55 protein-coding genes and 1 pseudogene (2 of these 56 running past the window's edge) are annotated in these 55,566 nt (G+C 65.2%); 23 read left to right on the top strand and 33 right to left on the bottom strand.

What is annotated here, in order from left to right:
* On the bottom strand, positions 1-40 hold the beginning of the coding sequence (locus tag ABUE31_RS11675) for a hypothetical protein (RefSeq protein ID WP_367723776.1). The gene continues 146 nt to the left of window position 1, outside the view; only the first 40 of its 186 coding nucleotides appear in the window; it begins with the start codon at positions 38-40; its stop codon lies off the left edge, out of view.
* 248 nt (positions 41-288) lie between these two features.
* On the opposite strand from ABUE31_RS11675, the gene carB reads away from it, so the two are divergent.
* Entirely contained in the window at positions 289-3,780 is a 3,492-nt protein-coding gene (gene carB, locus ABUE31_RS11680; protein WP_367723777.1) for a carbamoyl-phosphate synthase large subunit, read from the top strand.
* 429 nt (positions 3,781-4,209) lie between these two features.
* Here carB and ABUE31_RS11685 read toward each other — a convergent pair whose 3' ends face one another.
* Positions 4,210-4,581: a rhodanese-like domain-containing protein gene (locus tag ABUE31_RS11685; RefSeq protein WP_367723778.1), complete on the bottom strand. Its 372-nt coding sequence runs from the start codon at positions 4,579-4,581 to the stop codon at positions 4,210-4,212.
* A 157-nt stretch (positions 4,582-4,738) separates the two neighbouring features.
* Between ABUE31_RS11685 and ABUE31_RS22820 the strand changes: the two are divergent.
* Positions 4,739-4,924 (top strand): annotated as a pseudogene (locus ABUE31_RS22820) (hypothetical protein); the annotation flags it as partial.
* Between the two features lie 227 nt (positions 4,925-5,151).
* On the opposite strand, the gene ABUE31_RS11690 reads toward ABUE31_RS22820, so the two are convergent.
* Positions 5,152-7,212: an ATP-binding protein gene (locus ABUE31_RS11690; protein ID WP_367723779.1), complete on the bottom strand. Its 2,061-nt coding sequence runs from the start codon at positions 7,210-7,212 to the stop codon at positions 5,152-5,154.
* Positions 7,213-7,530: 318 nt separating this feature from the next.
* On the opposite strand from ABUE31_RS11690, the gene ABUE31_RS11695 reads away from it, so the two are divergent.
* Positions 7,531-8,472, top strand: coding sequence for a hypothetical protein (locus tag ABUE31_RS11695; protein ID WP_367723780.1), 942 nt, complete (start codon positions 7,531-7,533; stop codon positions 8,470-8,472).
* 74 nt (positions 8,473-8,546) lie between these two features.
* Here the strand turns inward: ABUE31_RS11695 and ABUE31_RS11700 are convergent, their stop codons facing one another.
* Positions 8,547-9,287: a transglycosylase SLT domain-containing protein gene (locus ABUE31_RS11700; RefSeq protein ID WP_367723781.1), complete on the bottom strand. Its 741-nt coding sequence runs from the start codon at positions 9,285-9,287 to the stop codon at positions 8,547-8,549.
* A 162-nt stretch (positions 9,288-9,449) separates the two neighbouring features.
* Here ABUE31_RS11700 and ABUE31_RS11705 point away from each other — a divergent pair, with 162 nt between their 5' ends.
* A complete protein-coding gene (locus tag ABUE31_RS11705) occupies positions 9,450-10,046 on the top strand; it encodes a methylated-DNA--[protein]-cysteine S-methyltransferase (protein ID WP_367723782.1) in 597 nt (198 codons plus the stop codon).
* Between the two features lie 35 nt (positions 10,047-10,081).
* Here the strand turns inward: ABUE31_RS11705 and ABUE31_RS11710 are convergent, their stop codons facing one another.
* Positions 10,082-10,408, bottom strand: a complete 327-nt coding sequence (locus ABUE31_RS11710) for a hypothetical protein (RefSeq protein ID WP_367723783.1) — start codon at positions 10,406-10,408, stop codon at positions 10,082-10,084.
* Between the two features lie 167 nt (positions 10,409-10,575).
* Between ABUE31_RS11710 and ABUE31_RS11715 the strand changes: the two genes are divergently transcribed.
* Both ABUE31_RS11715 and ABUE31_RS11720 read left to right on the top strand, forming a co-directional pair.
* Complete coding sequence (locus tag ABUE31_RS11715; protein WP_367723784.1) at positions 10,576-11,475, top strand: NAD(P)-dependent oxidoreductase; 900 nt, start codon at positions 10,576-10,578, stop codon at positions 11,473-11,475.
* A 199-nt stretch (positions 11,476-11,674) separates the two neighbouring features.
* The gene (locus tag ABUE31_RS11720) at positions 11,675-11,887 is read left to right on the top strand and encodes a cold-shock protein (RefSeq protein ID WP_367723785.1); all 213 of its coding nucleotides are present in this window, start codon (positions 11,675-11,677) and stop codon (positions 11,885-11,887) included.
* Positions 11,888-12,102: 215 nt separating this feature from the next.
* Here the strand turns inward: ABUE31_RS11720 and ABUE31_RS11725 are convergent, their stop codons facing one another.
* The 3 genes from ABUE31_RS11725 to ABUE31_RS11735 all read right to left on the bottom strand — a co-directional run bounded on the left by ABUE31_RS11725 (position 12,103) and on the right by ABUE31_RS11735 (position 14,565).
* Positions 12,103-12,723 carry a glutathione S-transferase family protein gene (locus tag ABUE31_RS11725; RefSeq protein ID WP_367723786.1) on the bottom strand — a complete coding sequence of 207 codons (621 nt, stop codon included), beginning with the start codon at positions 12,721-12,723 and terminating at the stop codon, positions 12,103-12,105.
* 94 nt (positions 12,724-12,817) lie between these two features.
* Positions 12,818-13,666 (bottom strand): EAL domain-containing protein, encoded by an 849-nt coding sequence (locus tag ABUE31_RS11730; RefSeq protein ID WP_367723787.1) that lies wholly within the window; start codon positions 13,664-13,666, stop codon positions 12,818-12,820.
* Positions 13,663-14,565: an EAL domain-containing protein gene (locus ABUE31_RS11735; RefSeq protein ID WP_367723788.1), complete on the bottom strand. Its 903-nt coding sequence runs from the start codon at positions 14,563-14,565 to the stop codon at positions 13,663-13,665. Before ABUE31_RS11735 ends, ABUE31_RS11730 begins: the two co-directional genes overlap by 4 nt.
* A 200-nt stretch (positions 14,566-14,765) precedes the next feature.
* On the opposite strand from ABUE31_RS11735, the gene ABUE31_RS11740 reads away from it, so the two are divergent.
* Positions 14,766-15,968, top strand: coding sequence for a pyridoxal phosphate-dependent aminotransferase (locus tag ABUE31_RS11740; RefSeq protein WP_367723789.1), 1,203 nt, complete (start codon positions 14,766-14,768; stop codon positions 15,966-15,968).
* Between the two features lie 76 nt (positions 15,969-16,044).
* Positions 16,045-17,178 (top strand): glycosyltransferase, encoded by a 1,134-nt coding sequence (locus tag ABUE31_RS11745; protein WP_367723790.1) that lies wholly within the window; start codon positions 16,045-16,047, stop codon positions 17,176-17,178.
* Here the strand turns inward: ABUE31_RS11745 and ABUE31_RS11750 are convergent.
* On the bottom strand, positions 17,175-17,579 hold the full coding sequence (locus ABUE31_RS11750) for a (R)-mandelonitrile lyase (RefSeq protein WP_367723791.1): 405 nt from the start codon (positions 17,577-17,579) through the stop codon (positions 17,175-17,177). The two genes, ABUE31_RS11745 and ABUE31_RS11750, sit on opposite strands and share 4 nt — an antisense overlap.
* Positions 17,580-17,833: 254 nt before the next feature.
* Between ABUE31_RS11750 and ABUE31_RS11755 the strand changes: the two genes are divergently transcribed.
* Both ABUE31_RS11755 and msrP read left to right on the top strand, forming a co-directional pair.
* A complete protein-coding gene (locus ABUE31_RS11755) occupies positions 17,834-19,891 on the top strand; it encodes an elongation factor G (RefSeq protein ID WP_367723792.1) in 2,058 nt (685 codons plus the stop codon).
* 100 nt (positions 19,892-19,991) lie between these two features.
* The gene (gene msrP, locus ABUE31_RS11760; RefSeq protein ID WP_367723793.1) at positions 19,992-20,954 is read left to right on the top strand and encodes a protein-methionine-sulfoxide reductase catalytic subunit MsrP; all 963 of its coding nucleotides are present in this window, start codon (positions 19,992-19,994) and stop codon (positions 20,952-20,954) included.
* A 241-nt stretch (positions 20,955-21,195) separates the two neighbouring features.
* On the opposite strand, the gene ABUE31_RS11765 is transcribed toward msrP, so the two are convergent.
* Positions 21,196-22,092: a LysR family transcriptional regulator gene (locus ABUE31_RS11765; protein ID WP_367723794.1), complete on the bottom strand. Its 897-nt coding sequence runs from the start codon at positions 22,090-22,092 to the stop codon at positions 21,196-21,198.
* Between the two features lie 41 nt (positions 22,093-22,133).
* Positions 22,134-23,108, bottom strand: a complete 975-nt coding sequence (gene trxB, locus ABUE31_RS11770; protein ID WP_367723795.1) for a thioredoxin-disulfide reductase — start codon at positions 23,106-23,108, stop codon at positions 22,134-22,136.
* A 186-nt stretch (positions 23,109-23,294) separates the two neighbouring features.
* Between trxB and ABUE31_RS11775 the strand changes: the two genes are divergently transcribed.
* The 3 genes from ABUE31_RS11775 to ABUE31_RS11785 all read left to right on the top strand — a co-directional run bounded on the left by ABUE31_RS11775 (position 23,295) and on the right by ABUE31_RS11785 (position 25,515).
* Positions 23,295-23,768 (top strand): Lrp/AsnC family transcriptional regulator, encoded by a 474-nt coding sequence (locus ABUE31_RS11775; RefSeq protein ID WP_367723796.1) that lies wholly within the window; start codon positions 23,295-23,297, stop codon positions 23,766-23,768.
* 74 nt (positions 23,769-23,842) lie between these two features.
* Positions 23,843-24,676 carry a hypothetical protein gene (locus ABUE31_RS11780; RefSeq protein WP_367723797.1) on the top strand — a complete coding sequence of 278 codons (834 nt, stop codon included), beginning with the start codon at positions 23,843-23,845 and terminating at the stop codon, positions 24,674-24,676.
* Between the two features lie 215 nt (positions 24,677-24,891).
* Positions 24,892-25,515 carry a class I SAM-dependent methyltransferase gene (locus ABUE31_RS11785; RefSeq protein ID WP_367723798.1) on the top strand — a complete coding sequence of 208 codons (624 nt, stop codon included), beginning with the start codon at positions 24,892-24,894 and terminating at the stop codon, positions 25,513-25,515.
* 52 nt (positions 25,516-25,567) lie between these two features.
* Here ABUE31_RS11785 and ABUE31_RS11790 read toward each other — a convergent pair whose 3' ends face one another.
* Genes ABUE31_RS11790 through ABUE31_RS11800 form a run of 3 tightly spaced genes read right to left on the bottom strand, consistent with a single transcriptional unit; the run spans position 25,568 to position 28,160 of the window.
* Positions 25,568-26,317 (bottom strand): sulfotransferase family 2 domain-containing protein, encoded by a 750-nt coding sequence (locus tag ABUE31_RS11790; RefSeq protein ID WP_367723799.1) that lies wholly within the window; start codon positions 26,315-26,317, stop codon positions 25,568-25,570.
* A 43-nt stretch (positions 26,318-26,360) separates the two neighbouring features.
* Positions 26,361-27,203, bottom strand: coding sequence for a hypothetical protein (locus tag ABUE31_RS11795; RefSeq protein ID WP_367723800.1), 843 nt, complete (start codon positions 27,201-27,203; stop codon positions 26,361-26,363).
* Positions 27,204-27,245: 42 nt separating this feature from the next.
* Entirely contained in the window at positions 27,246-28,160 is a 915-nt protein-coding gene (locus ABUE31_RS11800; protein WP_367783937.1) for a glycosyltransferase family 92 protein, read from the bottom strand.
* Between ABUE31_RS11800 and ABUE31_RS11805 the strand changes: the two genes are divergently transcribed.
* The gene (locus ABUE31_RS11805; protein WP_367723802.1) at positions 28,072-29,145 is read left to right on the top strand and encodes a polysaccharide pyruvyl transferase family protein; all 1,074 of its coding nucleotides are present in this window, start codon (positions 28,072-28,074) and stop codon (positions 29,143-29,145) included. The two genes, ABUE31_RS11800 and ABUE31_RS11805, sit on opposite strands and share 89 nt — an antisense overlap.
* A 6-nt stretch (positions 29,146-29,151) precedes the next feature.
* On the opposite strand, the gene ABUE31_RS11810 is transcribed toward ABUE31_RS11805, so the two are convergent.
* From ABUE31_RS11810 to greA, 3 genes are all read right to left on the bottom strand, one after another.
* The gene (locus ABUE31_RS11810) at positions 29,152-31,059 is read right to left on the bottom strand and encodes a glycosyltransferase (protein ID WP_367723803.1); all 1,908 of its coding nucleotides are present in this window, start codon (positions 31,057-31,059) and stop codon (positions 29,152-29,154) included.
* Entirely contained in the window at positions 31,056-32,096 is a 1,041-nt protein-coding gene (locus tag ABUE31_RS11815; RefSeq protein WP_367724161.1) for a glycosyltransferase family 4 protein, read from the bottom strand. Before ABUE31_RS11815 ends, ABUE31_RS11810 begins: the two co-directional genes overlap by 4 nt.
* An 85-nt stretch (positions 32,097-32,181) precedes the next feature.
* Positions 32,182-32,655, bottom strand: coding sequence for a transcription elongation factor GreA (greA, locus tag ABUE31_RS11820; RefSeq protein ID WP_367723804.1), 474 nt, complete (start codon positions 32,653-32,655; stop codon positions 32,182-32,184).
* A gap of 275 nt (positions 32,656-32,930) precedes the next feature.
* Here greA and ABUE31_RS11825 point away from each other — a divergent pair, with 275 nt between their 5' ends.
* Complete coding sequence (locus ABUE31_RS11825) at positions 32,931-34,067, top strand: PQQ-dependent sugar dehydrogenase (protein ID WP_367723806.1); 1,137 nt, start codon at positions 32,931-32,933, stop codon at positions 34,065-34,067.
* A 28-nt stretch (positions 34,068-34,095) separates the two neighbouring features.
* Here ABUE31_RS11825 and ABUE31_RS11830 read toward each other — a convergent pair whose 3' ends face one another.
* The 9 genes from ABUE31_RS11830 to cysS form a co-directional block, all read right to left on the bottom strand.
* A complete protein-coding gene (locus ABUE31_RS11830; RefSeq protein WP_367723807.1) occupies positions 34,096-34,575 on the bottom strand; it encodes an L-2-amino-thiazoline-4-carboxylic acid hydrolase in 480 nt (159 codons plus the stop codon).
* A gap of 106 nt (positions 34,576-34,681) precedes the next feature.
* The gene (locus ABUE31_RS11835) at positions 34,682-35,212 is read right to left on the bottom strand and encodes a tetratricopeptide repeat protein (RefSeq protein ID WP_367723808.1); all 531 of its coding nucleotides are present in this window, start codon (positions 35,210-35,212) and stop codon (positions 34,682-34,684) included.
* 55 nt (positions 35,213-35,267) lie between these two features.
* Positions 35,268-36,218 carry an EamA family transporter RarD gene (gene rarD, locus ABUE31_RS11840; RefSeq protein ID WP_367724162.1) on the bottom strand — a complete coding sequence of 317 codons (951 nt, stop codon included), beginning with the start codon at positions 36,216-36,218 and terminating at the stop codon, positions 35,268-35,270.
* 102 nt (positions 36,219-36,320) lie between these two features.
* A complete protein-coding gene (cimA, locus tag ABUE31_RS11845) occupies positions 36,321-37,937 on the bottom strand; it encodes a citramalate synthase (RefSeq protein WP_367723809.1) in 1,617 nt (538 codons plus the stop codon).
* Entirely contained in the window at positions 37,934-38,890 is a 957-nt protein-coding gene (gene pip, locus ABUE31_RS11850) for a prolyl aminopeptidase (RefSeq protein ID WP_367723810.1), read from the bottom strand. The genes cimA and pip overlap by 4 nt, the downstream gene beginning before the upstream one ends.
* Entirely contained in the window at positions 38,887-39,393 is a 507-nt protein-coding gene (locus ABUE31_RS11855; protein ID WP_367723811.1) for a GFA family protein, read from the bottom strand. Before ABUE31_RS11855 ends, pip begins: the two co-directional genes overlap by 4 nt.
* A 56-nt stretch (positions 39,394-39,449) precedes the next feature.
* On the bottom strand, positions 39,450-39,833 hold the full coding sequence (locus ABUE31_RS11860; RefSeq protein ID WP_367723812.1) for a VOC family protein: 384 nt from the start codon (positions 39,831-39,833) through the stop codon (positions 39,450-39,452).
* Between the two features lie 4 nt (positions 39,834-39,837).
* Complete coding sequence (locus tag ABUE31_RS11865; RefSeq protein WP_367723813.1) at positions 39,838-40,245, bottom strand: endonuclease domain-containing protein; 408 nt, start codon at positions 40,243-40,245, stop codon at positions 39,838-39,840.
* 232 nt (positions 40,246-40,477) lie between these two features.
* On the bottom strand, positions 40,478-42,199 hold the full coding sequence (cysS, locus tag ABUE31_RS11870) for a cysteine--tRNA ligase (RefSeq protein ID WP_437344113.1): 1,722 nt from the start codon (positions 42,197-42,199) through the stop codon (positions 40,478-40,480).
* 499 nt (positions 42,200-42,698) lie between these two features.
* On the opposite strand from cysS, the gene ABUE31_RS11875 reads away from it, so the two are divergent.
* Positions 42,699-42,854, top strand: a complete 156-nt coding sequence (locus ABUE31_RS11875; protein ID WP_367723814.1) for a transcriptional regulator — start codon at positions 42,699-42,701, stop codon at positions 42,852-42,854.
* A 25-nt stretch (positions 42,855-42,879) separates the two neighbouring features.
* Here the strand turns inward: ABUE31_RS11875 and ABUE31_RS11880 are convergent, their stop codons facing one another.
* Positions 42,880-43,638 (bottom strand): SOS response-associated peptidase, encoded by a 759-nt coding sequence (locus tag ABUE31_RS11880; protein WP_367723815.1) that lies wholly within the window; start codon positions 43,636-43,638, stop codon positions 42,880-42,882.
* Positions 43,639-43,741: 103 nt separating this feature from the next.
* Between ABUE31_RS11880 and ABUE31_RS11885 the strand changes: the two genes are divergently transcribed.
* The 4 genes from ABUE31_RS11885 (at position 43,742) to ABUE31_RS11900 (ending at position 45,828) form a co-directional block, all read left to right on the top strand.
* A complete protein-coding gene (locus tag ABUE31_RS11885; protein WP_367723816.1) occupies positions 43,742-44,158 on the top strand; it encodes an NUDIX hydrolase in 417 nt (138 codons plus the stop codon).
* Positions 44,159-44,224: 66 nt separating this feature from the next.
* On the top strand, positions 44,225-44,602 hold the full coding sequence (locus ABUE31_RS11890; RefSeq protein WP_367723817.1) for a TIGR02301 family protein: 378 nt from the start codon (positions 44,225-44,227) through the stop codon (positions 44,600-44,602).
* Positions 44,603-44,741: 139 nt separating this feature from the next.
* Positions 44,742-44,999: a hypothetical protein gene (locus ABUE31_RS11895; RefSeq protein ID WP_367723818.1), complete on the top strand. Its 258-nt coding sequence runs from the start codon at positions 44,742-44,744 to the stop codon at positions 44,997-44,999.
* A 79-nt stretch (positions 45,000-45,078) separates the two neighbouring features.
* A complete protein-coding gene (locus ABUE31_RS11900; RefSeq protein ID WP_367723819.1) occupies positions 45,079-45,828 on the top strand; it encodes a hypothetical protein in 750 nt (249 codons plus the stop codon).
* Between the two features lie 15 nt (positions 45,829-45,843).
* On the opposite strand, the gene ABUE31_RS11905 is transcribed toward ABUE31_RS11900, so the two are convergent.
* Positions 45,844-47,175 carry a dihydroorotase gene (locus tag ABUE31_RS11905; protein ID WP_367723820.1) on the bottom strand — a complete coding sequence of 444 codons (1,332 nt, stop codon included), beginning with the start codon at positions 47,173-47,175 and terminating at the stop codon, positions 45,844-45,846.
* Positions 47,176-47,258: 83 nt separating this feature from the next.
* Between ABUE31_RS11905 and ygfZ the strand changes: the two genes are divergently transcribed.
* A complete protein-coding gene (gene ygfZ / locus ABUE31_RS11910; protein WP_367723821.1) occupies positions 47,259-48,116 on the top strand; it encodes a CAF17-like 4Fe-4S cluster assembly/insertion protein YgfZ in 858 nt (285 codons plus the stop codon).
* Positions 48,116-48,727 carry an HD domain-containing protein gene (locus ABUE31_RS11915; protein WP_367723822.1) on the top strand — a complete coding sequence of 204 codons (612 nt, stop codon included), beginning with the start codon at positions 48,116-48,118 and terminating at the stop codon, positions 48,725-48,727. The genes ygfZ and ABUE31_RS11915 overlap by 1 nt, the downstream gene beginning before the upstream one ends.
* Here ABUE31_RS11915 and ABUE31_RS11920 read toward each other — a convergent pair.
* The 5 genes from ABUE31_RS11920 to ABUE31_RS11940 all read right to left on the bottom strand — a co-directional run bounded on the left by ABUE31_RS11920 (position 48,724) and on the right by ABUE31_RS11940 (position 54,951).
* Positions 48,724-50,625: an ABC transporter ATP-binding protein/permease gene (locus tag ABUE31_RS11920; protein ID WP_367724163.1), complete on the bottom strand. Its 1,902-nt coding sequence runs from the start codon at positions 50,623-50,625 to the stop codon at positions 48,724-48,726. The genes ABUE31_RS11915 and ABUE31_RS11920 overlap by 4 nt on opposite strands.
* 289 nt (positions 50,626-50,914) lie before the next feature.
* A complete protein-coding gene (locus ABUE31_RS11925) occupies positions 50,915-52,378 on the bottom strand; it encodes a RimK family ATP-grasp domain-containing protein (RefSeq protein WP_367723823.1) in 1,464 nt (487 codons plus the stop codon).
* A 4-nt stretch (positions 52,379-52,382) separates the two neighbouring features.
* Positions 52,383-53,480, bottom strand: coding sequence for a peptidase C39 family protein (locus tag ABUE31_RS11930; protein ID WP_367723824.1), 1,098 nt, complete (start codon positions 53,478-53,480; stop codon positions 52,383-52,385).
* Positions 53,481-53,644: 164 nt separating this feature from the next.
* Complete coding sequence (locus ABUE31_RS11935) at positions 53,645-54,436, bottom strand: anti-sigma factor family protein (protein WP_367723825.1); 792 nt, start codon at positions 54,434-54,436, stop codon at positions 53,645-53,647.
* Positions 54,433-54,951 carry a sigma-70 family RNA polymerase sigma factor gene (locus ABUE31_RS11940; protein WP_367723826.1) on the bottom strand — a complete coding sequence of 173 codons (519 nt, stop codon included), beginning with the start codon at positions 54,949-54,951 and terminating at the stop codon, positions 54,433-54,435. The genes ABUE31_RS11935 and ABUE31_RS11940 overlap by 4 nt, the downstream gene beginning before the upstream one ends.
* Positions 54,952-55,168: 217 nt before the next feature.
* Here ABUE31_RS11940 and ABUE31_RS11945 point away from each other — a divergent pair, with 217 nt between their 5' ends.
* Positions 55,169-55,566 carry the start of an MFS transporter gene (locus tag ABUE31_RS11945; protein ID WP_367723827.1) on the top strand. 847 nt of this gene lie beyond the right edge of the window, so 398 of the gene's 1,245 nt are visible here — the first part of the coding sequence; the start codon lies at positions 55,169-55,171; its stop codon lies beyond the right edge, outside the window.

Here is a 55,566-nt window from a genome sequence, read left to right on the forward strand (position 1 = left end):
ACGCGCGACCCTGTTTGGTGGGCGCCTGTTCGATTCCCATTTCTGCCTCCATACGAATGGCGCGGCCGGCCGGCCGCCCGTCTCAACGGCCGGGCCGTCGTCCGGTTCCGCCCCCTGCATGGCCCTGCGGACGGCCAGGACCCGCGCTTGACGATCAATTCGCCGCATTTCCGGGGTTCCCTTCCCCTTTCCCCTCCCCTATAAGGCCGGCCTAGCCTTACAGATTCCTCCCCTTTCGCACCGGCCGGGCCCGCCCGTTCCGGTGCGTCGCGCAACCACGGACGCCCCATGCCAAGACGCACCGACATCAAGTCGATCCTGATCATCGGGGCCGGCCCCATCGTCATCGGCCAGGCCTGCGAGTTCGACTATTCCGGCACCCAGGCCTGCAAGGCGCTGAAGGAGGAAGGGTTCCGCGTCATCCTGGTGAACTCCAACCCGGCCACCATCATGACCGATCCGGAGCTCGCCGACGCCACCTATATCGAGCCGATCACGCCTGAAGTGGTGGCAAAGATCATCGCCAAGGAGCGGCCCGACGCGCTTCTGCCCACCATGGGCGGCCAGACGGCGCTCAACACCGCGCTGTCGCTGCGGCGCATGGGCGTGCTCGACCGCTACAATGTCGAGATGATCGGCGCCGACGCGCACGCCATCGACAAGGCCGAGGACCGTTCGCTGTTTCGCGAGGCGATGGCCAAGATCGGGCTCGAGACGCCGCGCTCGATGCTCGCCAACGCGTCCTCCGTCAAGGAAGAGGACCGCAACCGCCACGAGGCCGAGCGCGCCAGCCTGAAGGCGTCCGACATCGCCGACATGGACGCCGCGCTCGACGCGCTGGAGACGCAGTGGAACCTCGGCGAGGGCGACCGCAAGCAGCGCTATATCGGCCACGCCATGGCGGTTGCCGCCCAGGCGCTCGACCATGTCGGCCTGCCCGCCATCATCCGCCCGTCCTTCACCATGGGCGGCACCGGCGGCGGCATCGCCTACAACCGGCAGGAGTTCTTCGACATCGTGGCCAGCGGCCTCGACGCCTCGCCCACCACCGAAGTGCTGATCGAGGAAAGCGTGCTCGGCTGGAAGGAGTACGAGATGGAGGTCGTCCGCGACAAGGCGGACAACTGCATCATCATCTGCTCGATCGAGAACCTCGACCCGATGGGCGTGCACACCGGCGACAGCATCACGGTGGCGCCGGCGCTGACGCTCACCGACAAGGAATACCAGATGATGCGCAACGCCTCGATCGCGGTGTTGCGCGAGATCGGGGTGGAGACCGGCGGCTCCAACGTGCAGTTCGCGGTCAACCCGGCCGACGGCCGCCTCGTCGTCATCGAGATGAACCCGCGCGTGTCGCGCTCGTCGGCGCTTGCATCGAAAGCCACCGGCTTCCCGATCGCCAAGGTCGCGGCCAAGCTCGCGGTCGGCTACACGCTGGACGAGCTGGAGAACGACATCACCGGCGGCGCGACGCCGGCCTCCTTCGAGCCGACCATCGACTACGTGGTCACGAAGATCCCGCGCTTCGCCTTCGAAAAGTTCCCGGGCGCGTCGCCGGTGCTCACCACCGCCATGAAGTCGGTCGGCGAGGTGATGGCGATCGGCCGCACCTTCCAGGAATCGCTGCAGAAGGCCCTGCGCGGCCTCGAGACCGGCCTGACCGGCCTCGACGAGATCGAGATTCCCGGAGCCGACGGCCCCGAGGGCAAGAACGCCATCCGCGCGGCGCTCGGCACCCCCACCCCCGACCGGCTGCGCATGGTGGCGCAGGCGATCCGCATGGGCACCTCGCTCGACGAGGTGCATTCGATGTGCCGCATCGACCCGTGGTTCCTCGAGCAGATCGCGGGCATCATCGCCATGGAGGAGCGCGTGCGCGAGCACGGCCTGCCTTCCGACGCCGAAAACCTGCGCATGCTGAAGTCGATGGGCTTCTCCGACGCCCGCCTCGGCTCGCTCTCGGGCAAGGGCGCGGAGTTCGTCGCCGCCCACCGCGACCGGCTCGACGTGCATCCGGTCTACAAGCGCATCGACACCTGCGCGGCCGAATTCGCCTCGCCCACCGCCTACATGTACTCCTCCTACGAGACGCCGTTCGCCGGCGCGCTGCGCTCGGAGGCCGAGGTCTCGGCGCGCAGGAAGGTGGTCATCCTCGGCGGCGGACCCAACCGCATCGGCCAGGGCATCGAGTTCGACTATTGCTGCTGCCATGCCGCGTTCGCGCTGCGCGACGCCGGCTACGAGGCGATCATGGTCAACTGCAACCCCGAGACCGTGTCGACCGACTACGACACCTCGGACCGGCTCTATTTCGAGCCGCTGACGGCGGAGGACGTGCTGGAGATCCTGCGCGCCGAGCAGGCGTCGGGCGAGCTCCTGGGCGTCATCGTGCAGTTCGGCGGACAGACGCCGCTGAAGCTCGCCGACGCGCTCGAAAAGGCCGGCATCCCGATCCTCGGCACGTCGCCCGACATGATCGACCTCGCCGAGGACCGCGACCGCTTCCAGAAGCTGCTGCACCGCCTCAGCCTGACGCAGCCGAAGAACGGCATCGCCTGGTCGGTCGAGCAGGCGCGCACCGTCGCCTCCGAGCTCGGCTTCCCGCTCGTCGTCAGGCCGTCCTACGTGCTCGGCGGCCGCGCCATGCAGATCATCCACGACGAGGGCCAGCTGCAGACCTACCTGCTCGACACCGTGCCCGGCCTGGTTCCCGAGGACATCAAGCAGAAATACCCCAACGACAAGACCGGCCAGATCAACACGCTGTTGGGCAAGAACCCGCTTCTGTTCGACACCTATCTCTCGGGCGCCATCGAGGTCGACGTCGACTGCCTGTGCGACGGCCGCGACACCTTCGTCTCCGGCATCATGGAGCACATCGAGGAGGCCGGCATCCATTCGGGCGACAGCGCCTGCTCGCTGCCGGTGCACTCGCTGTCGGCCGAGACCGTCGAGGAGCTGGAGCGCCAGACCGCGGCGATGGCGCGCGCGCTCGACGTCGGCGGCCTGATGAACGTGCAGTACGCCATCAAGGACGGCGTCATCTACGTGCTCGAGGTCAACCCGCGCGCCAGCCGCACCGTGCCCTTCGTCGCCAAGACGATCGGCTCGCCGATCGCCAAGATCGCGGCGCGCATCATGGCCGGCGAGAGCCTGGACGACGCCTTTTCCCACTACGGCCCGAAGCCCGACCCGAAGAACCCCGGCCACATCGCGGTCAAGGAAGCCGTCTTCCCCTTCGCGCGCTTCCCCGGCGTCGACATCCTGCTCGGCCCGGAGATGAAGTCGACCGGCGAGGTGATGGGCCTCAACCACGATTTCGCGCTGGCCTTCGCGAAAAGCCAGCTCGGCGCGAATGTCGACCTGCCGCGCTCGGGCACGCTGTTCGTGTCGGTGCGCGACGAGGACAAGCCGGGCATCCTGCCAGCGGTCAAGCGGCTGTCGCGGCTCGGCTTCAAGGTGCTGGCCACCGGCGGCACGCAGCGCTTCCTCGCCGAAAACGGCGTCGAGGCGCACAAGATCAACAAGGTGCTGGAGGGCCGCCCGCATATCGAGGACGCCATCCGCAACCGCCAGGTGCAGATCGTCTTCAACACGACGGACGGACAGAAGGCGGTGTCGGACTCCAAATCGCTGCGCCGCGCCACCCTGATGCAGAAGGTGCCCTACTACACCACGCTGTCGGGCATGGCGGCCGTCGCCGAGGCCATCGCCGCGCTCAAGGCCGGCAGCCTCGAAGTGCGCCCCCTGCAGGAGTATTTTTTGAGCGCCTCTTGACCTCCCCCTCGAGGGGCTTCGAGACCGATCTTCCGATCGAGCCAGTGGCTCGATCGTCGGCCGAGAAGGCCGGGGAGATTGCGGAGCAATCGGGGTCCCCGGCAATTCGGCGCGCAACGCCGCCGGTGGGGTTGCCGCAGGCAACGCGCCCTTCCCTTCTCCCCTTGCGGGAGAGCCGAGCGAAGCGAGGTCGGATGAGGGGTGCCGGACGGAACGGGAGGGCGTCAGGCAGCGCCAGGCTCCCCCACTCCGTCTCGCCCTGCGGGCTCGCCACCTCTCCCCCCACCCCGGTGGGGTAGAGGAAAAGCGCCAGGCCTTGCGGCCGTCCTTCCTCTCCCCCGTCGACCGGGGGAGAGGTGGTTTGCGAAGCAAACCGGAGTGGGGGTCGAACACGTCCACGCGACAACCCCATCGCAGGGGAGAAGGCCGCTACTTCTCGACTTCGCCGCCGCTCTCGGCCCAGTCCTTGAAGCCGCCGAGGCTGTAGACCTCGCCGTAGCCGAAATCCTTGAGCAGCTTGCCCGAAAGCGCGGCGCGGCCGCCCGAGGCGCAATAGACGATCACCGGGCGGTCTTTTGCAAACGCCTTGTCGTGGTAGGGCGATTCCGGGTCGGCGCGGAAATCGAGCATGCCGCGCGAGACGTTGACCGCGCCCTTCACCTTGCCGCTCGCCTGCACCTCCGGCGCGTCGCGCACGTCGACCACCAGCGCGTTCTTCTCGGCCATCAGTTTCCTGGCCTCGTCGGGCGAAATCTTCGGCACGACCGCATTCGCCGCCGCCACCATCTCCTTGACGTTCATCAGAGCCTCCACGGGTTGTGTCGAGGCAGGATAGGAGGGCGGACGGGTCGGGGCAACTGCTGGAGCAGCCTTCCTTCTCCCCGTTCAAGGGGAGAAGGTGTCACGAAGTGACGGATGAGGGGCAGCACCCGATCCGCGATCAGCCCATCTTCCCCAACAGATCGTCTTCAACACGACCGACGGCCAGAAGGCCGTCTCCGACTCCAAGTCGCTGCGCCGCGCGACGCTGATGCAGAAGGTGCCGTACTACACCACGCTGTCAGGCATGGCGGCGGTCGCGGAAGCGATCGCGGCGCTGAAGTCAGGTAGCCTGGAAGTCAGGCCGCTGCAGGAGTATTTCTAAACGCCGACGCCCTTATCTCCCCCCTTGCGGGGGAGAAAGCGATTTCAACACCTTAGCCAGAGCGAAGCGGCGGCTAAGTGTTAAAAATCGCAAGAGAGGGGATTTTCGCGGCAACCTCCGCGATTGTCCAATCTCCCCCCTTGAGGGGGCGCTGTCCCCACTGCCTTCAGTGATATGATCCGCCCGCTTCAATCGCAGGAGCGGCCATGGCCCACTACATATGAAGATTATTCTCCGCTGAGAATATTTAACCTCTCGAAGAATATTCGATTTCGCCGTTTTGCGTCGGAGAGCAGTTTCCCATAGTCTATTACTTCACAATAAATTCCAAAATTCTTGTGATACCCATAAAACATTAGGCCATCAGGCGTAGGGTTCAAATCTCGCTCGATCAGCACCTCTTTGAGCGTGGGCGTCACATCGCAAATTACATACGCGAACGCTGGAATTTTGTCGTTCGCTACGGGGATTGGTCTCCCATTCTCAGCTTTAAACTGGCCTCGTCTAATCTCGTTTATCTGATCCAAAGCTTGCTTAAGTGGGTTCTCAGGATCGCTATAATCATCCCTTTGCGGTCGCTTGAATTCGACAACCGCTATGCTGTTAATTGGCGCCCCCTCATCGGGCCCTTCCGTAAACGCCATCTTCCGATCGAAGATAAATAGGTCTGGTCGCTTACGGGATCCAGAATCGAAATCCTCTAAGCCGCTTAAAGGTTTGTCTGAGGCGACAAACGAATGATAGGTAAGTCGTTCGTCGATAATCCAGAGATTTTGCTGCGAATATAGCGTTTCCTTGTCGGTTGAACGCAGCGGAAAAATAATCTTGTGAACAGCTTCCTCTAACGGATATCTCTCCGTCTTCTTTTCTTGAGAAACCGCTTTCTCAAAAAGTTCAAGGATTATCTTGCGATGCGCTACATACTGGGCCAACGCTGAAACGCCTAGCTCATTAGACTTCTCCATGAACCCGGCAAGGCGCTGCCTGTAACCCTCGTAGTCGTCGAGTTTTGACGCCTCGGTTAGTATCTTTGCGCCTTCCTTCTTTAAGCTGATCTCTCGCTGATGCAGCTCCTTATGAAGGGCTATCTCTATGTCAATTTTAGTTGGGTTGGGTGATATTTCGCCAATGAATTGATCGATATATTTCACTATAGGCTTATATTGCGGAGCATCAGAACGAACGTACTGAATTATTTTCTGCTTCTTCGCTTCATTTATCCCGCTGATAAATTCACTAAGGTCGTTTTCGGCAAATTCTATGCTTTTCTTCCTGATATCCGACCTTCGTATCTCTTGGTTGAAAAGGCCAAAGCCGATTTCATCGTCGATTTCTTCCTTGATCTCAAAGTCGGTTCGATAGTTATTCACCTTCTCGTTCAAGTAGGCTCCTTGGACGACAGCTAGGTAGACGAACGACTTGCCAGAACGGTCGTAGAGACGCCCCGTCAAATTAGGCACAAACTGATCCAGCATCTCGGTGACCACGCCCCTAGAATTCGCTGCGTAAATCAACCGATGTTTAGAAGCGCGCGGGGCAGTTAGACGGAAACCGTTGATCGTAAATATACTTCCACCAATATCGAACGATGAAGAAGTGGTGTCGTCACGAAAGTGATCGTGGAAAAAATCGTTGAGCGATGTTTTGGTCCCCTGGTCATGCACTTCGACGTCGGGACAGTCCGCCTGCATTAGAACAAGTATGAAATGCTCGGCCAATCGTTGTGCAAGTTGCTCTAACTGAGCAGGGCATTCCTGCTTGTAAGGGCTGCGAAAGCCTGAGAGACGGACAGTTGTACCTACAGGTTGAGGTTGAATTTGCGTTGCCGAGCCCATATCGGGATCGTAGTCAACGTCAAATCGAAACTCACGCTTCCAGTATGTTGGTTCATCAGCGGAGTCATCTTCGCGGAACACGCTTGAGATGTTGACCTCATCAAAAGCCTTCAACCACATAAAGCGACCAAGGCCTTTACCACCGCGATCGACCTTATGATCCGAAAATGCGGTGTTGAAAGAATCAAAATTGGCGTCGTCAAACCCCACGCCAGTGTCTGAAATCTCGAAGCCAACTATTGGAGGATTTTCATCCACGAGAAGGCCTGTCTCGCGTTCGACACTGATTACAATCTTATGTTTGGTATGCGCACTCGACTCCTGTATCGCTTGGAACGCGTTCATCACGGCTTCGTAAAGCGGAAGCATAGCTTTCCACTTTGGGAGCGGCGTTTGGCGGATTTGGCCGCGAAGATTCGTCCGCAGCATTCCTTGAGACATCGGTAGCGTCATGATTCGGAATTATACTTGTGCTGTGGGCAGCTGCTAGCCAGCAAGACGTTCCACAGAACGTCGGCGCATACGTTGCTCGTGCCTCTAAACCAATGGAGGCAATGGGCCGGGCGCGTCTTCGAAAAAAGCGCCGCCCCGCCGAGCACCACGTCAAAACAACCGAAATCCGCTCCCATCCGTGCATAGATTTCCCACCCCCAAAATCCTTTCTCCCACAAAAACCAGCCACTTTCACGATTTCCACTTCCTCCACACCTCCGCTTTATCCCCATTCCTCCCGCCCCCCTTAAAATCCCGCAGCCCTAAAAGGAGGCGGCGATGGACTGGAACCTGGCAATCGAGCGAAACCGCGAGGCGCTGAAGCGCGTCCTGGCGGCGCTTGTCGCCATGGCGGAGGTCGCCGGCGGTGCCGCCTTCACCTCCCCCTTGTGGGGAGGTCGACGCGAAGCGTCGGGTGGGGGTTGCGGCGCTGCAATTGCCCCCACCCGGCAGTCTGACGACCGCCGACCTCCCCTCAAGGGGGAGGTGGAACCAGCGTTCACCCTGCCGCGCCATCTCCACCGCGCGATCCTGCGTCTGATCAGGCCGACCGAATCCGCCATGCGGCGGTTGATCATCGTCATGGCGCGCGGGCTGGTGGTGCCGCTTGCGCGCCCACGCAAGGCCAGGCCGCGCCCGACAATCCTGCGCAACGGCGTCGGCACCGGCATTCTCATGCCATCTGGTTCCATGCCCGGCGCGCGCAACGCGCCGCGCACGTTTGCCTTGCCGCTGCTCGATCCGATCAGGCCGTTTCGCCCGAGGCCGAAGCGGTCGACCGCAAACTGCGTTCCGCGCATCTCGCTGCCGGGCATCGCCGCGCCGTTCGCGCTCGCGCCCCGCCGCCCGCCCGCGCCCGACGATCTGCTCGACGCCACCCGCCTCGCGCTCCGCCTTCAGGCACTGGACGCCGCTCTTGGCGACCTGCCGCGGCAGGCAAGACGCTTCGCCCGCTGGCGGCAGCGAAAGGAGACGGGCCGCGACGCCGCAGGCGCGCAAAACAAAAACCGCGACGTCACAGGCGCGCAAGACGAGAACCGCGACGCCGCAGGCGCGCAGAGCGAGAACCCTTCACGCCGTACGCGCCGCTCATGGCCGCTGCGGCCGGGCCGCCCGCCCGGCCAGCGCCCCCTCAAATGGCGCACCCACGAAGTCCACAGGATCCTGAACGACCTGCACGGGCTCGCCTTCGACGTGCTGGAGCGTCCCGACACGTCATGACGTCGCCGCTGTCCGGTTTCAGGAAAATTCGATGTTGCGCGGCTTCGGCCGAGCCCGCCGGCGCGCGCGCCGCGTCAGGCGCTCTGGCCGATGCGCTTGCGCTTCCGGTCGCGGCCGAGCCCGGTTTCGTCGAGCAGGCCCTTGCGCTTGGCGTCGTAATAATAGCCGCGCGCGTAGAAGCGCACCGCCTGGTCGTGGTTGCCGTCGGCCACCAGATAGGCCCCGCGCAGGTATTTCACCGCGTATTTCAGGTTGGTCTCGGCGTCGAGCAGGCCCTGCGCGGTGCCCTTGTAGCCCATGCCCTTGGCGGTCTGCGGCAGGATCTGCATCAGCCCCCAATACGGGCCGTTGCGGGCGCGTGGGTTGAAATTGCTCTCGCGCTTGACGACGCGGCGCACCAGGCTTTCGGGCACCTCGTAATGGGCGGCGTATTTGGCGATCAGCCGGTCGACCTCGCCGCGCGGCGTGTCGGGGGCAGCCCAGGCGATGTCCTTGCCCGGCCGGTCCGGCACGCGCGGCTCGGGCGCCTCGGGAAACACGTCGCGCGCCGGCCCCTCGTTGGGCGGCAGCGAGGCCAGCACGTAGCTCTGCTCGGAAGGCGTCGGCCCGGCATAGGAACTCGGCAGCACCGCCACCTCGTCGGGCAGCACGACGCCGGCGCCCTCCTTGGAGGCGGACTCGTCATATTCGGAGCCGAGTTCGGACATCGGCGAAATGCGGGGCATGGCCGTGTCGAGCCGCGTGGTCGAGCATCCCGCAAGCCACCCGGCGCACAGCACCAGTCCGATCAGAAGGCCGTTTTTCGCTGCCGGCAAAACCTACGCTCGAGCTTGTTTCGTTGTCCCCGCCCCCCGAGCCGTGCTTACACCAGCCCGACGCCGCGGGCAAACGCGAAGCGCGTGCGCGGGTTTCGGGTGGCGCGGTTGCCGGGGAAATGCGATGATGTTCCCGATTTGTACGACAGGCGAGCGACCCGCATGACCCATTCCCAGGAAACGGCCCAGGAAGCTGCCCTGCAAACCGCCGGCTCGATGGTGGTCGAGACCGCGCTCGGCTTTGCCGGCTTCGCGTGGAGCGCCGCCGGCCTCACCCGGCTCTACCTCTTCCAGCACGACCGCGCCGCGGTGGAGCGCCGGCTGGAAAGGCTCGGTGCGGCGCCGCTTGCCGGGGGGAGCGCCGTTCCGGCCTGGGTGGCGGCGCTTGCCGACGGCATCCGGGCCTATGCCGCCGGCGAGACGGTCGATTTCTCGTCGGTGCCGGTCGACCTTGCCGGCATCGACGATTTCCGGCTCGCCATCTACGCGGCGACGCGCCGGCTCGGCTACGGCGAGACCACAACCTATGGCGAACTCGCCCGGCTTGCCGGCCATGCCGGGCTGCCGCGCGAGACCGGCCAGGCGATGGGCTCGAACCCGGTGCCGCTCATCATCCCGTGCCACCGGGTGCTCGCCGCCGGCGGCAAGGTCGGCGGCTTTTCGGCGCCGGGCGGGTCGATCGCCAAGCAGCGCATGCTGGAGCTCGAGGGCGTGCGCGTCGGGCCGCCGCCCGCGCCGCAGCAGTCGTTCGCCTTCTAGATGCCGGCCCGGCCGCCGCGACCCGCTGCCGGCTGCTAGTTCCAGCCGCCGCGCCGGCGGAAGATGAAGTCGTCGTCGGGGCTCCAGTACTTGCACTCGTAGACCGGGCAGGACTTGCGGTCGGCCGAGGGCACGTAGGACGTCTCCGCCCGCGTCCCGGATTCGCAGAAGCCGCCATGCGCCACGAAGCGGCCGTAGAGCTGGTTGCCGCTGCGGCCGCGCCAGCGCAGGATCGCCGCGCCCTCGGCGCGCAGCATGCCCTTGATCTCGGCGCAGCTCATCGACTTCGAGTTGTAGCGCTGGATCGCCAGCGCCTCGACCGGCGCCAGCACCAGGATCAGCGCTGTCAGGACTGCTTTCATGGGTGGTCTCCTCGCAAGCGTCGCACCGGCAGGACCATACATACGGCCACGGCGGGACATGAGTTTCGTCCCCGCCCGATCCTAGCCCGCTGCCGGCCTCGTCTCCAAGCGATGACGCGCGCCGCGAAAACGCCTAAGGTCCGCCGGCGGCAGGATTGGAGGACGGCATGGCACTGGATCGGGTGGGTTTCGTCGGCGTCGGGCTCATGGGCCACGGCATGGCCAGCAACATCCTGCGCAAGGGTCATCCGCTCACCGTCATGGGCCACCGCAACCGCGAGCCCGTCGAGAACCTCAAGAGCCTCGGCGCCCGCGAGGCGACCAGCCTGCACGACCTCGCCGCCACCAGCGACATCGTGGTGCTCTGCGTCACCGGCAGCCCGCAGGTCGAGGCGATCCTCACCGGTCCCGGCGGCCTCGCCTCGGCCGGCAGAGAGCTCGTCGTGGTCGACTGCTCGACCTCCGACCCCTCCTCGACGATCCGGCTCGCGGCGGTGCTCGCCGCCGAGGGCATCACCCTCGTCGACGCGCCCCTGTCGCGCACGCCGAAGGACGCCGAGGCCGGCACGCTCGACGTCATGGCCGGTGGCGACGACGCCGCCTTCGAGCGCGTCCGGCCGGTGCTCGAAAAGTTCGCCGGCCGCATCGTGCGCACCGGTCGGGTCGGCAGCGGACACACCATGAAGCTGCTCAACAACTTCGTCTCGCTCGGCTATGCCGCGCTCTATTCCGAGGCGCTGACGCTCGGCGCCAAGGCCGGGCTGACCCCCGAAGTCTTCGACAGCGTGATCCGCGACGGCCGCATGGACTGCGGCTTCTACCGCACCTTCTTCACCTGGGTGCTGGAGCGCGACCCGAACGCGCACCGCTTCACCATCGCCAATGCGCTGAAGGACCTGACCTACCTGTCCGGCTACGCCAATGCGTCGGGCGCCGCGAACCCGCTCGGGGCGGCCGTGCGCAACTCCTTCGCGCTCGCCGCCGGGGCCGGCCGTTCGGGCGACTTCGTGCCGATGCTGTCCGACGTGGTCGCCGGCCTCAACGGCGTCAAGCTCGGCAAGGAGTAGCCGCCGCGAAAACGACAATGCAATCCGAGGCTTGTGTTTTCATACAGTCCTGCCTATATGCGGTGTGTTGAAATTTTCGGCCGATCGATCCAGCGGCCCGCGCTTTGCGTTTGCTGACGTCTATCTCCAAAATCTCGATACCGAACGGCGCATTCGTGCGTCTCGATAACCTACAACGTCGCAAACACGAGGAATATCAATGGCAACTGGAACCGTGAAGTGGTTCAACGCCACCAAAGGTTACGGCTTCATCCAGCCGGACGCCGGCGGACCGGACGTCTTCGTCCACATCTCCGCTGTCGAGCGGGCCGGAATGCAGAGCCTGAACGAAGGTCAGAAGATCAACTTCGAGATCGAACAGGATCGCCGCACGGGCAAGTCCGCTGCCGGCGCTCTGTCCAAGGCTGACTGACCTTGATACGCGCGCTCCCGCATGAGCGGAGCGCGAGGCAAGTCACGGATGTACTGACGGCCGCGCCAGTGGCGCGCGAGGCCGCAAAAGGCCCGGGACGCTGAACAGCAGATAGCTGCAGCCCCAGGCCGGATGCTACCGGTCAGTCCACCTTGGAAACGGAAGGCGGGGTTTTGCCCCGCCTTTTTGTTTGCGCCGTCCTTACCGCCCCGCGCTCAGCCGGCGCCGGGCAGCCAGCCGATCGGCACATGCCCCGGATCGTCCTCGACGCGGCGCAGCCAGGCATTGATGGCGTGGTGGCCGCCGAGATCGAAGCCGCCTTCATGGGCGACATGCGTGTAGGCGTAGAGCGCGAGGTCGGCGACGCTGATCGACTTCCCGGCAAAGAACGGGCTTTCGGAAAGCCGCTTCTCCATGACCCGCAGGGCCTTGTTGCCGCGATCGAGCGTCAGCGCCAGCCGCTCCGGCGTCGCGTCCCGCGCGCGCTCCGGGAAGGTCAGCAGGGCGCGCCGCACGGCGATGTAGGGCTCGTGGCTGTACTGTTCGAAGAACAGCCACTGGTAGGCCAGCGCGCGTTCGTAGGCATCGGCCGGCAGGAAGCGCGTGCCCTCGGCGAGGTGCAGCAGGATCGCGTTGGATTCGGCGAGCAGCCGCCCGTCGTCCATCTCGAGCAAGGGCACCATGCCGTTGGGATTCTTGGCGACAAAGCCCGCCGAGCGGGTGCCGTTGTCGTCCGAACCCACCTCGACGTGCCGAAACGGCCTGCCGAGCTTGGCCATCAGCAGGCGCGGCTTGTAGCAGTTGCCGCTGTTGGTCATTCCATAGATCGTGGCCATTCCTGTCCTCGCGCGTTGCGGGCGGATGATGGCCGGCAGCCGGCGGGCAGACCAACGACTTTTTCTGCGCCGACCAATCAGCAAATCTGATGTTTCAGCCGTAGAGCGGAACGATGTTGGCGGCGCTGCCCAGCTTCGATCGCATCGGGAACGAATCCTCGACGCCTGCGCCGACATGGGCCGGCGGCGCAAGATGGGTTCCCTGAAACAGATCCGCGCCCGCGCGCAGCGCGACGCCGAACTGCAGTTCGGTCTCGATCCCGCTGACCAGCACCTTGCAGCGCCGTTCGTGCAGGCGGGCGACGACGGAATCGAACAGCCTGACCGTCACCGCGTCGCGGCAGATCTTGCGGAACCATCCGCCGTCCATGCGCACGGTATCGGGCGCCAGCGCCTCCATCTGGCCGTCGCTCCAGCGGGCCGTGCCGAAATCGTTGATCGCGACGCGCATGCCGCGCCGGCGAATGTCTTCCGCGAGACGCGAGAGCGTCGCGTCGTCGGCCGACGGCACCTCGCCGATCGCGCAGACGACGCGTTGCGGATCGATCTCCGCAGCGGCGAGCTGATCGGCGATGAAGCGCACGCTGTCGAACAGCGACTGCGGCTCGCGCTCGCCCGCGGCGCCGACCACGAGTTCAAGGGCATCGACGACGAGGCAACCCGTGTTGCGGAGCGACAGGGCGAGTTCCAGCCCCTCGACAAGCCGCAGATCGCCTTCCGCGACCGCCGCAAGGAAGAGTTCGCGCGGCACTTCCTCGCCGGCGACATAGGGGGCGACGACACCTTCGACGGCTACCGCGTGCATGGTGCGGGCGCGCCGCTCGAAGACCGGCTGGTAGAGGCAGCGCAAGCGGTAGATCCCGTAGCATCCGACCTGTATCCCAACCTCGTCGGCAATGATCGCATCGTCGACCCGCTCTGCGTGTTCGCCATAGCTGCTCATGGCTGGCGCGTCCTGCGGCCGAATGCTTTCGGGCCTCGACCTCCGCCGTCACCGGATGGCGGCGAATTTGCAGGATCGCCTGAAGCGTGGCCGGTCGTGGCTGAAGTGCCGTTCCGTGTCATGCCCGCGAAACTCGTCGGCGCAATCTCGGGGCGCGCCAGCGCAAAGCCCTGGAGCATCGCCACGCCCGTCTTCTCGGCAAGCTCGACCTGCCAGCCCTCTTCGATCCCTTCGAAAACCGTCCTGATGCCCTGCGCGGCGAAGGTCGAGACCATCGTCGCGAGAAGCGCGTAGCCGGGACCGGAATCCATCAGGCGCGCGATCCACCTGGCGTCGAACTTGACGATGTCGGGATGCAGGTCGCGCACCCGCGCCATGTCGGAATCGTCTGCGCCGTAGTCGTCGACCGCGATACCGAAGCCGCTTGCCCGCAGCGAAGCAACCAGGCTGAACAGCGCCTCCTGGGAAACCGTTTCCTTCTCGGTCACCTCGCAGACGATCCGGTGGGGATCGAGGCCGATACGCGAGAGGGTCGCCCGCATTTCATGGATCGACATGTCGGCGACGGCATGGTCGGTGAAGACCGAGGGATCGAAGTTGAGGAAGATCGACGCGTCGCCGGGCAGGCAGGTCGCCGCGTTTGTCAGGTGCAGCGCATGCAGCAGGTTTTCGACGACGATGCGTTCGTCGAGGGGAAGGCTGCCAAGGAAGTTGAGCGGGGCCAGGGCCTCGCCATCGGTGAAAGGCCGCAGCAGCGCCTCGAAGGCGACGGGCGCAAGCCTGCCAGACTCGAAGGCGAAGATCGGCTGGAAGGCGCTCTTCAGAGCATACCGTCCCCACTGGCCGACCGCCGTGCCATCGTCCGCACGGACGATACTGGACGCGATGCTACGCGACACGCTGCTCTTGCTCCACCGGAATGCCCGGAACCACACCCCCGCGCCACTATTGGCGCGCAAGGTTTTACCGGTCGTTAACGCATGGCCAGCGCCATGAATTGACCGGTCCATGCCCCAAAATCCTTGCGATTCCGTTTGGGATGGGACAAAGAGAGCCGCGGTTCCGACCGGTTTCACCCTCGAATGGAGTTTCTGCCGTCATGGCCTTCCTTGCCGATGCACTTTCGCGCGTTAAGCCCTCCGCGACGATCGCGGTCACGCAGAAGGCGCGCGAGCTGAAAAATGCGGGGCGCGACGTCATCGGGCTCGGCGCGGGCGAACCGGATTTCGACACCCCCGACAACATCAAGAACGCGGCGATCGACGCGATCCGCCGCGGCGAAACGAAGTATCCGCCGGTTTCCGGCATCGCGCCGCTGCGCGAGGCGATCGCCAAGAAGTTCAAGCGCGAGAACAATCTCGACTACAAGCCCGAGCAGACCATCGTCGGCACCGGCGGCAAGCAGATCCTGTTCAACGCCTTCATGGCGACGCTGAACCCCGGCGACGAGGTCATCATCCCCCGCCCCTACTGGGTCAGCTATCCGGAGATGGTTGCGATCTGCGGCGGCACGCCGACCTTCGCCGAGACAAGCATCGACAACGGCTTCAAGCTGACGGCCGAGGCGCTGGAAAAGGCGATCACGCCGAAGTCGAAGTGGCTGGTGATGAACTCGCCGTCAAACCCGTCGGGCGCGGCCTACACCGAGGCCGAACTGCGCGCCATCGCCGACGTGCTGCTCAAGCATCCGCATGTCTGGGTCCTGACCGACGACATGTACGAGCACCTGACCTATGGCGACTTCGTCTTCAAGACGATCGCCGAAGTCGAGCCGAACCTCTATGACCGCACGCTGACGATGAACGGCGTCTCCAAGGCCTATGCCATGACCGGCTGGCGCATCGGCTATGCCGCCGGTCCCGTCCAGCTGATCAAGGCGATGGACATGATCCAGGGCCAGCAGACGTCGGGCGCCTGCACCATCGCCCAGTGGGCTTCGGTCGAGGCGCTGAACGGCCCGCAGGACTTCATCGCCAAGAACAAGGCGATCTTCCAGGCGCGTCGCGACCTCGTCGTGTCGATGCTGAACCAGGCGCGCGGCATCACCTGCCCGTCGCCGGAAGGCGCCTTCTACGTCTATCCGTCCTGCGCCGGGCTGATCGGCAAGAAGACGCAAGCCGGCACCGTCATCAGCGACGACGCGGTGTTCACGTCCGAGCTTCTGGAAGCCGAAGGCGTGGCGGTCGTGCAGGGATCGGCCTTCGGCCTCGGCCCCAACTTCCGCATCTCCTATGCGACCTCGGAGAAGCTTCTGGAAGAAGCCTGCACGCGCATCCAGCGCTTCACCGGCTCGCTGAGCTAGCCGGTCAGGCAGGGCCCGGCGACCGATGTTGGGAGCCCTGCTCGCCTGGGAAGGTGGCCTCGGACGGGGCCATGTGGTGACATTGCGAACGGTCGCGGAGGCAATCCGCGACCGTTTTACGTTCGACGCGGCGCTCTGCCGCCTGCAGTTCAAGGACGAACTCGCCGCCTTCTGCGAACCGGTTCAGGGACCGTGGCTGCCCTTCTCCGACGAATACAGGAAGTCCAAGGGAAACCCACGCACCGCGACCTGGGGCGAGTTCATGGGGGACATCGGCTTTCGCAGGCCTGAAATCCTCCGCGAGAGCATCGGCTGGTGGCAGGGCGTGATGCGCGAATGCGAGATATCCCTCGTCATCGCCGACAGCGCGCCCTGCGCCCTGATGGCGGCAAGGGGCCTCGGCATCCCGAGCGTCGCCGTCGGCACCGGCTATCTCGTTCCGCCGTCGCAGATGCGGACCTTCCCGGTCCTGCTGCAGCAACATTCGACGCGCATCCACGACGAAGCCGAGATCGTCGACACCATCAATTCGGTGGTTCCGGAGTTCGGCATCCCGCCGCTCGAACGGCTTCCGGAAGCCTATGCCGCCACCGACCAAATGGCCTTCACCCTCGACATGCTCGACCCCTACGCCGCGCAGCGGACATCTCCCCTGCTGCCGCCGATCATGGGCAGTGCTCCGGAGCCGGCGGCCGGCGGCGAGGAGATTTTCGTCTATTTCTCGACAACCGAAAAATCCGATCCCGGGCTGATGGAGGCGATCGGCAGTCTCGGCGCGCGGGTCCGGCTCTACATGCCGGGGATCGACGACGCACTGGCCGAGGACCTGTCGGGACGCGGGGTGCTTGTCGAACGATCGCCGGTGCCGGCCGAGCTGATCGCCAAACGCTCGAAGCTCATGGTGAATGCGGGGCAGCACGGCACGCTCTGCCTCGGCCTCGCCGCCGCGCTGCCCCAGGTCTGCGCGCCGCAGCAACTGGAGCACCAGTACAATGCCGAGGCGGCGGCACGGCGCGGAAGCGTCAGGATCGCGGACGCGGCCGACCGGGTCGCCGACCGGTTCCGCTCGATCGTGCTCGATGCGTACGAGGACGCGGCGATGGCCCGCAGCGCCAGCGACCTTGCCGCCGAACTGCGCCCGCAGTTCCAGGCGAACCAGCGGCTGTCGATACGGCGGCGCCTCGCCGCCGTCATGGACTATCGCATCTAGCTCGGCTCGCCCGCATACTGTTCGTCGGAGACCTTCTCCAGCCAATCCACGTGGACGCCGTCGAGGGCCTCGTGGATGGCAAGGTGGGTCATTGCGATGGTCGACGCGGCGCCATGCCAGTGCTTCTCGCCGGGCGCGAAGAAGACCACGTCGCCCGCCCTGATCTGCCGGATCGGCCCACCCCATGTCTGCACGAGGCCTGCTCCCGACACGACGTGCAGCGTCTGGCCCAGCGGATGGGTGTGCCAGGCGGTGCGCGCGCCAGGCTCGAAGCTCACCATCGCCGCGCGTACCCGCGCCGGCGCCTCCGCCTCGATGACCGGCTGCTGCAGGACGCGCCCGGTGAAATAGGCCTCGGGCGGATGAACGGTCGCGACGCTGCCGCACGGGATGATCTTCATGGCACGCTCCTTGGAAGCCGGTATGCGTGCAGCCTAGACGCATTTCGAAGCGCCGACACGCACTATCGACCAGGCCGGCGGCCAGGCGCTGGCCCTTGCCCTCCGGCCAAAGCCGTGGAACGATATGCCCGGGCAGGAGGCACAAGACCCCGCCCTGCGACGGCCGATGGCCGGCCGCCGCTTTTTGGGAACGCCTGCGACGGCCGATGGCCGGCCGCCGCTCGATGGGAAACGCCAGAGTGGAGGTCAGCATCATGGGAAGTCGCGCCGGAGGAAGACGCACGGGACCGAAATGCATTGCCATCGTCGGTCCCTTCGCCAGCGGTAAGACCACACTTCTTGAAGCCATTCTCGCCAGAACCGGCGCGATCCCCCGACAAAATCCCGTTTCTTCCGGCAACACCGTTTCCGACCATTCGCCCGAAGCAAAGGCGCATGCGATGAGCGTCGAGGCGTCGGTCGCCACGACCGACTTCATGGGCGAAAGCATGACCTTCATCGATTGCCCCGGCTCGGTGGAGTTTTCGTTCGAGGCCGACGCCGTGCTGGCGGGCTGCGACGTCGCCGTGGTCGTCGCGGAGGCCGACGAGAAGAAGATTCCGGCGCTGCAGATGATCATGCGCAAGCTCGACGACCTCGGCGTCCCGCGCATCCTGTTCCTGAACAAGATCGACAAGACCGCGGCCGGCGTTCGCGACACGCTGAAGCTGCTCCAGCCGGCGAGCGCGGCCCCTCTCCTTCTCAGGCAGATTCCGCTGCGCAAGGACGGCGCCGTGATCGGCTCGATCGACCTCGCGCTCGAGCGCGCCTATGTCTGGCGCGACTTTGCCGAGAGCGAGATCGCCGAAATTCCCGACGACGAGAAGGCGCGCGAGATCGAGGCGCGCTTCTCCATGCTGGAGACGCTGGCCGACCACGACGACCTCTTGATGGAGCAGTTGCTCGAGGAAAAGGAGCCGCCGCGCGACGAGGTGTTCGACGACCTGGCGGCAGACCTGCGCGAAGGCTCCGTCACGCCGGTGCTGATCGGCACCGCGGAGAAGGGCAACGGCGTGCTTCGCCTGCTGAAGACCATCCGCCACGACGCGCCCGACATCGAGACGACGCGCACGCGCCTCGGCGTCGCCGACGGCAAGGCGGCGATCGTGCAGGTCCTGAAGACGATCCACACCGCGCATGGCGGCAAGCTCTCGATCTCGCGCGTCGTGACCGGAACGCTGCCCGACGGCACCGAACTGTGGCTGTCGCCGACCGAATCCGCGAAGGTTTCCGGGATATACAGGATGCTGGGCAAGGACCAGTCGAAGCTCGGCGCCGCCAACGCCGGCGACACGGTCGCGCTCGGCAAGCTCGACGGCGTGCGCACGGGGCAGACCCTGACCACCACCCGGGGCGGCACCGCGCAGCTCGTGGCAATCGAGCCGCCGCAGCCGGTCTTCGCCTTCTCGATCCGCTCGCGCGAGCGCAAGGACGACGTCAGGATGTCGGCCGCCCTGCAGCGCCTCGCGGAGGAGGATCCGTCGCTGACGCTGAACCACAACCAGGACACCGGCGAGACCGTGCTGTCCGGCCACGGCGAGATGCATCTTCGCGTCACCGTCGAGCGGCTGGAGGGCAAGAACCAGATCCAGATCGACGTCGGGCCGCCGTCCATCCCCTACCGCGAGACGATCCGAAAGGGCGTGACGCAGCGCGGCCGGCACAAGAAGCAGTCGGGCGGACACGGCCAGTTCGGCGACGTCGTGCTCGACATCAAACCGCTGGCGCGCGGCTCCGGCTTCCAGTTCACCGACACCATCACCGGCGGCGTCGTGCCCAAGCAGTACATCCAGTCGGTCGAGGCGGGCGTGGCCGACTACCTCAAGGCGGGGCCGCTCGGCTTCCCGGTCGTCGACATCGCGGTGAACCTGGCGGACGGCTCCTACCACACGGTGGATTCGTCCGACATGGCGTTCCAGATGGCCGCCCGCATCGGCATGAAGGAGGGACTGGCGCAATGCTCGCCGGTGCTGCTCGAGCCGATCATGAAGGTCGAGATCGCAACGCCATCGGAGGCAACCCCGCGGATCACCGCGCTGGTGCCGCAGCGACGCGGCCAGATCCTCGGCTTCGACGCGCGGCCGGGCTGGCCGGGCTGGGACGTCGTGGAAGCCACCATGCCGCAGTCCGAGATCGGCGACCTCATCATCGAACTGCGTTCGGCGACGGCAGGCGTGGCGACCTACACGGCGACGTTCGACCACATGGCCGAACTGACCGGGCGGCTGGCCGACCAGGTGATGAACGAGCACGCCGGCGGCAAGGCGGCCTGAAACAAAATCGGCCCGCCTGCCGTAACAAATACGGGGCGGCGCGCGAACGAACGAAAGGGGCGTGCCGCCCCGGGCCGATGTTGCGATCAGGAGCAAGCCGATGTTTTCGATACACCACCGTCCCTCGTGGCAGATCGCCGAGCGCTTCGCCACGCCGGAGAAGCTCTATCTGGACCGCCGTTCGGTGCTGAAGGGGCTTGGCCTCGGGCTGGCCGGGGCAGCCACGCTGAAGGCCGGCCTGGCGCGCGCGCAGGACGCCGATCCGACCGCCGACCTCTACCCTGCCCGGAAGAACGACGCCTACACGATCGACGGCGACGTCACGCCCGAAGAGATCAACGCCAACTACAACAATTTCTACGAGTTCGGCACCAGCAAGAACATTGCCGCCAATGCGCAGAACCTGGTGATCCGCCCCTGGGAGATCGCCATAGACGGCCTCGTCGAAAAGCCCTTCACAATCGGGTTCGACGAACTGGTGCGCAAGATCCCGCTCGAGACCCGGCTCTACCGGCACCGCTGCGTCGAGGCGTGGTCGATGACCATTCCGTGGGCAGGTTTCCCGCTGAAGGCGCTGGTCGCGCTGGCCAAGCCCATGGGCTCGGCCAAGTATGTGCGTTTCGAGACCTTCCTCGATCCGGACATGGCGAACGGCCAGAACAGCTTCCTCTACCCGTGGCCCTATGTCGAAGGCGTCACCATCGCCGAGGCCGGCCACGACCTCGCCTTCATGGTCACGGGCGCCTACGACAAGCCGGTCGCCAAGCAGCACGGCGCGCCGCTCAGGCTGCACCTGCCCTGGAAGTACGGTTTCAAGTCGATCAAGTCGATCCGGAAGATCTCCTTCGTGGAAGAGCGTCCGGTCGGCCTTTGGGAGGCGCTGCAGCCCTCCGAATACGGCTTCTGGGCCAATGTGAACCCCGACGTGCCGCATCCGCGCTGGAGCCAGGCCATGGAACGGGTTCTGCACACCGGCGAACTGGTGCCGACGCGGCTCTTCAACGGCTATGACGAGGTGGCCCCGCTCTACGCCGGCATGGATCCGTCGACGCTCTACATGTGAGCGTTCTTCGCCGCGCAAGTATTCAGGCACAAAAAAAGCCGGATCAGTAAAGACCCGGCTGAGTTTGTTGGAGTGCCTAAAAAGGCTGAACCTCCAGAGGGGAACACTCCAGAGCGCTAATGGGAGGAGAACGCGCCCCGGAGATGGTCAATATATGTGCTTTTCCTGCCCAACAAACAAGCAGACTTCTCGCAAGGCTCCCATGCAAAAAGCACAGGTCTGTGGACCACCTGCCCGGCACTCAATAGGACCAGCTACGCGCCTTGGCGATCACGAAGTCCCGGAAAGCATGCAGCTTGGCCTGATCCTTCATCGCCTCGGGGTAGGCGAAATAGGTGTCGAATGACGGCACCTCGGTCTCCGGCAGCAGCTGGACGAGGCCGGAATCCTTCTCGATCAGGTAGTCCGGCAGCATGGCGATGCCGACGCCGGTCTGCACCGCGCGGCGAATCGACAGCAGGTCGTTGATCTGCAGCGTGGCGATTCGCTGCCCGCCCTCGAAGTCGCCGACCGTCTCCAGCCAGTTCAATTCGCTGAGATGGGTCGGCACCGGCAGGCCGAAGGTGACGATGCGGTGGTTCTTGAGGTCGTTGATGTCTTCCGGCTTGCCGTGCTTCACGAGATAGGACGGCGAGGCGTAGAGGTGGAAATGCACCGTGAAGAGCCGCCGCTGGATCAGGTCGGGCTGCTGCGGCTGGCGCAGGCGGATCGCGCAGTCCGCCTGGCGCATGGTCAGGTCCAGCTCCTCGTTGGCGAGGATGAGCTGCAGGCTGATCTCGGGATAGAGCTCGGTGAACTCGTGCAGGCGCTGGGTCAGCCAGCCGGCGCCGAGGCCGACCGTCGTCGTCACCCTGAGCACGCCGGACGGCCGGTCCTTGGCTTCCTTGAGGCGCGTCTTGATCGCCTCGAGCTTCATCAGCACGTCGTGCGCCGTGCGAAACAGCATCTCGCCCTGCTCGGTCAGCACGAGGCCGCGGGCATGGCGGTGGAAGAGCGGCACGCCGACATCGTGCTCCAGCGCGCTGACCTGGCGCGAAATGGCCGACTGCGACAGATGCAGCGTCTCGGCGGCATGGGTGAACGACCCCGCTTCCGCCGCGGCGTGAAACACGCGTAGCTTATCCCAGTCCAGACTCATCACTTCCCCTCGATCAGCCGGCTTATGCGCCGGTCTGCAGGCTATTCCGCTGCTTCGCGATGCGCCTCGACACCGGCGAGGTATTTTTCGGCCTCGAGCGCCGCCATGCAGCCGAGCCCCGCGGCCGTCACCGCCTGGCGGTAGACGTCGTCGGTGACATCGCCGGCGGCGAAGACGCCCGGCACGTCAGTACGTGTCGAGTTGGGTTCCGTCCACAGGTAACCGTTTGGCTTCTGCTTCAACTTTCCGACAAAAAGCTCGACCGCGGGCGCGTGCCCGATGGCCACGAACACGCCGTCCACCGGAAGGTTCGAGACCGCCCCGGTCAGCGTGTTGCGCAGGACGAGCCCGTTGGCGGACGGAGGCAGCGGCGGCTTGCCGGGCGTGCCGGTGATCTCGTCGACGGTGGTGTCCCAGATCACTTTGACGTTATCCTTCTTGAACAGCCGCTCCTGAAGGATGCGCTCGGCGCGGAACTCGGCGCGGCGGTGGATGACCGTGACGGTGCGCGCGAGGTTCGACAGGTAGAGCGCCTCCTCGACCGCGGAGTTGCCGCCGCCGATCACTGCGACATCCTTGTTGCGGTAGAAGAAGCCGTCGCAGGTGGCGCAGGCCGACACCCCGAAACCCTGGTAGATGCGCTCGCTGGGGATGCCGAGCCACTTGGCCTGGGCGCCGGTGGCTATGATCAGCGCGTCGGCGGTGTATTCGGTGCCGGAATCGCCCTTGGCCCGGAACGGACGGACGTCGAGGTTCACCTCGGTGATCAGGTCGTTGATGATCTCCGTGCCGACATGCTCGGCCTGCTTCATCATCTGTTCCATGAGCCACGGCCCCTGGATCGGCTCGGCGAAGCCCGGATAGTTCTCGACATCGGTGGTGATCATCAACTGCCCGCCCTGCTGCAGCCCTGCGACCAGCACGGGCTTCAGCATGGCGCGCGCGGCGTAGATGGCGGCCGTGTAGCCGGCGGGGCCGGAGCCGATGATCAGGACTGGCGCGTGCTTTTCTGACATTCGTCTGCTTTCGGACGTGGAACCGGATTCTGCGGGAACGCTGCTAATCTAGGTGCTGGGGCCGTGGCCAGCAAGCAGCGGCGGCCGGCCATCCCCCGAAACCGCCGGGGTGCGACAAAAGGCTGGCAGCGCGGCCAAACTCGTTTAATTACATCGAAACGAAAGATTCTTGCGCAGAAAGCCGCCATGCCGCTCAAGGCCGACCTCGACGCCATCGACTGGAAGATCCTGCGCGAACTGCAGCAGGAAGGTCGCATCACCAATGTGGAACTTTCCAGGCGGGTCGGCATCTCCGCCCCGCCCTGCCTGCGCCGCGTCAAGCGGCTGGAGGACGCGGGCATCATCCGCGGCTACCGCGCGCTTCTCAACGCGCCGGCGCTCGGCCTCGACGTGGTGGCCTTCTGCCTGATCGGCCTGAACCACCAGTCGGATGCCGAGCTCAAGGCCTTCGCCGACCGCACGCGCACCTGGCCGATCGTGCGCGCGGCATGGATGGTGTCCGGCGAATCCGACTTCATGCTGCATTGCGTGGCGCGCGACCTCGCCACCTTCCAGGCCTTCGTCATCGAAGAACTGACCTCGACGCCCAACGTCGACACGGTGCGCACCGCGCTCACCATCAGGCAGGTCAAGGACGAAGGCGTGGTAGCGATCGGGTAAGATTGGGCTTCGCCCAAGACCGCACCAGGCCAAGCAGGATCACATATGCGCATTGAAGCCCCGGGCACCTCCCGATGAAGCCCCAAGACCTCCTCCTGTGCGTCTACTCCTACAACATGGGCGTGACGCTTGAGAACTGCCTCAGCTACATCAATGAACTTGCGCCGGGGTTCGACGTCGTCCTCATGGACGACGCCAGTTCCGATCCCTTGACGATAGAGGCTATCGAGCGACATGCGCCAAGACTCAAGGCGGTCTTCGTCAACCGCGACCCAAAGGAGGGACGCAAGCACGGCAATCTCTATCGAAACATCCAGCGGATGTGCGACTACGCTACCGAACAAGGTTATCGCTACATCTTCTCGATCCAGGACGATATGCAGTTCGTTCGTCCGCTTTCGGCCAATGTCATCTCGCAATACCAGGCGATCTTCGATGCAGACGAAATGATGCTGCAGGTCGACCCCAGATTTCTTCGCTTCAGCAGGGACTTCGACGTGTTGCCCGACATCGCCGCATACAAGAACAAGGGTCCAACCTCATATGCCGACGTGGGAATAATCGATCTCGCTCGCCTGCAGGAAAGCCGCTGGCGAATTGTCGAAGGCGAGCGCGCAAATCGCGATGGCCTCGCCGCGCTCGGGTACAAGCGCGTCTTTGCCCGGACTCCAGTATTGATGCATGTGCCCTTTCCGCAAACTTATCGCAACGGAGCACTCAAGCGGTCTCTTCTGCTGCGCAATCGCGGAAAGTATGGCTACCAACAGATGACCGAAGAGCAAATCCGAGTGATGGACGCACGCGACCTCGCAGATCCACCATTCTTCCGCAAGTACTTGAAGGTTCGCAACATGCACCTTAGTCGCATCATGTATCACTGGTGCAGCGATTTAAGGGTACTGGCTTGATTGACAAACTATTCAATACCAAATTACGATTTTAGAATCGTCACCCCTTCATATCTGGCTTGGGTTTGAATTTTTACCTCAAATCGGAAAAGAATAACAGATACAGGTATGACTTGTTAAAAACAATATCCAAGCTCTTTAAAAGAGCCCCCCTATACTCAGCGGAATTCTACGCCAAACAGCAGCAGGGATCCCGCGCCAGCGCCGAGGTCATCGTGCCACTCGTCATAGACGCGGTTTGCCCCGCATCAGTCGTCGACGTTGGATGCGGCGTGGGCACATGGAGCGCGGCGTTCTTGTCGCGCTCGATTGAAGCGACCGGTGTCGATGGCGCCTATGTGCGGACGGAAGACCTGCAAATCCCCGCCGACCGATTCCAGACGATCGACCTGGACAAGCCTCCGCCTGCTCGCTCAATAGGCAGCTTCGACCTCGCGATCTGCATGGAAGTTGCGGAACACCTGAAGCCGGCCAACGCCGAAGGGTTGGTCGCGTTCCTCACGGATCTCGCACCCAATGTCCTCTTCAGCGCGGCGATCCCCGGCCAGGGCGGCCGCGGGCACATCAACGAACGCTGGCAATCCTACTGGGTATCCCTGTTCACCCGGAAGAAAATGCACTGCCACGACATCATCCGGCCGGCGATCTGGTCATCACCGGGCGTCCGGCCGTGGTATGCTCAAAACGCCTTCCTCTTTACCCGAGAACCCCGCGCCGACCTCGCGGCATCATCGCTGCCCCTTGATCTCGTGCATCCGCAAATCTTCCACAACAAGCACCGCAACGACAGAATCCGGCGGGCATCCAGGCGGGGCACACTCATCGACGGCGCGGGCTAAGCTGTCGCCTAAGTCGCAGAAACCGCGACATTTCGGGATGGAACCGGTTGCGTCAGGACGATGTGCCCGGAAAGACCTTGCTGTAATCCAGCGCATCGAAGTCTCTAGCATAAAGCCTGGCGACGACGGCCGCGATGCGCGGATCGTAGAATTCCTGCAGGCGCCTGTCGGACGATGTGCGTTTGTTGGTGTCGGTTGGATAAAGCCCATCCAGACGACCTGGAGGCGGCGTCAGGCCCCGGCTCTGCAGAAGCGAGAGCATTTCCGGCTTGAAGTTCTCGAACCGGACGACGCGATCGTACTTCTCGAGCGGCAGGAACATCAGCTTCGACTGCAGATCCCAGTGCGCGTTCTTGTCGAGCCCACCATGGTCAAGCCAGTCAACAAAGGCCGCGAATCCGGCCGGCGTCAGATCGAAGCGCCCATGCCGCTGCCCGTCAGAGGAGGCGAACCTGTTCAGGAAGGCCGAAAGCACCCTCGAATAGGGATTGCGCACGACGACGAAGAATCGGCAGTCGCGGACGCGCGACATTTCCGAAAAGGAAAGATCACGAACGTTGCGGGAGTTGTCCTTGGCGACCTTACGGCTTTCGACCGCGCCGGTCTCCATCTCCCGCAGCAGCATCACCACGGTCGTGTTCGCGTTCTTCTTGATTCGATTGTAGGCAAGGCCGAGGCTCGGACAGACGGTGATCCTTTTCCATGCCTTCCAGTTGACGCGCCTCACGCCGAAGCGCCCGGCCAGCATGGACAGGCCGACCACCTCCTTCGCGAACTTGGACACCTGGCCTTCGCCGCTCATCGGATGAACCTCCGCATGGCCCAGTCGACGACCGAAGCGGGAGCTATCCGAGTGCGGTCAGCACCACCTGCTTGATAACATTCCACGCGGTTCCGTTCTCCAGCTCGGCCAATGTCCATTGATACCAGCTCAGTTCGTGGCACCAGCCTGTCCGGTCCGGCCGGACAAGCGGATCGCTGAGGGCATGCGAGGTCACCGGGTAGGCGACCGACCCAACATCCATCGTCACGGTCGGCGTACCCGCGAGGACTGCCTCAACCGCCGTCGTGGAATTATAGACGACCACGCGCGACGCTCCCGCAATGTCGTCTTCAAGGCTTCGTGTCGATGGCACGGCTCCCGGCGGACACGGCGTCGGTCCCTTGGGATGCGCCCTGTAGACGACTTTGTGACCCAGCCGCACAAGTTCGTCGGTCACATCGTGCGCCCAGGCCACGATGTCCCGGCCATGCAGGGCCGCGTCGCCGGGAACCTGGCCGATCACAAGCGCATACCCGTCCTCCACCTCCCGCCAGGGCTTCAGATGGTGCGCGAAATTCTTCTCCCATCGCTCTCCGTCGTCCTGGACGGCCGGGAATGTCCCGCGTCCGTTGAAGCCGTTGACCGCCAGCGAGAACCATTGGTTGCGAGGCTGGATAAAGGCGCGTTCGATGACGACCACGGCGCGCCCGGAACTCAGCATCGGCTCGTGCATCCGGGTCTGACGCCAGCCCCAGACGACGGCAACGTCGGCGTCCGTCGGCCGATTTCTTCGCCTCATCACCGTGCGTATGCCGTCACGCTTCATCGCCTCGCGCAAGGCCACGCCGGATCGATATTGATCGTCGCGGCGTTTCCAGAACTTGAATGGCCAACCGGGAGGGTAGGTGTGAAAGCTGACGAGCACTGGCTTAAGCGTCTCCCGATGGCAACAATTCAATCGGCTTGGTCAGGCGGCAGTCAGGATTCCGTTGCGGTCGAGAAAATCCGTCATGGAGCTGTCCTCCACCTCGTCCTTCTCGATGTTTTCCAGGGCGATCGTAAGCCGCGTCTTGCGCTTCTGCCACGCGGTCGGCGAAACCCCGCCGCGCTCGATCTTGCGCATGAACTCCTCTTCGGAGCGGGTGTAGTAGTGATTGAGCTGGAGATACCGCGAGGAATAGAACGCAGGCGCCTTGCGCCCGGCAAGCGGAAACACCTCTCCGGCGTCGTTGGCGGTGCGGTCGCCGAACTCCCTGGTGTGGAAATGGTGGACGCTGACCTCCGAGACCGCGCAGGGGTCGACGATGCACTTGAAGTTCATGGCGTTCTTCAGGCGGCTCATCGGGTCCGCCGAGCGCCGCGTGTAGCTGCGCGTGACGGGACCCGGCGGACGCGTCTTGTGCCCGCTGGTGCCGAACATGTGCCATGGCAGCGAGATGTTCGGGAAGCCGTTGGCGCCGGCAAGCGCCTCTTCGATCGTCCGGCCGGTCTTCGGCAGGATGAACTCGTCGACGTCGATGAACCCCATCCAGCGGAAGTCCGCTCCGAAGTTCAGGATCGCATGGGCGAAGGCGAACACCTGCCGGTTCAGTGCCAGCCCCATCCTCACATCGGTCATGGCAAACCGCCACGGCAGGATGGTCAGGCTTTCCGGGGGCAGGACATCGCGCAGGATCGGCAGGGTGCGATCGGTCGAGCCGTCGTCATAGACCAGGAAATGGCGCACGCCGACCGCCCTGTGGAACGACGCCCATTCGGCGACGTAGTGCTCCTCGTCCTTCAGCACGGTGGCGATGGCCACGCCTCTTCGCCCCGCTGCGGGAGGCGGCGCTTCGATCTCGATGCGCTTGGTGAACGGAGCCTTTCTATCGAAAAATCGCATCCGCTCCGCTCGTGAACACGGTTTGCCCGACGACGACAGGCAGATCGACTATCTTGACTCCGGCGTCAAGTGCGGGACACCAATGGCGCCCGATGATCATGAGGTTTCGCATATGTTTGGCGATCGAATTGCTGTCATCCGCGCACTGACGCCGAACATCGGCGACGACATGCAGACGGTTGCTGCCGCGCGATACGTGCCCAAACCTGCGATGCTGGACAGGGACCGCCTGGACCGGGTCTGGAGACTGTCTGGCAAATACCGCACGATCATGAATGGCTGGTACATGTACCGGCCCGAGTCCTGGCCGCCCTCGCGGGCAATCGATCCGCTGCTGGTCTCCATGCACCTTTCCAACCGCGTCGGACGGCTCAGCAAGCAGGGCCTGCGGACTCGCGAACACCTGCTGAGCGGCGACAACCTCGCCTACTTTAAACACCATGCGGCCAAGCGGGCAATCGGCGCGCGGGATTTAAGCACGCTCGAAGCGCTGCAAAAGGCGGGCGTGGAGGCCTATTTCTCCGGCTGCCTCACACTGACGCTGCAGCCGCGCAACCTGCCGCGATCGGACGCCGTGCTGGCGGTCGACGTCGCGCCGGAAGCGCTGGCGCAGATCGAGAAGAAATCGGGCGTGCCGATCGCCACGTTGACGCACAAGATCAAGACCGGCATGGCCCTCGGCGGACGACTTCGCCTGATCGACGAACTGCTTGCGTCCTACGAGACGGCGCGCGTCGTGGTAACCTCGCGGCTGCATGTCGCCCTGCCGTGCCTGGCACTCGGCACACCGGTGTTTTTCGTGCACAAGAACCTGGACGACCCCCGCTTCGGCGGACTGATCAACCTTGTTCACGCCGCACCCGTGACCGACGTTGCCGCCGGTCGATTCGACTACGACCTCAACGCGCCGCCTGCGAACGCCGACGACTGGAAGCCGATCGCGCAGAAGCTGCGGCAGACGGTCGAGGCGTTCGTGGGCCACTGACCGACGCTACTTTTCCAGCCTCGGCGAATAGGCCACTCCGATCTCCGCAAGGCGCGAGGCGGGCGAGTAGTTTTCCAGAGCGATGCCGCGGCTGGCGCATTCGCCGGCCAGCACCCGGAAGGTGGCCAGGATCCGGTCGCTGGCGGCGCCGATACGCGACATCGCCTGGTCGCCGGCCGTCTCGTAGAAACGCGGCTTCTCCGTATTCGTCAGGTCGATGCCGGCCAGGCCGATGCGCGCAGGCGCCAGCGCCAGCGCGATCTGCGCCGCGCTCGCTGCAACCGAGCCCGCCGGCATCAACCCGGCCCCGGGATCAATCGATATCGCCGCCTTGCCGTCGCCCGACCAGCGCAGGAAGGCCAGCTTGCGCAGGCTGGCGCCGTCCGGCCGCCTCCTGCCATAGGGCCTGTGGACGAAATCGAGATGGTGGACCGCCCTTCCCGCCAGCCAGTCCGGCGTGGTGTCGCACAGCGCCCTGATCACCGATGTCGAAAAGAAGCAGCGCGTGCCGGGCCGAACCTTCTGCAGGATGACGTCCAGCTGGCGCCAAACGAAGCGCTCGTCCTCGATCACGACGCCGAGCGGGAGGGGCGCGTCCGCGTCAAGCAGATGGATTGCACCGTTGAGCAGGAGCGCCGATTCTAGGGGAATGCGGTCGACCGCCTGCCCGGCCAGCGACGGCCCGGTGCCGACGACGACGATCTCGCCGCCGTCGAGCGGCGCCGGGAAAGGCAGGAGCGGCGCCACCTGCCGGTCGCGATAGAGGATCGCGCCGGCTTCCCGCCCGGAGGGTGCCTTAAGAGCGAGGTTCGGCCACCATTCCTCGGCATGGGAGTTGGCCCATCCGTAGCGCTGCAGGCAATAGAGCCGAACCAGGTAGCGCTGCGCGGGCCGGTTCAGCCACGACGTCCCGACCGGCCTTGGGCGCCCGGCATCCAACGGCGCCGGGGCAGGACCAGGAGCCGTCGCTTCTTCCGCGCTCCTGTTCGCCAGCAGACGGGCGACCCGCTCCGGGAAAGCGCCGGCGATCTCCTCATAACGTCGCCTGGCGAGCGCCCCGAGTTCGGCCTTTTGGGCGACATGCATGTCCAGCACGCCCTGGATCGCCTGTTCGAACGCCTTCCTGTCGACAAAATGGGAGACGCCAACATGTCGCCGTTCGGTTCGTCCCGCCCGGACCAGGACGCCGCAATCCGCGTTGACATGCTCATTCATCGGCGGCGCGTCCGTCGCCACCACCACCGCGCCGCATGCCAGGCCCTCGACCAGATTGTGCCCCCAGCCTTCGGCGCGCGACGGGCACAGGTGGATGCCGCACTCGTTCTGCAACCGGCGCAGTTCGTCGTCGGGCACATACCCCCTGATGAGCCGGACATTGGCGGGAACGCTATGCGGGGCGTTTCGATGCTTCTGCACCAGGACGAGTTCGGGCCAGTCGGGATGGGCCTCCCACAAGGCCAGGACGTCTTCCGTGCCCTTCAGCGTGCTGCCTCCGGCCAGATGCAGCACGCGGTCCCAGTTCTTCGCGACGCCGATGTCGAGGCGATCCTGCGACGTGAAGCCGAGATACTCGACGCGCGCGCCCTCGCCCGCGAAGGCGTCTAGCGCTTCCCGGGTCTTGGCCAACACCAGGTCGATGCCGCGCAGCCTGCCCAGGTGCCGCCTCGGGAAGCGTTCCTGGTTGGGAATCAGGATGTTGGTCAAGCCGGCGCTGACCCAGTTGGGAAACACCCGCTCGATATGGATGACCCGGCGCGCGATCGTCCGCCCCGACAACCGATCCCGGATGGAGCGCTCCCGGATGCCGGCGATCCTGGTTTCGACGCCGGCGGCTCGCAATGCCTCGGCGAGCACCTCGCCGTCCTGCGTCAGGCCGTAGCGGTTGTTCTTGACGACGATCAGCGTGTCGATCATCTGGCGGACCAGAGGCGGTCGTAGACTTTCGCCACGCCCTCGGCTTCGCGCGAGAGCGGAAAATGCCGGCGCACATGGGCGAGTGCCTGGCGCCCATGCGCTTCCGCAAGGCCGGGATCGGCCAGATAGCGCTCGATCGCCGCCGTCAGGCCCGGCCCGTCGCCGCTGGCCACGACAGCTCCGGTTTCGCCCGGCACGACCATCTCGGCGTAGGCGCCGGCGTCGCTCGCGACCACCGGCGTCATCGACGCCATCGCCTCCAGCGGGGTCAGGCCAAATCCCTCGTTGCGCGAAGGCGCGACATAGAGGGACATGCGCCGGAACCAAGGCCGGATATCGGGCACCTCGCCCAGGAACACGATCCGGTCCGAAAGGCCCGCCTTGGCGATCCTGGCCTTGAGCGACTGAGCGAATTCGAGGTGTTCCGGCGTTGCCCGCCCTGCAATGACGGCAGTCCAGTCCGGGAAACGCGGCAAAAGTTCGATCATCGCGTCGACGAACAGATCCGTTCCCTTGGACTTCCGGATGCGCCCGAAGCAGCCGACCGCGAAGCGGCCGGAAAGCCCGGCGGCGCCGAACCCGTCCTCGCGGCCGCGCGGCGGATGGAACAGGTCGAGATCGACCCCGTGCATCACCACGTCATGCGGCACGTCGAGATAGGAGCCCGACCGCGCGCTGGTGGCGATCACCGCATCCATGCGCCGGATCAGCCATTTGGTGAACGCCTGATGGTCGCGCTGCGCGGCCGACGTGAAGACGAGGCGCATCGGCGCGCGAAAAAGCCATCGCAGCAGCAGGCCGGCCACCATCTCGACGTTGCGCCGGGCATGCCAGATTCGCATGCGGCGCGTCGCCGGCCGGGCCAGCAGGCTCGGCACCTGCCACCACCGCATCTTGGGCAGGCCTTCGGGCAATCCCGGCCCGAGCGTAGCGATGCCGAGCGAGCGCGCCTGGACAGGCACGAGCTGGATGATCGTGCTTGTCACCCCGGACAGGCGCACCTTCAAATTCGGCGCAACGACCTCGATGCGGGACATCTCCACCAGCCCCGGCCGGGCCGTTTCCCCGTCCGGGCGGCTCGGAACCGAAGCCAAATGCCCACTCCCGGACATTTTTCGCGACCTAGATGAACTGGACCTTGAGGACCTCGTAGCCCTTGGCGCCGCCGGGTGCGTTGACCTCGATGGCGTCGCCAACGCCACGGCCGATCAGGGCGCGCGCGATCGGCGACGAGATCGAAATGCGGCCGGACTTCACGTCGGCTTCCTGGTCGCCGACGATCTGGTAGGTCTTCTTTTCCTCGGTATCCTCGTCGATCAGCACGACGGTCGCGCCGAACTTCACCTTGTCGCCGGACAGCTTGGACACATCGATGACCTCGGCGCGCGCGATCAGGTCCTCGAGTTCGTTGACCCGGCCCTCGTTCAGGCTCTGCGCTTCCTTGGCCGCGTGATATTCCGCGTTTTCCGAAAGATCGCCGTGCGAGCGCGCCTCGGAGATCGCCTCGATGATGCGCGGGCGCTCTTCCTGCTGACGCCAGCGCAGCTCTTCCCTCAGCGCATCAAAGCCGGGAGCGGTCATCGGGACCTTGTTCATTTCATTCGACCTTTCCTGCCGCCAGCCTTTCGGGAGCATGCGGGGCATAAAAATAAAAGCGGTCCGACAGCATCACGCCGACGGAACCACTTCAATACAAACATCCGGAATATAACGATCCGCAGGGAATATTCACGCGAAAAAGCATGGGAGGCGGCGCAACGCCGCGGCATTCGTTCCGGCACCGGATGCGGCCCACGCTCCGGTCAACCGATCGTGAAGGCGCAGCGGCGCAACCGGCTTGTTCTTTCGCCTCGCAAGCCTATGTCGGGTCCATGAAGGCAATCATCGCGCTATCCGCGCTCGCGGCATCCTTGCACGCAACCGTCGCCGCCAACGCGCAGCAGGCCACGGTTCAGTCCGAACGCGTAGCCCTCATCGCAGACGTGGTCGCGCAAGGCCTGCAGAACCCCTGGGGCATGGACTTCCTGCCGGACGGAGCCGTCATCGTCACCGAACGGCCCGGGCGGATCCGCGTCCTGACCCGCGACGGGCTTTCGCAGCCGGTCGCCGGCGTACCCGAGGTCGCCGCGCGCGGACAAGGCGGCCTGCTCGACATCGTGGCGGCGCCGGACTTCGCGACCTCGAACCTCGTCTTCTTCAGCTATTCGGAACCGGGATCAGGCGGCGCCGGCACCGCAGTCGCCCGCGCCAAACTGCTGCGCGACGGCGACACGGCGCGCCTCGAGAACATCGAGGTGATCTTCACCATGGCAAAGAAGACCGGCGTCAACAGGCATTTCGGTTCGCGCCTCGTGATCGCGCCGGACGGCGCGCTGTTCGTCACCACCGGCGACCGCGGCGAAAAGGATCGCGCGCAGGACATGCGCGACCACGCTGGCGCGGTCCTACGCATCGGGCAGGACGGGTCAGTTCCAGGCGACAACCCCTCGCCCGACGGTTCGGCGAACCTGCCCGAAATCTGGTCCAAGGGTCATCGCAACCCGCAGGGCGCGGCCTGGGACCCCGTGCTCGGCGGGCTTCTCACCGTCGAACACGGCGACAGGGGCGGCGACGAGGTCAACCAACCCCGCGCCGGCCGCAACTACGGCTGGCCGGTCATCAGCTACGGCGTGACCTATGGCGGAGAGCGGATCGGCGTCGGCACCGAAGCGCCCGGCTACGAGCAGCCGCTGTACTACTGGGACCCGTCAATCGCGCCATCGGGGCTCGCCAGCTATCAGGGCGAGATGTTCCCGGAATGGAACGGCGACCTGCTCGTCGGTTCGCTGAAGTTCGAACTGCTGGTGCGTCTCGACCGCGACGGAACAGGGAAAATCCTCGGTGAGGAACGCATGCTGGAAGGCGAGTTCGGCCGCATCCGCGACGTCAACGTCGCACCGGATGGCGCGATCTGGCTGCTGACCGACGAAAGCGACGGCCGCATCATCCGGCTCAGCCGGGCAGACTAGAGCAAGCACCGCCTCGGGATCGCAGCGGCTACTTCCGGTACGAATACCTGAAGGTGCAGCGCGGCGAACCGTCCATGATGGTATGCGCGCGATCGAGCTTGATGTTCTCGTCGTAGCCCTGACAGAAGGTGCCGTCGCGGTTGCACGACATGAGATGCCCAATGTGACCCAGGCCCATTTCGCGATAGGTCTCGGCATATCTGCATCGGACAACATCGAAATTGAAGGTCGTATCCGACGCCTCCTGGACCTCGATCTCCAGCGCGCCGTCGTGCGTCCACAGGTCATAGAGCCTGATGAAGTCCGCCATGTCGGTCTTACCGCCCGGCGCCCTGGCGGCGAACGCCCTGCCCTCGGCGACCGCAGCCTTGCGGACGGCGTTGTCGAGAATCTCCGCGGCCTTCTCCTCGCCCAGCGCCAGCACCATCTCGGCATAGATCGGGCCGATCACCTGCGCCTGGATTCGGCGTTTGACGAGCGTTGGAAGTTTTGCGTCGTCGTCATGCATCGGGGTCTCTCCACATCGGATTCCCCAATGTTAGGCGCTGCAAGACGCCCCGTCGATCACCACTCGGGCGGACGGGGCGAAATCCAGGAGACCGTCGCAGGATGGTTCAGCCCTTGAGGTAGTCCTCGATCTGCCTGGCGAGCAGCGCATATTCCTGGCAGCCCATGCCGCAGCGCTTCTCGATCTCGGAGAGCTGTTCGCGCGCGGCCTCCACATTGCCCTGCTGGAGATAGGCCTCGCCCATGTATTCGCGCACCAGCGTGTAGTTCGGGTCCTGGCGCAGCGCCTCCTGGTAGTAGCCGAGCCCGACGTTGATGCGCCCGGCCTTGCGGTGCGAATAGCCGAGGTAATTCAGGATGCGCGGGTCGGTCTTGTCCTCGGCAAGGCCGAGGATCACGATGGCCTCGCCGTAGCGGCCCTGCTCGGCAAGGGAGCGGCCGGCCGCGTAGAGGCTGTCGTCGTCGACCGCGCCGCGCTGGGCGTCGACGCACTTCTTGGTCTTCTGGTCGTAGACCTTGCCGGCCGGACAGGTCGGCGCTTCGCCGCCGCCGCCTCCCCCGGCCGCGAAACCGGCGGTGGCAAGCAGCGGCACGACAATCGCGGCCGACGCGGCCAGTTTCAGGAAACGGGTCAGCATTGGAAACCTCCTCAGATGCGTTCGTCATCGACACTAACGCATCAGGGCGGGAAATTCATCCGATCGTCTTCGCAGCGCCCGACGTTGCTGCCGACCGCCCCGAAAACATCGACCAGGAATAGAGCGCCAGCGCGATCCAGATCAGCGCGAAGGCCACCATCTTCCAGACGCCGAAAGGCTCGCGGAAGACGAAGACCGCGATCAGGAACACCATCGTCGGGGCGATATACTGCATGATGCCGATCGTGGAGAACCTGAGCAGCTTGGCGCCGAACCCGTAGAGCAGCAGCGGCACCGCAGTGGCCGGCCCGCAGAGGACGAGAAGCAGCATGTCTTCGGGCTGCGACGCCAGGAAGTGGCTTTCGCCATGCGCCTGCAGCCAGGCCACATAGGCAAGCGAGGGCACGCTCAGGATCAGCACTTCCAGGAAGAAGCCCTGACTCGGGCCGATGGGCAGCGTCTTGCGCAGGAAGCCGTAGACGGCGAAGGAGGCGGCGAGCAGGAGCGAAATCCAGGGCAACCCGCCGGCATCGACCGTCAGGACCAGCACCGCCAGCGCCGCCAGCCCAACCGCGACGACCTGCGAGCGGCTCAGCTTCTCGCGCAGGAACACGGCGGCCATCGCCACCGTCATCAGCGGGTTGATGTAGTAGCCGAGCGCCGCCTCGACCGTGCGCTCCACGGCGATCGCCCAGACATAGATGCCCCAGTTGATGGAGATCAGCGACGCCGTCAGGGCGGCCATCGCGAGCGTGCGCGGCGAACGCAGCGCCGCCTTCACGTCGGCCGTGCGGCCGAGCGCCACCAGCACCACGCCGGCAATCGGCACCGACCACAGGACCCGGTGCGCCAGCACCTCCACGGCAGGCAGGTGGGCCACCAGCTTCAGGAACAGGGGCAGGAAGCCCCACAGGCCATAGGCGGACAGCGCAAAGAGGAAGCCGCGCGTGGCGGCGTGGTCATGCGCCTGCGGATCAATCGCAGCCGGGGCAGACTCAGCGCTCATCAGGCCGATATGGTGCCGGCGCGCCGCGAAGACCATCGCAAAATTCTGATGGATCAATCGCTTCCGGCTGATGGATCATGCATCGATTCAAACGGACGCCGGCTATTCCGCCGCCACCAGCCCCGCCATGTCCCGGTTCTTCATCAGCTTGTAGACGATCGAATCCATCAGCGCCTGGAACGAGGCGTCGATGATGTTGTCGGAGACGCCGACCGTCCACCAGCGCGCGCCCGAGGAATCGCGGGACTCGATCAGCACGCGCGTGATCGCCTCGGTGCCGCCGTTCAGGATGCGCACCTTGAAGTCGGCGAGTTCAAGGTCGGCGATCTCCTGCTGGAACTTGCCGAGATCCTTGCGCAGCGCGATGTCGAGCGCGTTGACCGGTCCGTGGCCTTCGGCGACGGACATCTTCTCCTCGCCGTCGACCTCTACCTTGACGATGGCCTCGGACACCGTCTTGAGGTTGCCGATGGCGTCGAACCGGCGCTCGACCATGCAGCGGAACGAGTTGACGCGGAAGAACTCGGGCACGGCGTTCAGCGTGCGGCGCGCCAGCAGTTCGAAGCTCGCGTCCGCGCCTTCGTAGGCGTAGCCCTGTGCCTCGCGCTCCTTGACGATGGCGATCAGCGTGTCGAGCCGACCGGTATCCGCCGGCAGCTCGATGCCGCGCCGCTTCAGTTCGGAGACGAAGTTCGCCTTGCCGCCCTGGTCGGAAACCATCACGCGGCGGCGATTGCCGACCGTCTCTGGCGGAACGTGCTCGTATGTCGCCGGCTCCTTGATGAGCGCGGAGGCGTGGATGCCGGCCTTGGTGGCGAAGGCCGAGTGGCCGACATAGGGCGCCTGCGGCTCCGGCGCGCGGTTCAGGAGTTCGTCAAAGGCGCGCGACAGCCGCGAAATGCCGCTCAACGCCTCGGCCGTTATGCCGGTCTCGTAGCGCTCCGCGAAGGCCGGCTTCAGCACAAGCGTCGGGATGATGGAGATCAGGTTGGCGTTGCCGCAGCGCTCGCCGATGCCGTTCAGGGTGCCCTGGACCTGACGCACGCCGGCCTCGACGGCGGCGAGCGAGTTGGCGACGGCCTGGCCGGTGTCGTCATGCGCATGGATGCCGAGGTTTTCGCCCGGAATGCCGGACGCGATCACCTTCCCGACAATCTCCCTGACCTCGGAGGGCTGCGTGCCTCCATTGGTGTCGCAGAGCACCACCCAGCGCGCTCCGGCATCGTGGGCCGTCTTCGCGCAGGCAAGCGCATAGTCCGGGTTGGCCTTGTAGCCGTCGAAGAAGTGCTCGCAGTCGACCATCGCCTCCTTGCCGGCGGCGCGTGCAGCCTCGACGGAGGCGCGGATGGCGTCGAGGTTCTCCTCGTTGCTGCAGCCGAGCGCCACGCGCACGTGATAGTCCCAGCTCTTCGCGACGTAGCAGACGGCGTCGGACTTCGCCTGCAGCAGCGTGGCGAGGCCCGGATCGTTGGAGGCGGAGACGCCGGCGCGCTTGGTCATGCCGAAGGCGACGAACTGCGCAGCGCGTGTCCGCTTCTCTGCGAAGAAGGCCGTGTCGGTCGGGTTGGCGCCCGGATAGCCGCCCTCGACATAGTCGATCCCGAACTCGTCGAGCATTTTCGCGATGGCGATCTTGTCCTCGACGGAGAAGTCGATGCCCGGCGTCTGCTGGCCGTCGCGCAGCGTCGTGTCGAAGAGGTAGAGACGTTCGCGCGTCATGACTTCCCCGCAAACCGGTCGGTCGCACGGATCAGCTGGTCGAGGATTCCCGGCTCGGAAAAGGCGTGCCCGGCGCCCTCGATCAAATGGAAATCCGCTTCCGGCCAGGCCTTGTGCAGGGCCCAGGCATATTTCGCCGGGCAAGGCATGTCGTAGCGGCCGTGCACGATGACGCCCGGAATGCCCCGGAGCCTGCCGGCATCGCGGATGAGCTGTCCTTCTTCCAGCCAGCCGGCATGGACGAAATAGTGGTTCTCGATGCGCGCGAAGGCGATGGCGAAATCGTCCTCGCCGAACTTGCCCGACGTTTCGGGATCGGGCAGCAGCGTGATCGTTTCGCCCTCCCACAGGCTCCAGGCGCGCGCCGCCTCGATCTGCGCCTTGCGGTCGTCGCCGGTCAGCCGCCTGCGATAGGCGCCCATCATGTCGCCGCGCTCCTCAGACGGGATCGGGGCGACGAAGCGCTCCCACTTGTCCGGGAACATCTCGGACACGCCGAACTGATAGTACCAGTCCAGTTCGGCTTTGGTCAGCGTGTAGATGCCGCGCACCACGAGCTCGCTGACCCGCCCGGGATGGGTCTGCGCGTAGGCGAGCGCCAGCGTCGACCCCCAGGAGCCGCCGAACACCTGCCATTTCTCGAAGCCGCACATTTCCCTGAGACGCTCGATGTCGGCGACCAGATGCCAGGTCGTGTTGGCTTCGAGGCTGGCGTGGGGTGTCGATTTCCCGCAGCCGCGCTGGTCGAACAGGATCACGTCGTAGAGATCAGGATCGAACAGCCGCCGCTGCTTCGGCGAGGTCGCGCCGCCCGGCCCGCCGTGCAGGAACACGGCCGGCTTCGCTCCCCTGGTGCCGACGCGTTCCCAGTAGATCGTGTGGCCGTCGCCGACATCCAGCATGCCGGTCTCGAACGGCTCGATCTCGGGGTACCAGCTTCTCAGGTCGCTCATGTGTCGCTTCCGGTTTTTCTGTCGGCCGGGGGCCATTCTTCGGTGTCGTGGTCGGGATGCTGATAGGAGACGAGGTCGGCGAGGAACGGCGCGCCGACGATGTCGGCCATGGTGTGCTCGCCCGGCAGGTCGGGAACCGCATCGACATAAGGCAACTTGGCCTCGGTGCCCCACTGGATGGTCGGCGCTATGCCCTCGGGCTCGTCGAAAGCGGCGATCGCCAGCGCAATGCCGTCCGGCGCCTCATAGGTGAGCGGTGTGCCGCACTCTCCGCAGAAGCCGCGCCATGCGGCGCTGGAGGAGTGGAAGCGGCGACGCTCGCCGCGCGTCCAGGTCAGCTTTGCCTCGCGCACCGAGACGAGCGGCAGGTAGAAATTTCCTGATGCCTTCTGGCACATGCGGCAGTGGCAGACCGATGCGTCGCCGAGCGTTCCCTCGACGCGGAAGCGCACCGCGCCGCACTGGCAGCCGCCCGAATAATGCGGCCTGTTGTCGAGGCTCATGGCCTGCTCCTGTTCCAGCACCGATTCACGCTGTGGGTACAACGCATTGAAATCGCTCACTCCGGCTTGTGGCAGACGGCCTCGACGTTGTTGCCATCGGGGTCGATGACGAAGGCGCCGTAATAGTCGGGGTGATAGTGCGCGCGGATGCCCGGCGCGCCATTGTCCTTGCCGCCGGCGGCCAGCGCCGCCTTGTGGAAGGCATCGACCTCGGCGCGGTTCCTCGCGACGAAGGCATAGTGCCTGCCCCGGCCGACGTCCCGGGCCTCGTGCAGCCAGAAGTCGGGCTTTTCGCGCCCGTAGCCGCCGACCTTCACGCCTCCGGTGAACTGCTCCGGCACCACCATGAGCAGCTTCGCGCCGAGCGCGGCGAACGCCGCGTCGTAGAAAGCCTTCGCCTTTTCCCAGTCGCCGACATTGATGCCTGCATGGTCGATCATCGCTTCACCTCCCTTGCGCAAACGCCGCGGCCTGGCGCGAAGCATCTTCGGCCATGAGACCCGCGGCGACGACAATATGATCGCAGACCGCGTCGATGTCGCGGATGACGTCGTCGTTCCAGAAGCGCAGGACGGTCCAGCCGTCCTGCTCCAGGCGAGCCGTACGCGCGGAATCTCTCCGAGCGTCATCGTCCCGGCCATGCTGGCAACCATCAACTTCGACAATCAGCCGCTTATGCGGACATGCAAAGTCAACGATGTAGCCGGCAATGGGAACCTGCCGGCGAAAACCGAGCCCCATCAGCCGATGGGCGCGAAGCTCATTCCAAAGCTTTACCTCGGCGTCCGTCATGACGCGCCGCATGGATTTGGCGTTCTTACGGCTGCGCTCGCTGACCGGCGTGTGAGGCATGGTCAGCCTCCCGTCAAAGAGCGAGGCGGCACGGCTAGTGCTCTACGTTGCCCCCCTCTGTCCTGCCGGACATCTCCCCCACACGGGGGGAGATTGGCCGTCATCACTGATTTCGCCAATGGCCGGCGTTGCCGATTGGCGAAAACAGGACGGCCATCGAATCTCCCCCCGTGTGGGGGAGATGTCCGGCAGGACAGAGGGGGGCGCTGTCCCGCGAGCTTTTCCTCCGCCCTCATCGCTTCACCTCCCAGGTCGTCACGCGCTCGCCCGTCACCGGATCCTTGCCGTCCTTGAGCTGGATGCCCTGGGCGAGCAGTTCGTCGCGGATCTTGTCGGCTTCGGCCCACTCTTGTCTTCGGATGTGCCGAAGGCGCCGGTCCACAATCAGACCAATTTCCCGGTCTTCTTGGCTGTCACTAAACTCAAACTTTCGGTGCCTAAGCTTCGCGGACTGTTGCTCCCAAGTATGGAAATCTGGAGCAAACTCGTCTCTCAAAGCGCTAAGCCCTGCAATGAAATCCATAATCTCCGCTTCTGGCTTTATTCGGCCACTCGGAAAAGCTGGCGCTCGTTGTGCTGATTGGAGTAAGGCAACGAACTCATTTCGGCTGAGGCCGGAAAGACCTCTGACAGCAGTTCTAAATCGATCGGAAAGGAGTCCCACCTTTGTCCTTCCGGTTTTGAATCCAAGTAAATCAAGTGCTCTAAACACCGTGTATTGTTTGTCTGTTCCGGAGTCTTCGCACGCTTGCTCCAGAACAGTCACCGCCATCGGCGTGTTAAGATCGCTCTGCAATTGAGCCCAAAAATTCCTCCAGGTCATTTGGTCGGTCCGGCGATCCATCCGCTGATCGGCGAAAGATTTGAGCTTCTTGAGCACATTTTCCGCGTGAACTAGTCGCGAAACGCTAAAATCGATCGGCTCGCGATAGTGCGTCATCAGCATGGCCAGTCGGAGCACCTCGCCCGGCCACTTGCGACCGCCGAACTTTTCCGTGTTCAGCAGCTCGTTGATGGTGACGAAATTGCCCTCGCTCTTCGACATCTTGCGGCCTTCGACCTGCAAAAAGCCGTTGTGCATCCAGATGTTGGCCATGCGGTCGGAACCGAAGGCGCAGCAGGACTGCGCGATCTCGTTCTCGTGGTGCGGGAAAACCAGATCGATGCCGCCGGCGTGGATGTCGAAGACGTTCTTTTCAGGGTCATCACACTTGAGCCCGCCGCCGAAAGGCTCCAGGAGCTTGGCCATCGACATGGCCGAGCACTCGATGTGCCAGCCCGGCCGCCCCAGCCCGTCTATGCCAGCCGGCGACGGCCAGCCCGGCTCGCCGTCCTTCGATGGCTTCCAAAGCACGAAATCCATCTCGTCCTCCTTGTAGGAGGCGACGTCGACGCGGGCGCCGGCCAGCATCTCGTCGAGCGAGCGGCGCGCCAGCGCGCCGTAGCGCGGCGACTTGACCCGCGCCGCCATGCGCTTGGGCGAAAACAGCACATGACCTTCCGCGACATAGGCGACATCGAGGTCGACCAGCCGCTCGATCATCGCCTTCATGCCGTCGATATGTTCTGTGGCGCGCGGCTGGAAGCTCGGCTCCAGGCAGCCGAGCGCCTTCACGTCGGCCTGGAACTGCGCGTTGGTCGCTTCGGTGACCTTGCGGATCGCCTCGTTGAGCGGCAGGCCGGGATAGTCGCGCGCGGCACGCGCGTTGATCTTGTCGTCGACGTCGGTGATGTTGCGCACATAGGTGACGTGCGCCTCGCCATAGACATGGCGCAGCAACCTGAACAGCACGTCGAACACGATGACGGGCCGGGCGTTGCCGATATGGGCGAAGTCGTAGACCGTCGGGCCGCAGACATACATGCGCACGTTCTCCGGATCGATCGGAGCAAAATCCTCCTTCGTCCGGGTCAGCGTGTTGTAGAGCCGCAGCTTGGCGGTGGCATCAGACATAAATCGACTTCCCTCTTCGGCGCGCCGCGCCCCAACAGCCAGCGGCTCTTCGCAACGCTTCGCAGGCCTGCTGGCCTCGGCGTTTCTAACTGTCTTGCGATGAAGAAGGCGAAAACGTCCGGACCAGCGCTGGCGCTAGCCAATAATGCAAATGCCGCAAATGGCAAAAGACGTATTCATGCGCGCTATATGCCGCCCTGCCGCGGCCGCCGTCAAGCTGGCCAGCCCGGGTGCGCTGCATTTTTGTAACACCATGCGCGATGCGGAAGCAAAACGCCGATACACGACGCTTTTACTGCAGTGTTGCAGACGAGACTCAGTGTAGTGGCGAATCCAGGGGGAGCTTCGGTTTCGTAAGATTCTATTAAACATGTCGGGACTTCAATTCCGGCAGGTTCGCGGACCACCGGCAGACAGTCACGATTTGGTCCCAATCGATCACCATGTGACGCCTTCGCAGACGACCAACGCAACGACGATGACCTCAAGGAAGAGAGACATGTCACCGAAGAAGAGCGAAGCCGAGCGACAGACCGCCAAGGCGGCCCCGGCTCTCGCCACGCACTACCGCGCCATCGGCCCAGCCGCGATCGCCGCTGCGCTGCTCTGCGCGGTCAGGAAGACGCCGGTCAAGGCGGCCATCAAGGCCGCCTGACCGCCATTCGCTGCGCGCAGCAGCGCTAGAACAGGGTCAACTGCCCGGTATCCTTGGGCTTTTGCTTCTCGGCGGGCTTGTCCGCGACCAGTGCCTCAGAGCGCTGCTGCAGGTCCGGTCCGTCATTGGCCACGCTGTTGACCCGTTCAGACACCGGCACCGCCTCGAAAGTTCCCTCCGCCGGCGTGCGCATGAGATCGGCCACGTCGCGCGGTTCGCGCGTGCGGCAGTCCAGCCAGGCTTCAAAGTGTTCCGGCCCGATCACCACCGGCATGCGGTCGTGGATCGGGGCGATGTCAGCGCTGGCCGCAGTGGTCAGGATCGCGGCGGTGTCGATCTCCGACCCGCCGGGTTCAGCGTAGGTTTCCATCAGCCCGCCGAAGGCGACGACGCCGCCATGCGTCGGGCGCATCCAGTAGGGCTGCGGCCGCCTGCCCGTCTGGCGTCGCCACTCGTAGAAGCCGGATGCGGGGATGAGCACGCGGCGGTGGCGCATGGCCGTCTTGAAGGAAGGCTTCGACGCCGCCGTCTCGGATCGCGCGTTGATGTTGAGCGGGAGGTCCGCCGTGTTCTTGGCCCACGCCGGAATGAACCCCCAGCGGGCAAGCATCAGCCGGCGGTCGGGCAGGTTGGAGCCCGCGTCGCGCCGGTCGCCGGCAATCGCCAGGAGGATCGGCTGCGTCGGCGCGATGTTGTAGCGCGGCGGGAAATCCTCGGCGTCCATCACGCCGAGGACGGCGACAATCTCTTCCGGCGTGGCGGTCAATGCAAAACGTCCGCACATTTGTTTTGATGCCCCGCGATTCGTCAGGCACAAGGTGGGGGCTGGCCGTGACGCCGGCAAGGATGGCCGGTGGAAAACCGCCTCGCTCCGGAACCGAACCCGAATGAATGCCCGCAGGATCCTCCCGGCCGTCTCCGTCGCCCTGCAGCGCGGCGACACGCTGCTGCTGGTGCTGCGCGGACGCGCGCCGTCGCGCGATTTCTATGCGTTCCCCGGCGGTCGGGTCGAGGATGGCGAAACGCTCGAGCAGGCCGCGCGGCGCGAACTCTGCGAGGAGACGGGCCTTTCGGTGGATGGGCTCTCGCCGCTTGCGCGCATGCCGGTCGAGGGCGACGAGGTCGACTACGACCTGCAGGTCTTCTTCGGGCGCCATGTCGCCGGCGAACCCGTCGCGGCGGACGACGCCGCCGAGGCGATGTTCTTCACGCTGGCCGAAATGGAAGCGCTTCCGGTGCTCGAGTCCGTGCTGGAGGTCGGCCGCCGGCTGCTGGCCGGGCGGCCGCCGTCCCAGTCTTCCTGAGCGAACGGCCAGCGCTGCCTCCAGAATCCGCCTTGCGGCAGCCCAATTGTTTCGCCACAAGGGCGCATGCGGCGGCTTCCCTCGATCGTCACGGCTCTGGCACTGGTTTTCCTGACGGCTTCGCCGCGTCCGGCGCCGGCAGTCGACGCGCCCTACGAGGCCGGGCTAATGCGCATCGCCGAGGTGATGGGATCGCTGCATTTCCTGCGCAACCTCTGCGGCGACCGAAGCGACCGCTGGCGCACGACCATGGAAAGCCTGATCGAGGCCGAAAAGCCCGACCCCGAGCGGCGGGCGCGCTTCATCGCCAGCTTCAACCGCGGCTACCGGTCGTTCGAGGGCACCTATACGAAATGCACGGCCTCGGCGACCGAGGCGATCACCCGCTACACGGTCGAGGGCGAAAACCTGGCCCGTGACCTCGCATCGCGCTACGGAAATTAATCTTCCGTTAACTTTTCGCCGATGCCGGGGCGTACTTCGCCGTCGAGCTGTGCTAGGAACCTTAACGGGACATTAAAGGGACTGCTCAAGTTGGACCGACCCTGATCGGTCCATCGCTTGAAAAGGGTGGAATACAGCCATGGAACATGGGTTCAACGACCTCGACGCGCTGGTTAGGGAGGAAAAGCGGTTGACCGCGGTCGAAAACCACAGCGAAGCCTGGGCCGAGGGACTTTCGGCCGGCATCGAGCCCGAGATCATCGCGGAGGCCGCCCTGACGACCGCGATCGAGGAACTGCTGCGCGCCAGCGGGGAACCCGCGGCGCTGGCGCTGATCGAGCGGATGCGCGAGCGTGTCGTCGCCGGGGAATTCGCGCCGGAGCAGTCGCGGCATTGACAGGGCTGCCCGCGCGTTACATCGGACGGACCGGGGTTCGATTCGAGCGAAGCGACGCCGGAGAAGGATGATGCAATTCATGACACCGCGACAGACCACGCGCCCGGCGTTTGTGCGGCTGGCGCAGATCTGGATGGCGGCGTCATGCCTGGCAGCGCCGGTCGCCCTGATTGCCGCAACGCCGGCGGCGGCATTGAGCGAGATCGGGCGCGAGGACCTGCCCCCGCCGCACGGAACGCCCGGAACACCCGCCGTTCCCATGCCAGGCCAAGTGCCGTCCCCGGATTCGGACACCACGCCCGACGACACCGGCAGCCTGCGCGACGACGTCGCGCGGCCGGGCATTGACGACGACGGACCGCTGCCGGAAATCGTCTACAACCTCGACCGGCTGCCCGAACCGGTGCGGCGCATGCACAGGTTGCTGGTCGAGGCGGCGAAGAGCGGCGACATCGAGAAGCTGCGGCCCCTGCTGGGCACGGGCTCAGACGCCCCCCAGCTTTCGTTCGGCGAGTTCGAGGGCGACCCGATCGAGTTCCTGAAGGCTGCGTCCGGCGATCCGGAGGGCCAGGAGATCCTCGCCATCCTGGAGGAGGTGCTTGCCGCCGGCTTCGTCCATCTCGAAGCCGGGACGCCCAACGACATCTATGTCTGGCCCTACTTCTTCGGCATCCCGCTTGACAGGCTCGATGCCAAACAGAGGGTGGAGCTCTTCAAGATCATCACCGCCGGCGACCTCGAGGACATGAAGCAGTTCGGCGCCTACATCTTCTACCGGGTCGGCATCACGCCCGAAGGGCGCTGGGCCTTCTTCGTCGCCGGCGAGTGACGCAGGCGACCGTCCTCAGCGGACGATCGCCTCGGAGAACTCCACCGGCCGGCCCTGCCCTGCCGCGACGATCTCGCCTTCCCACATGACGCGGCTTCCCCTGACGATCGTGCCGACCGGCCAGCCCGTGACCTGCCTGCCGTGATAGGGCGTCCAGCCGGCACGGGAGCCGGCCTGCGCGTTGGTGATCGTCTCGGAGCGCTTCATGTCGACGACGGTGAAGTCGGCGTCATAACCTGCCGCGATGCGTCCCTTGCGGGCCATGCCGAAGATCCGGTTCGGCCCGTGGCTGGAGAGGTCTACGAAACGCTCAAGCGTCAGCCGGCCTGCATTCACATGGTCGAGCATGATCGGCACCAGCGTCTGCACGCCGGTCATGCCTGAGGGCGACTGCGGATAGGGTTTCGCCTTCTCCTCGAGCGTATGCGGCGCATGGTCGGAGCCGAGCACGTCGACGATGCCCTGCGATATGCCCCTCCAGATGCCGTCGCGGTGGCGGCTGTTCCTGACCGGCGGGTTCATCTGCAGGAGCGTGCCGAGCCGCGCATAGTCGTCGGCAGACATGGTCAGGTGATGCGGCGTCGCCTCGCAGGTCGCCACGTCCTTGTGCGCTTCGAGGAAGTCGATTTCCTCAAGCGTCGAGATATGCAGCACGTGGATGCGCGCCCGCGTTTCGCGCGCGATGCGCACCAGGCGCCGCGTGCATTCCAGGGCGGCGATCTCGTCGCGCCAGACCGGGTGCGAGGACGGGTCGTCTGCGACACGCTCGCCAAGGCGCTCGCGCAGGCGGAACTCGTCCTCGGAATGGAAGGCGGCACGCCGGCGCGTGTTCCCGAGGATCGCCGCGACGCCGTCGTCGTCCTCGACCAGCAGGTCGCCGGTGGAGGAACCCATGAAAACCTTGATGCCGGCAGCGCCCGGCAGCCGCTCGAGTTCGCCGACATCCTTCGCGTTCTCGCGCGTGCCGCCCACCCAGAAGGCGAAGTCGCAATGCATGCGGCCGGTGGCGCGCCTCACCTTGTCGGCGAGCGCCGCCTCGCTTGTCGTCAGCGGATTGGTGTTGGGCATCTCGAAGACGGCGGTGACGCCGCCGAGCACGGCCGCCCTGGAACCCGTCTCCAGGTCTTCCTTGTGCTCGAGGCCCGGCTCGCGGAAATGCACCTGGCTGTCGATCACGCCGGGCAGCACATGCAGGCCGCGGCAGTCGATCGTCTCGCCGGCCGACGCCCCCGACAGATCACCGATCGCGGCAATCCGGCCATTGCGAACGCCGATGTCGCGAACGCCCTGCCCGTCGTGGTTGACGACCGTGCCGCCTGTCAGGATGAGATCGTAGGTCGCCGCCATGCCGTTCCGCCGCTCTTGCCGCCCCGCCGGCTGCGGCTTACGTAATGGCCGGTTCTTTTGCAAGTCAGGTTTCCAGCAGCGCCATGCCGACAGCTCATCTCGACGACCGCGCCATCGTTTCCGTGACCGGAGCGGACGCCGAGCATTTCCTGCAGAACATCGTCACGGCCGACCTCGACGCGCTCGCCCATGGCGAGGCCAAACCGTCGGCGCTGCTGACGCCGCAGGGCAAGATCCTGTTCGACTTCCTGATCTCGCGAACCGGCGACCACCAGGGTTTCCGGCTCGAATGCCGGGCCGACATCGCCGACGACTTCCTGCGCCGCCTGATGCTCTACCGGCTGCGGGCCAAGGTTGAGATTTCCAAGCAGGAAGAACCACTTGTCGCAGTATCATGGGGATCCGATTCAGCCGCTTCAGAAAACGATTCAACCTGGCTGCGCGACACAAGGTTTCCGGACAGCGCCCCGGCATGGCGCTCCTATGCGGCGACTGCGGCCGGCGACGGATCCGCATGGCACGCTTTCCGCGTCGCGAGCGGCGTTGCCGAAAGCGGGACCGACTATGCGCTGGGCGACGCATTCCCGCACGACGTGCTGCTCGACCAGACGGGCGGCGTCGGCTTCCGCAAGGGTTGCTACGTCGGCCAGGAGGTCGTCTCGCGCATGCAGCATCGGGGAACGGCGCGCAGGCGCGTGCTGATCGTCTCCGGCGACCCGCTGCCGGCGCCGGGCACGGACGTCGTTGCCAACGGGCGACCGATCGGCACGCTGGGTTCCACTGCCGCCGGCAGGGGACTCGCGATCCTGCGGATCGACCGCGTCAAGGACGCCCTCGACGCCGGACACCCGATCGAAGCCGGCGGCACGCCGCTCGCGGTCGCCATACCGGACTGGGCGACCTTCACCTTCCCCGAAAGCACGCCCGGCGAGGACGCCTGATGGCGGCCGACAAGGCGGGAGCGCCGCCGCGCGCCTGGCAACGCATGCTGTCCGGCCGGCGGCTCGACCTGCTCGACCCCTCCCCGCTCGATGTCGAGATTTCCGACATCGCCCACGGCCTTGCCCGCGTCGCGCGCTGGAACGGCCAGACCTCGGGCGCGCACGCCTTCTCGGTCGCCCAGCATTCGTTGCTGGTCGAGGACATCTTCTGCTTCCTCACCCGCGACCCTTCGCCCGACGCGCGCCTGACGGCCCTGCTGCACGATGCCCCTGAATATGTGATCGGCGACATGATCTCGCCCTTCAAGTCCGCCGTCGGCGGCGGCTACAAGGCCGTCGAGCAGCGCCTGCAGAACGCCATACACATGCGGTTCGGCCTGCCCGTCGCCACGCAGGAGCGGTTGAAACGGGACATCAAGCGCGCCGACCAGGTGGCGGCTTATCTGGAAGCGACGCAGCTAGCCGGCTTTTCGGTCGCCGAGGCGACGGAATTCTTCGGCCGTCCGCGCGGCATCGATCCCGCCCGCTTCGACCTCGCCTGCAAGCCGGCCGGCTCCGTCCAGGCAGCTTTCCTCAAGAAATTCGCCACGATCGAGAAGATACGCGGCTAGCGCCTGCGAAAGGCGCCGGGAAGTCGCAGCCTGCGCGGCTCAGGCGGGCGCGCGGTCGAGGCGGTCTCCACGATTTCGGCCGACGGACGCGCGGCGAGCGCCGTCTTCGTCGCCCCGCCGCCGGAAAAATCCATCACGCTGTCGTAGAAGGGAACGCCGGCTGCCGAGACCGGCGGCGACGTCTCGTGCATCACGCTGATGACTATGATGCCCGGGCAGTTGTCCTTGATCGCCTGGTGGAAGGCGACCTTTGCAACGGGATCGAGCGCACCGGTGGCTTCGTCGAGGAACAGCAGGCCCGGCTGCTGAAGCAGGATGCGGGCGGCGACGAGCTTCTGCTTCTGGCCACCCGACAGGACCTGGTCCCAGACGCCGCCCTCGCGGCTCTCCTCGCCGAGCTGGTCGGCGAACTCCCCAAGGCCGGTCCTGGCGAGAATCGACGCGACGTCGGCGTCAGCGTGCCGATCCACCGCATCGGGAAGGCAGACCAGTTCCTTCAGGGTCAACTGCGGCAGCTTGACGTCCTGCGCGGCATAGAAGGTCCGCACCCCCTCGGGAAACACCACATAGCCCCGGCCATGCGGCCACAGGCCGTTGACGGCCTTGATGAACGAGGTCTTGCCGCTGCCGGAGGCGCCCTTGACGTAGGTCCACTCGCCGCGCCGGAAGCGGACGTTGCGGATGGTCAGGAACGGGGTCGCCTCGCTGCCCTGGTGCATGAGGTCGAGATCGCGGACGGTGAGGCCGAAGACGGCGTTCTGCGCACCGTAGCGAAGATCGCGGCAGCCGGTGCGGCGGTAGAAGGCATCCGGGTGCTGGACCTCCTCGATGGCGACGGCAAGGCCGGTGACGCGCCTTGCGTTGGCCCTGAGCGTGGCGATCGCCGGCATGACGTCGATGAACCAGGAGCATTGATTGATCAGCGAGTTCACCAGTTCGGCGCCGGTGACGTAGCTCTTCAGGCTGATGTTGTCGTTCACATAGGGCATCAGGCCGGGGAGATAGGCGACGACCCTGGCCGACAGGAAATTGTAGACGCGCTCGAAGGACTGGTACGCGGTGTGGACCCAGTTCAGCTTCGCCCAGGTCTGGTCGATGTCCTCATAGAGCCGCGCGTGCATCTTCTTCTGCACATCCTCGCCACGCGCCGCCGATACGTGGAAGCTGCGCCTCAGCAGAGTCGTCAGTTCGGCGCGATAGCTGCCCTCGGCCCGCTGGATGGCGTTGGTCAGGCGCTCCAGCACGCGACCCATCCTGAGCGCAAAATACGTGTTGAGCGGCACGTAGGCGGCGACGGCCGCGAAAGCCAGGACCGCCGCACCGTATGTGCCGAGAAACGAAAGCCCCTCGATCGCCGTCGACTGCTCGATCAGCTTCTGCCCGACGAAGAACAGCGACGTGGCGACCCCCATGACGCCCATCGCAAGGCCGATCGCCCCGCCGGTCATGCCCTTGATTGATTCCTGGATGCGCTGGTCGACATTGTCGGGCGGCTCGACCTTCATGCCATCAACGCCGACGCCGCCGTTCTGCAGGTGGAAGTGGGTATGGTTGGCGTCCAGCAGGGCGTCGTTGAAGCGGCTGTTCAGCCAGCTGCGCCACTTGCGGTGCAGCGTCGTGGAGCAGAGATGCCGAAGGCCGATGATGCCCACATCCTTGACGACGACCAGCAGGATGAGGAAGCCGGCGCTGCTCAGGAGGTAGGCCAGCGGATCGGCGGTCTCCGCGTCGTGGAAGCGGGCTATGGCGTTGACCAAGTCGCCCGAAGCCTCGGCCATCCAGACGCTGGTCTTGCTGGCGGCCGCGGTGAACAGCGCAATCACCGCCGTCAGCGTCCAGGCCTCCTTCCAGCGATCGGAGAACCAGTAGGCCTTCATCAGGCCCCAGAAGCTGCGCATCGACGAGACGGGCGTCAGCGGCGGGGCCTGCACCCCGGCACGGCGACCGAAGCCTCGCCAGCGAAGCCTGGGGATCACGGCACCCGTCCGAACGACTTTCCCACCCTATGCCCCTTTTTTGCCACGAAGATACCACGATTCGGCCGTGTTCGAAGCAATTGTCGGACAAGTGGAGCGTTACCATGGGTTATGCCAGCAACGCTGACCCAATCAGGCGCGCCGGCATCCCGCTGTTATTATTCGGCTTTTTTGACAGTTCTATTACGGAGGCCGCTGCGAGGCGGAAATCCTAGCGACCCGGCCTCTCGAGGCGGTCGATGAACCATTGGGTGAGCCGGACCCAGACTTCATCCTTCTCGCCCGTGTCCTCGCAGCCGTGGTCGAGGTTCGGGTTGTCGTTGACCTCGATGACGAACACGCCGCCATCCGTCTCCTTCAGGTCGACGCCGTAGAGGCCGTCGCCGATGCAACGCGCGGCGCGCACCGCGGTCTCGACGACGAGCGGCGGCGTTTCTTTCAGCGTGAAGGTCTTGATGCCGCCCTGCTGCGGCTTGCCGGCGCGATCGTGGTTGACGATCTGCCAGTGCTTCCTGGCCATCAGGTAGTGCACGGCAAAGAGCGGCTGGCCGCCGAGCACGCCGACGCGCCAGTCATATTGGGTCGGCAGGTACTTCTGCGCGATCAGCAGGTCGGAGTCCTCGAGCCAGGTGGTCGCCAGCTTGCGCAGTTCGTCGGGCGTCGAGACCTTCTTGACGCCGCGCGAGAACGAACTGTCGGGAATCTTCAGCACCAGCGGAAAGCCGAGGGTGTCGGCCGCCAGCGTGAAATCGGCCGGGCTGGCGATCATCACGGTCGGCGGCACCGGCACCTTGTTGTGGGCCATCAACTCGTTCAGGTAGACCTTGTTGGTGCACCGGATCATCGACAGGGGATCGTCGATGACGGGCATGCCTTCCTGCTGCGCGCGCCGCGCGAAGCGATAGGTATGGTTGGAGATCGACGTGGTCTCGCGGATGAAAAGCGCGTCGTAGTTGGCGAGCTTGGCGAGGTCCTTGCGCGTGATGGGCTCGACCTCGACGCCCATCTTCTCGGCGATCCTGGCCCAGTGGCGCAGCGACGAAATCTCCGACGGCGGCAGGGTCTCGTGCGGGTCGACCAGGGTGGCAAAGGTATAGCGGGCCGGGACGCGCGCCTTGCCGTCGCGCCACTCGCGCTTGGTATAGGCGTCGAGGCTCGCCAGGAAGCGCGTCTTCTCCTCCGCGTCCAGCCGGATTACCGGCAGGAAGCCGATCTTGCGGATCGACGCCCACTCCGCGCCGTCGCGAATGGCGATTTCCAGCGACGGGGCCCTGAACCAGTCGAACAGGAGCCGCGCAAACCGGTCCCATGCCTTCGACGGACCGATGCCGAAAAAGAATGACGCCTTGGCCGGAAAGGCGCCGCCGAGGTCCTTGCGGCACTTGTTCAGCGCGAGTTCGAGTTCCGGCAGCGCGTTTTCGTAGAGCTTGGGCTCGGACAGGTCGATGATCGTCTCCACCGACGGGATGACCCGGTGCCCGCGCGAACTGGCGAGCAGCGAGGCGTAGTAGCCGCGGCTCTGGTAGCCGTAGTTGTTGGACAGGTTGATGACCTTCGGCCGCTGCCCCCCGAACAGCGCGGGATGCGCGAGATAGTCCCTGTTGGTGATGATCTTGTGCGGCGTCGCCACCTGGTCGAGGTCGCTCTGCCGGCCGGTCAGTATCACCCAGGTCATGTCTTCAGCGCTTTCCGAGGATGATGGCCGCGCGCAAGGCATCCTTGCCGAACTGCGCCATGTTCATGAAGATTGCGTAGGGCACCGGAATGTTGGCGGCGTCGGACGCGGTTTCCTGACGCTCCACCTCCACCCAGGGGTCGTGGATCAGGATGTGCTCGCCGTCGTCGCCAATGGCCAGCACCCAGTGCGGCACCTTCTTGCCGAACATCAGGAAGCCGCTGATGAGCACAAGGACCAGCTTGCCCTCGCCGATGGCGTCGCGAATGTCGCCGATCGCGAAGGGAGCATAGGTGACGGGAATGCCGTAGAGGTCCGCACGCCGGCGGAAATCGACCTGGGCAAGCTCCATCACGCGCCGCTTCTCGGCGCTGCGGACCGATTGCAGGAACAGCGCGCCGTGGAAGGATACGCGGATCTCGGGCGACAGGCCGTTCTCATAGGCGGCGACGGCGAGCCCGAACGGCTCGCAGCCGCCCGGCCCCGACATCATGAAGATCGTCGTCGCCTCGCGCCACAGGCGGATCTCCCGCACCGGATCGGGCACGAAGGCGGGATCGAAACTCGACATCGCCATCATCAGGCAGCACGGCCCGCAGGTGAAGTCGCACGTCTGCGGATAGAAAGGGACCGTGGTCTCGAGCGGCGCGTCGCCACGCAGCATCTTTTCGTAGCGGATCGCAGTAGCGCCATCCTCGTAGTAGTCCGGTTCGCTGCCGATCCTGCGGTAGCCTCCCTTCTCGTAGATGCGGATGGCGCGGGCGTTGTCCTCGCGGACCTCCAGGCGCAGCAGCATGCGTCCGTGCTCGAAAGCGATATCCTCGGCCGCGTCGAGCAAGAGGCGACCGACCCCCTGCCCCGACCGGTCGGGCGCGATCGCGATGGAATAGAGCCGCGCGACACCGCTGCCCTTGCGGAACAGGACCATCGCATAGCCGGCGATCCTTCCGTCGACCTCGGCCACGAGGGTTTCGGCGGTGCTTCTCTCGATCAACTGGCGGAAGGAGCGGCGCGAGATGCGGTCGGTCGCGAAGACCGCCGACTCGATGGCGAACAGCGCATCGACATCACTTGCGCGAGCCGGGCGAATGTCGGCAGCCATGCGGAACGGAAGCCTCGTCGCAAAGGGAAGAGAAACGGCTGTTGGACTGAACTCTGCCCGGGCCTCTCACGCAGGGGCAACTTTGCGCAATCGCGCCTCGATTCGGGCCGAATTGTGACGCCCGTCCGCCGGCTTGCCGGGCACCGCCGCGGCGGCCCGGAGCGTCACGCCATGCCTGCCCCGGCGAGCATCTGCCTATAGGCCTTGCGGCCGAGTTCGAGCAGCTTTTCCGGCGCAAGCGTGCCGACCACGGCGCAGCCCCAACCCTTGTCTAGCCAGTAGATGGCGCGCAGGTCGCCCTGCTCCTCGTCATAGGTTCCCCAGGACTTCGCCGCGCCTTCAGGGGTGACGTAGATCGACAGCCTGCTTCCCTTCGCATCCTCGTAGAGCAGCATGGCCGCACTGCGGTGTCCGGCCGGCAGGAGCCGGCCGCCCACAAGTTCAAATCCATCGGAGGAAAGGTCGGGGGCAACCAGCGTCAGCCCGAGCCGGCTGGAGAGCCAACCAAGGAGGTGATCCCGATCGCCGGCGCCGACCTCGACCGCATGACGCTGTTCCGCGGCATAGACGGCGTGGGCGGCGATGGCGGCTTCGGATAGATCCTCCGCCGTTTCCGATCCCATGCCCAGCCGGGCGGCCCCGGCGAAATAGCCGCCGCCTGCGCCGAGCGCGAGCAGCAGCGCTGCAGCGGCCGCCATGCGCCAGCGCGGGGCGCGCGCAGTGGCTTTGGGCGTTTCGCCGGCGACCAATGCCGTCAATCGTTCCGGCACCGGTTCGGCCAGTACGTCCGAGAGGCTGGCACGCAGCCGCTCGCGATCTGCCTCGAACCGGCTGCTCCTGGACTTCATCTCCGGATTGGCGTCGAGCCAGGCGGCGAAGTCGTCGCGCTCGTCCTGCGGCATCTCGCCGTCGAGCGCCATGTGAATGTCGCGTTCGGTGAAATCGCGCCGGGTCATCGCTCGACCACCCTGATAGCGCGCCGGCGGTGCATGTCGTCGAGAAGGCCGCGCAGTTCCTCCCGGCCACGGGCAACGCGCGACATCACCGTGCCGGCCGGGATGCCGAGCATCGCCGCGGCCTCGGCATAGGAAAAGCCCTCGACCCCTACGATGACCAGCGCGGCGCGGCGCTCCGGGCCGATCGCCTGGAGCGCATCGACGATCTCGCGCGAAGCAACGCTTTCGGACTGGTCGGCCTGCACCGACAACGCTTCGGAATCGTCCAGATTCAGCATGGCGACCTCACCACGGCGCTTGGTACGGCGCGTCTGGTCCACGAACAGGTGGTGCATGATGGTGAACAGCCAACGCCGCGGATTGTCGCCGGTACGCCAGTTGTCCATGCGCGCCAGAGCCCGCTCAAGACAGTCCTGCACCAGGTCGTCGGCAGCGTCGCGGTCGCGCACGAGCGCGCGCGCATAGCGCCTGAGCCGGGGTATTTCCGCAAGGATGGCCGCCTTCCGATCTTCCATTCCGGCCTGTCTCAGCGCCACTTCAAGTCGATTGAACCCCTGTTCGTCCCGCGGCACAAGCCGGACGCCTGCCGTGGCCCTTTGCTGTCAAACGTTTTCGGGGAGCCGATTCTTCCGACCTTGCATCAATTTGGTTGAAGCGATCCATATGACCTATTCATTATGCGGAAGATCGCCGCGGGAGTAAAAGGGCGACCGTCCCCGGAGACCGCGACAGATGACTGCTCAGACACAGGCAAGGACAAGCGCCAGCGCACGGGCAGTGCCGTGGCTGATCATCATTTGCGGGTGCGCGATCGCCGCGCTGACCTTCGGGCCGCGCTCGGCCATGGGCTTCTTCCAGATTCCGATGCTGGCGGAAAAGGGCTGGGACCGCACGACCTTCGGCCTCGCCATGGCCCTGCAGAACCTGTTCTGGGGATTGAGCCTGCCGTTCTTCGGCGCCATCGCCGATCGCTACGGCACGTGGCGCGTGCTGACGCTCGGCGGCCTGATCTACGCCGCCGGCCTCTACATCATGGCGGTCGCCGACAGCCCGGCCATGCTGCATATCGGCGGCGGGGTGCTGGTGGGCCTCGGCGTCGCCGCCGGCTCCTTCTCGATCGTGCTTGCCGC

Source organism: Mesorhizobium marinum (assembly GCF_040813675.1).
GTDB classification, from domain to species: Bacteria; Pseudomonadota; Alphaproteobacteria; order Rhizobiales; family Rhizobiaceae; genus Mesorhizobium_K; species Mesorhizobium_K marinum.

Coding starts and splice junctions, on each gene's coding strand:
- carB (WP_367723777.1), top strand. CDS start 289: ATGCCAAGACGCACCGACATCAAGTCGATCCTGATCATCGGGGCCGGC.
- ABUE31_RS11685 (WP_367723778.1), bottom strand. CDS start 4,581: ATGAACGTCAAGGAGATGGTGGCGGCGGCGAATGCGGTCGTGCCGAAG.
- ABUE31_RS11690 (WP_367723779.1), bottom strand. CDS start 7,212: ATGACGCTACCGATGTCTCAAGGAATGCTGCGGACGAATCTTCGCGGC.
- ABUE31_RS11695 (WP_367723780.1), top strand. CDS start 7,531: ATGGACTGGAACCTGGCAATCGAGCGAAACCGCGAGGCGCTGAAGCGC.
- ABUE31_RS11705 (WP_367723782.1), top strand. CDS start 9,450: ATGACCCATTCCCAGGAAACGGCCCAGGAAGCTGCCCTGCAAACCGCC.
- ABUE31_RS11710 (WP_367723783.1), bottom strand. CDS start 10,408: ATGAAAGCAGTCCTGACAGCGCTGATCCTGGTGCTGGCGCCGGTCGAG.
- ABUE31_RS11715 (WP_367723784.1), top strand. CDS start 10,576: ATGGCACTGGATCGGGTGGGTTTCGTCGGCGTCGGGCTCATGGGCCAC.
- ABUE31_RS11720 (WP_367723785.1), top strand. CDS start 11,675: ATGGCAACTGGAACCGTGAAGTGGTTCAACGCCACCAAAGGTTACGGC.
- ABUE31_RS11725 (WP_367723786.1), bottom strand. CDS start 12,723: ATGGCCACGATCTATGGAATGACCAACAGCGGCAACTGCTACAAGCCG.
- ABUE31_RS11730 (WP_367723787.1), bottom strand. CDS start 13,666: ATGAGCAGCTATGGCGAACACGCAGAGCGGGTCGACGATGCGATCATT.
- ABUE31_RS11740 (WP_367723789.1), top strand. CDS start 14,766: ATGGCCTTCCTTGCCGATGCACTTTCGCGCGTTAAGCCCTCCGCGACG.
- ABUE31_RS11750 (WP_367723791.1), bottom strand. CDS start 17,579: ATGAAGATCATCCCGTGCGGCAGCGTCGCGACCGTTCATCCGCCCGAG.
- ABUE31_RS11755 (WP_367723792.1), top strand. CDS start 17,834: ATGGGAAGTCGCGCCGGAGGAAGACGCACGGGACCGAAATGCATTGCC.
- msrP (WP_367723793.1), top strand. CDS start 19,992: ATGTTTTCGATACACCACCGTCCCTCGTGGCAGATCGCCGAGCGCTTC.
- ABUE31_RS11765 (WP_367723794.1), bottom strand. CDS start 22,092: ATGAGTCTGGACTGGGATAAGCTACGCGTGTTTCACGCCGCGGCGGAA.
- trxB (WP_367723795.1), bottom strand. CDS start 23,108: ATGTCAGAAAAGCACGCGCCAGTCCTGATCATCGGCTCCGGCCCCGCC.
- ABUE31_RS11775 (WP_367723796.1), top strand. CDS start 23,295: ATGCCGCTCAAGGCCGACCTCGACGCCATCGACTGGAAGATCCTGCGC.
- ABUE31_RS11780 (WP_367723797.1), top strand. CDS start 23,843: ATGAAGCCCCAAGACCTCCTCCTGTGCGTCTACTCCTACAACATGGGC.
- ABUE31_RS11790 (WP_367723799.1), bottom strand. CDS start 26,317: ATGAGCGGCGAAGGCCAGGTGTCCAAGTTCGCGAAGGAGGTGGTCGGC.
- ABUE31_RS11805 (WP_367723802.1), top strand. CDS start 28,072: ATGGCCACGCCTCTTCGCCCCGCTGCGGGAGGCGGCGCTTCGATCTCG.
- ABUE31_RS11800 (WP_367783937.1), bottom strand. CDS start 28,160: ATGCGATTTTTCGATAGAAAGGCTCCGTTCACCAAGCGCATCGAGATC.
- ABUE31_RS11810 (WP_367723803.1), bottom strand. CDS start 31,059: ATGATCGACACGCTGATCGTCGTCAAGAACAACCGCTACGGCCTGACG.
- ABUE31_RS11815 (WP_367724161.1), bottom strand. CDS start 32,096: ATGTCCCGCATCGAGGTCGTTGCGCCGAATTTGAAGGTGCGCCTGTCC.
- greA (WP_367723804.1), bottom strand. CDS start 32,655: ATGAACAAGGTCCCGATGACCGCTCCCGGCTTTGATGCGCTGAGGGAA.
- ABUE31_RS11825 (WP_367723806.1), top strand. CDS start 32,931: ATGAAGGCAATCATCGCGCTATCCGCGCTCGCGGCATCCTTGCACGCA.
- ABUE31_RS11830 (WP_367723807.1), bottom strand. CDS start 34,575: ATGCATGACGACGACGCAAAACTTCCAACGCTCGTCAAACGCCGAATC.
- ABUE31_RS11835 (WP_367723808.1), bottom strand. CDS start 35,212: ATGCTGACCCGTTTCCTGAAACTGGCCGCGTCGGCCGCGATTGTCGTG.
- rarD (WP_367724162.1), bottom strand. CDS start 36,218: ATGAGCGCTGAGTCTGCCCCGGCTGCGATTGATCCGCAGGCGCATGAC.
- cimA (WP_367723809.1), bottom strand. CDS start 37,937: ATGACGCGCGAACGTCTCTACCTCTTCGACACGACGCTGCGCGACGGC.
- pip (WP_367723810.1), bottom strand. CDS start 38,890: ATGAGCGACCTGAGAAGCTGGTACCCCGAGATCGAGCCGTTCGAGACC.
- ABUE31_RS11855 (WP_367723811.1), bottom strand. CDS start 39,393: ATGAGCCTCGACAACAGGCCGCATTATTCGGGCGGCTGCCAGTGCGGC.
- ABUE31_RS11860 (WP_367723812.1), bottom strand. CDS start 39,833: ATGATCGACCATGCAGGCATCAATGTCGGCGACTGGGAAAAGGCGAAG.
- ABUE31_RS11865 (WP_367723813.1), bottom strand. CDS start 40,245: ATGCCTCACACGCCGGTCAGCGAGCGCAGCCGTAAGAACGCCAAATCC.
- cysS (WP_437344113.1), bottom strand. CDS start 42,199: ATGTCTGATGCCACCGCCAAGCTGCGGCTCTACAACACGCTGACCCGG.
- ABUE31_RS11875 (WP_367723814.1), top strand. CDS start 42,699: ATGTCACCGAAGAAGAGCGAAGCCGAGCGACAGACCGCCAAGGCGGCC.
- ABUE31_RS11880 (WP_367723815.1), bottom strand. CDS start 43,638: ATGTGCGGACGTTTTGCATTGACCGCCACGCCGGAAGAGATTGTCGCC.
- ABUE31_RS11885 (WP_367723816.1), top strand. CDS start 43,742: ATGAATGCCCGCAGGATCCTCCCGGCCGTCTCCGTCGCCCTGCAGCGC.
- ABUE31_RS11890 (WP_367723817.1), top strand. CDS start 44,225: ATGCGGCGGCTTCCCTCGATCGTCACGGCTCTGGCACTGGTTTTCCTG.
- ABUE31_RS11895 (WP_367723818.1), top strand. CDS start 44,742: ATGGAACATGGGTTCAACGACCTCGACGCGCTGGTTAGGGAGGAAAAG.
- ABUE31_RS11900 (WP_367723819.1), top strand. CDS start 45,079: ATGACACCGCGACAGACCACGCGCCCGGCGTTTGTGCGGCTGGCGCAG.
- ABUE31_RS11905 (WP_367723820.1), bottom strand. CDS start 47,175: ATGGCGGCGACCTACGATCTCATCCTGACAGGCGGCACGGTCGTCAAC.
- ygfZ (WP_367723821.1), top strand. CDS start 47,259: ATGCCGACAGCTCATCTCGACGACCGCGCCATCGTTTCCGTGACCGGA.
- ABUE31_RS11915 (WP_367723822.1), top strand. CDS start 48,116: ATGGCGGCCGACAAGGCGGGAGCGCCGCCGCGCGCCTGGCAACGCATG.
- ABUE31_RS11920 (WP_367724163.1), bottom strand. CDS start 50,625: ATGCGCAGCTTCTGGGGCCTGATGAAGGCCTACTGGTTCTCCGATCGC.
- ABUE31_RS11925 (WP_367723823.1), bottom strand. CDS start 52,378: ATGACCTGGGTGATACTGACCGGCCGGCAGAGCGACCTCGACCAGGTG.
- ABUE31_RS11930 (WP_367723824.1), bottom strand. CDS start 53,480: ATGGCTGCCGACATTCGCCCGGCTCGCGCAAGTGATGTCGATGCGCTG.
- ABUE31_RS11935 (WP_367723825.1), bottom strand. CDS start 54,436: ATGACCCGGCGCGATTTCACCGAACGCGACATTCACATGGCGCTCGAC.
- ABUE31_RS11940 (WP_367723826.1), bottom strand. CDS start 54,951: ATGGAAGATCGGAAGGCGGCCATCCTTGCGGAAATACCCCGGCTCAGG.